This window comes from Bacillus sp. AFS015802, assembly GCF_002561455.1.
Lineage (GTDB): Bacteria > Bacillota > Bacilli > Bacillales > Bacillaceae_B > Rossellomorea.
In genome coordinates this window covers 57,672-113,254 of record NZ_NTUP01000002.1, presented here as the reverse complement: position 1 = coordinate 113,254, position 55,583 = coordinate 57,672, and the positions used below count along the sequence as shown (strand labels likewise).

General features: G+C 44.9%; 64 protein-coding genes and 2 riboswitches (2 of these 66 cut by a window edge). Of the genes, 15 read left to right on the top strand and 49 right to left on the bottom strand.

The genetic code is table 11. The annotated features are described in order from the left end of the window. Window positions 1-168, bottom strand: the 5' portion of a protein-coding gene (locus CN378_RS01065; protein ID WP_098350078.1) for a hypothetical protein. Its footprint begins 15 nt before the window's first position; only the first 168 of its 183 coding nucleotides appear in the window; it begins with the start codon at window positions 166-168; its stop codon lies beyond the left edge, outside the window. A gap of 321 nt (window positions 169-489) precedes the next feature. Further along, window positions 490-927: a DUF86 domain-containing protein gene (locus tag CN378_RS01060; protein ID WP_098350077.1), complete on the bottom strand. Its 438-nt coding sequence runs from the start codon at window positions 925-927 to the stop codon at window positions 490-492. A 135-nt stretch (window positions 928-1,062) separates the two neighbouring features. Between CN378_RS01060 and CN378_RS01055 the strand changes: the two genes are divergently transcribed. Together CN378_RS01055 and CN378_RS01050 are read left to right on the top strand one after the other, a co-directional pair. Next, complete coding sequence (locus CN378_RS01055; protein WP_098350076.1) at window positions 1,063-1,332, top strand: DUF3055 domain-containing protein; 270 nt, start codon at window positions 1,063-1,065, stop codon at window positions 1,330-1,332. 72 nt (window positions 1,333-1,404) lie between these two features. Beyond that, window positions 1,405-1,704 (top strand): cytosolic protein, encoded by a 300-nt coding sequence (locus tag CN378_RS01050; protein WP_098350075.1) that lies wholly within the window; start codon window positions 1,405-1,407, stop codon window positions 1,702-1,704. Window positions 1,705-1,749: 45 nt separating this feature from the next. On the opposite strand, the gene CN378_RS01045 is transcribed toward CN378_RS01050, so the two are convergent. Further along, window positions 1,750-2,025, bottom strand: coding sequence for a YutD family protein (locus CN378_RS01045; protein ID WP_098350074.1), 276 nt, complete (start codon window positions 2,023-2,025; stop codon window positions 1,750-1,752). 103 nt (window positions 2,026-2,128) lie between these two features. Here CN378_RS01045 and CN378_RS01040 point away from each other — a divergent pair, with 103 nt between their 5' ends. Then, window positions 2,129-2,860, top strand: a complete 732-nt coding sequence (locus tag CN378_RS01040) for a YhcN/YlaJ family sporulation lipoprotein (protein ID WP_098350073.1) — start codon at window positions 2,129-2,131, stop codon at window positions 2,858-2,860. A 320-nt stretch (window positions 2,861-3,180) separates the two neighbouring features. On the opposite strand, the gene lipA is transcribed toward CN378_RS01040, so the two are convergent. Next, a complete protein-coding gene (gene lipA / locus CN378_RS01035; RefSeq protein WP_079532004.1) occupies window positions 3,181-4,098 on the bottom strand; it encodes a lipoyl synthase in 918 nt (305 codons plus the stop codon). 222 nt (window positions 4,099-4,320) lie between these two features. On the opposite strand from lipA, the gene CN378_RS01030 reads away from it, so the two are divergent. Next, window positions 4,321-5,319, top strand: coding sequence for a M23 family metallopeptidase (locus CN378_RS01030; protein WP_257140959.1), 999 nt, complete (start codon window positions 4,321-4,323; stop codon window positions 5,317-5,319). A 39-nt stretch (window positions 5,320-5,358) separates the two neighbouring features. Here CN378_RS01030 and CN378_RS01025 read toward each other — a convergent pair whose 3' ends face one another. The 30 genes from CN378_RS01025 to CN378_RS00885 form a co-directional block, all read right to left on the bottom strand. Next, complete coding sequence (locus CN378_RS01025) at window positions 5,359-5,466, bottom strand: methionine/alanine import family NSS transporter small subunit (protein ID WP_079532007.1); 108 nt, start codon at window positions 5,464-5,466, stop codon at window positions 5,359-5,361. A 1-nt stretch (window position 5,467) separates the two neighbouring features. After that, on the bottom strand, window positions 5,468-6,994 hold the full coding sequence (locus tag CN378_RS01020; RefSeq protein WP_098350072.1) for a sodium-dependent transporter: 1,527 nt from the start codon (window positions 6,992-6,994) through the stop codon (window positions 5,468-5,470). A 272-nt stretch (window positions 6,995-7,266) separates the two neighbouring features. Then, on the bottom strand, window positions 7,267-8,829 hold the full coding sequence (locus tag CN378_RS01015) for a Na+/H+ antiporter NhaC family protein (protein ID WP_098350071.1): 1,563 nt from the start codon (window positions 8,827-8,829) through the stop codon (window positions 7,267-7,269). A gap of 114 nt (window positions 8,830-8,943) precedes the next feature. Continuing rightward, window positions 8,944-9,126, bottom strand: a riboswitch (Lysine riboswitch). 79 nt (window positions 9,127-9,205) lie between these two features. Beyond that, complete coding sequence (gene yunB, locus CN378_RS01010) at window positions 9,206-9,970, bottom strand: sporulation protein YunB (RefSeq protein ID WP_098350070.1); 765 nt, start codon at window positions 9,968-9,970, stop codon at window positions 9,206-9,208. A 58-nt stretch (window positions 9,971-10,028) separates the two neighbouring features. Then, window positions 10,029-11,063 (bottom strand): HD-GYP domain-containing protein, encoded by a 1,035-nt coding sequence (locus CN378_RS01005; RefSeq protein ID WP_306471823.1) that lies wholly within the window; start codon window positions 11,061-11,063, stop codon window positions 10,029-10,031. A 300-nt stretch (window positions 11,064-11,363) separates the two neighbouring features. Beyond that, the gene (locus CN378_RS01000) at window positions 11,364-11,666 is read right to left on the bottom strand and encodes a YunC family protein (protein WP_098350068.1); all 303 of its coding nucleotides are present in this window, start codon (window positions 11,664-11,666) and stop codon (window positions 11,364-11,366) included. Window positions 11,667-11,718: 52 nt separating this feature from the next. Then, window positions 11,719-13,074, bottom strand: coding sequence for a bifunctional metallophosphatase/5'-nucleotidase (locus tag CN378_RS00995; RefSeq protein ID WP_098350067.1), 1,356 nt, complete (start codon window positions 13,072-13,074; stop codon window positions 11,719-11,721). A gap of 28 nt (window positions 13,075-13,102) precedes the next feature. Then, a complete protein-coding gene (locus CN378_RS00990) occupies window positions 13,103-13,927 on the bottom strand; it encodes a sulfite exporter TauE/SafE family protein (RefSeq protein ID WP_098350066.1) in 825 nt (274 codons plus the stop codon). A 21-nt stretch (window positions 13,928-13,948) separates the two neighbouring features. Next, on the bottom strand, window positions 13,949-14,791 hold the full coding sequence (locus CN378_RS00985) for a DUF72 domain-containing protein (RefSeq protein ID WP_098350065.1): 843 nt from the start codon (window positions 14,789-14,791) through the stop codon (window positions 13,949-13,951). Between the two features lie 136 nt (window positions 14,792-14,927). Next, window positions 14,928-16,325 (bottom strand): Fe-S cluster assembly protein SufB, encoded by a 1,398-nt coding sequence (sufB, locus tag CN378_RS00980; RefSeq protein WP_098350064.1) that lies wholly within the window; start codon window positions 16,323-16,325, stop codon window positions 14,928-14,930. Window positions 16,326-16,364: 39 nt separating this feature from the next. After that, a complete protein-coding gene (gene sufU / locus CN378_RS00975; RefSeq protein ID WP_098350063.1) occupies window positions 16,365-16,805 on the bottom strand; it encodes a Fe-S cluster assembly sulfur transfer protein SufU in 441 nt (146 codons plus the stop codon). Continuing rightward, window positions 16,795-18,024 (bottom strand): cysteine desulfurase, encoded by a 1,230-nt coding sequence (locus CN378_RS00970; protein ID WP_098350062.1) that lies wholly within the window; start codon window positions 18,022-18,024, stop codon window positions 16,795-16,797. The genes sufU and CN378_RS00970 overlap by 11 nt, the downstream gene beginning before the upstream one ends. After that, window positions 18,024-19,334 carry a Fe-S cluster assembly protein SufD gene (gene sufD / locus CN378_RS00965; RefSeq protein WP_098350061.1) on the bottom strand — a complete coding sequence of 437 codons (1,311 nt, stop codon included), beginning with the start codon at window positions 19,332-19,334 and terminating at the stop codon, window positions 18,024-18,026. Before sufD ends, CN378_RS00970 begins: the two co-directional genes overlap by 1 nt. A gap of 17 nt (window positions 19,335-19,351) precedes the next feature. Continuing rightward, window positions 19,352-20,137, bottom strand: a complete 786-nt coding sequence (gene sufC / locus CN378_RS00960) for a Fe-S cluster assembly ATPase SufC (protein ID WP_098350060.1) — start codon at window positions 20,135-20,137, stop codon at window positions 19,352-19,354. 301 nt (window positions 20,138-20,438) lie between these two features. Continuing rightward, window positions 20,439-20,585 (bottom strand): YuzK family famiily protein, encoded by a 147-nt coding sequence (locus CN378_RS22435; RefSeq protein ID WP_167562138.1) that lies wholly within the window; start codon window positions 20,583-20,585, stop codon window positions 20,439-20,441. A 335-nt stretch (window positions 20,586-20,920) separates the two neighbouring features. Next, a complete protein-coding gene (locus tag CN378_RS00955; RefSeq protein ID WP_098350167.1) occupies window positions 20,921-21,286 on the bottom strand; it encodes a carboxymuconolactone decarboxylase family protein in 366 nt (121 codons plus the stop codon). A gap of 145 nt (window positions 21,287-21,431) precedes the next feature. Beyond that, window positions 21,432-22,256 (bottom strand): MetQ/NlpA family ABC transporter substrate-binding protein, encoded by an 825-nt coding sequence (locus CN378_RS00950; RefSeq protein WP_098350059.1) that lies wholly within the window; start codon window positions 22,254-22,256, stop codon window positions 21,432-21,434. Window positions 22,257-22,271: 15 nt separating this feature from the next. Continuing rightward, the gene (locus CN378_RS00945; RefSeq protein ID WP_098350058.1) at window positions 22,272-22,940 is read right to left on the bottom strand and encodes a methionine ABC transporter permease; all 669 of its coding nucleotides are present in this window, start codon (window positions 22,938-22,940) and stop codon (window positions 22,272-22,274) included. Beyond that, window positions 22,937-23,959, bottom strand: coding sequence for a methionine ABC transporter ATP-binding protein (locus CN378_RS00940; RefSeq protein ID WP_098350057.1), 1,023 nt, complete (start codon window positions 23,957-23,959; stop codon window positions 22,937-22,939). Before CN378_RS00940 ends, CN378_RS00945 begins: the two co-directional genes overlap by 4 nt. A 154-nt stretch (window positions 23,960-24,113) precedes the next feature. Next, a riboswitch (SAM riboswitch) is annotated at window positions 24,114-24,220 on the bottom strand. Between the two features lie 114 nt (window positions 24,221-24,334). Beyond that, window positions 24,335-24,685 carry a hypothetical protein gene (locus tag CN378_RS00935; protein WP_098350056.1) on the bottom strand — a complete coding sequence of 117 codons (351 nt, stop codon included), beginning with the start codon at window positions 24,683-24,685 and terminating at the stop codon, window positions 24,335-24,337. A gap of 283 nt (window positions 24,686-24,968) precedes the next feature. Next, the gene (locus CN378_RS00930) at window positions 24,969-25,283 is read right to left on the bottom strand and encodes a thioredoxin family protein (RefSeq protein WP_098350166.1); all 315 of its coding nucleotides are present in this window, start codon (window positions 25,281-25,283) and stop codon (window positions 24,969-24,971) included. 5 nt (window positions 25,284-25,288) lie between these two features. Next, entirely contained in the window at window positions 25,289-25,648 is a 360-nt protein-coding gene (locus tag CN378_RS00925) for a toprim domain-containing protein (RefSeq protein ID WP_098350165.1), read from the bottom strand. 177 nt (window positions 25,649-25,825) lie between these two features. After that, the gene (locus CN378_RS00920; RefSeq protein WP_098350055.1) at window positions 25,826-26,062 is read right to left on the bottom strand and encodes a YusG family protein; all 237 of its coding nucleotides are present in this window, start codon (window positions 26,060-26,062) and stop codon (window positions 25,826-25,828) included. Between the two features lie 96 nt (window positions 26,063-26,158). Continuing rightward, the gene (gene gcvH, locus CN378_RS00915) at window positions 26,159-26,542 is read right to left on the bottom strand and encodes a glycine cleavage system protein GcvH (protein WP_098350054.1); all 384 of its coding nucleotides are present in this window, start codon (window positions 26,540-26,542) and stop codon (window positions 26,159-26,161) included. A gap of 128 nt (window positions 26,543-26,670) precedes the next feature. Further along, window positions 26,671-27,027 carry an arsenate reductase family protein gene (locus tag CN378_RS00910; RefSeq protein ID WP_098350053.1) on the bottom strand — a complete coding sequence of 119 codons (357 nt, stop codon included), beginning with the start codon at window positions 27,025-27,027 and terminating at the stop codon, window positions 26,671-26,673. A gap of 104 nt (window positions 27,028-27,131) precedes the next feature. Then, window positions 27,132-27,434: an ArsR/SmtB family transcription factor gene (locus CN378_RS00905; RefSeq protein WP_098350052.1), complete on the bottom strand. Its 303-nt coding sequence runs from the start codon at window positions 27,432-27,434 to the stop codon at window positions 27,132-27,134. Between the two features lie 31 nt (window positions 27,435-27,465). After that, the gene (locus CN378_RS00900) at window positions 27,466-28,245 is read right to left on the bottom strand and encodes an SDR family NAD(P)-dependent oxidoreductase (RefSeq protein WP_098350051.1); all 780 of its coding nucleotides are present in this window, start codon (window positions 28,243-28,245) and stop codon (window positions 27,466-27,468) included. A gap of 134 nt (window positions 28,246-28,379) precedes the next feature. Next, a complete protein-coding gene (locus CN378_RS00895) occupies window positions 28,380-30,164 on the bottom strand; it encodes an acyl-CoA dehydrogenase family protein (RefSeq protein ID WP_098350050.1) in 1,785 nt (594 codons plus the stop codon). A gap of 72 nt (window positions 30,165-30,236) precedes the next feature. Beyond that, window positions 30,237-31,415 carry an acetyl-CoA C-acetyltransferase gene (locus CN378_RS00890; protein ID WP_098350049.1) on the bottom strand — a complete coding sequence of 393 codons (1,179 nt, stop codon included), beginning with the start codon at window positions 31,413-31,415 and terminating at the stop codon, window positions 30,237-30,239. A 30-nt stretch (window positions 31,416-31,445) separates the two neighbouring features. Beyond that, window positions 31,446-33,830, bottom strand: coding sequence for a 3-hydroxyacyl-CoA dehydrogenase/enoyl-CoA hydratase family protein (locus CN378_RS00885; RefSeq protein ID WP_098350048.1), 2,385 nt, complete (start codon window positions 33,828-33,830; stop codon window positions 31,446-31,448). Window positions 33,831-34,260: 430 nt separating this feature from the next. On the opposite strand from CN378_RS00885, the gene CN378_RS00880 reads away from it, so the two are divergent. Together CN378_RS00880 and CN378_RS00875 are read left to right on the top strand one after the other, a co-directional pair. Next, window positions 34,261-34,398, top strand: coding sequence for a YuzL family protein (locus CN378_RS00880; RefSeq protein WP_098350047.1), 138 nt, complete (start codon window positions 34,261-34,263; stop codon window positions 34,396-34,398). Window positions 34,399-34,804: 406 nt separating this feature from the next. Further along, window positions 34,805-35,431 carry a YczE/YyaS/YitT family protein gene (locus CN378_RS00875; protein ID WP_098350046.1) on the top strand — a complete coding sequence of 209 codons (627 nt, stop codon included), beginning with the start codon at window positions 34,805-34,807 and terminating at the stop codon, window positions 35,429-35,431. A gap of 55 nt (window positions 35,432-35,486) precedes the next feature. Here the strand turns inward: CN378_RS00875 and CN378_RS00870 are convergent, their stop codons facing one another. The 3 genes from CN378_RS00870 to CN378_RS00860 all read right to left on the bottom strand — a co-directional run bounded on the left by CN378_RS00870 (window position 35,487) and on the right by CN378_RS00860 (window position 38,525). Continuing rightward, window positions 35,487-36,947, bottom strand: coding sequence for a potassium/proton antiporter (locus CN378_RS00870; protein WP_098350045.1), 1,461 nt, complete (start codon window positions 36,945-36,947; stop codon window positions 35,487-35,489). Between the two features lie 93 nt (window positions 36,948-37,040). After that, complete coding sequence (locus CN378_RS00865; RefSeq protein WP_098350044.1) at window positions 37,041-37,535, bottom strand: GNAT family N-acetyltransferase; 495 nt, start codon at window positions 37,533-37,535, stop codon at window positions 37,041-37,043. A 72-nt stretch (window positions 37,536-37,607) separates the two neighbouring features. Continuing rightward, window positions 37,608-38,525, bottom strand: a complete 918-nt coding sequence (locus CN378_RS00860; protein ID WP_098350043.1) for a proline dehydrogenase family protein — start codon at window positions 38,523-38,525, stop codon at window positions 37,608-37,610. 323 nt (window positions 38,526-38,848) lie between these two features. Between CN378_RS00860 and CN378_RS00855 the strand changes: the two genes are divergently transcribed. Beyond that, window positions 38,849-39,106 carry a hypothetical protein gene (locus CN378_RS00855; RefSeq protein ID WP_098350042.1) on the top strand — a complete coding sequence of 86 codons (258 nt, stop codon included), beginning with the start codon at window positions 38,849-38,851 and terminating at the stop codon, window positions 39,104-39,106. Window positions 39,107-39,122: 16 nt separating this feature from the next. Next, window positions 39,123-39,470 carry a spore coat protein gene (locus tag CN378_RS00850; RefSeq protein WP_098350041.1) on the top strand — a complete coding sequence of 116 codons (348 nt, stop codon included), beginning with the start codon at window positions 39,123-39,125 and terminating at the stop codon, window positions 39,468-39,470. Window positions 39,471-39,681: 211 nt separating this feature from the next. Here the strand turns inward: CN378_RS00850 and CN378_RS00845 are convergent, their stop codons facing one another. The 5 genes from CN378_RS00845 to CN378_RS00825 are packed head-to-tail and all read right to left on the bottom strand — an operon-like array spanning window position 39,682 to window position 43,604. Continuing rightward, window positions 39,682-39,945, bottom strand: a complete 264-nt coding sequence (locus tag CN378_RS00845) for a DUF2573 family protein (protein ID WP_098350040.1) — start codon at window positions 39,943-39,945, stop codon at window positions 39,682-39,684. A gap of 27 nt (window positions 39,946-39,972) precedes the next feature. Continuing rightward, window positions 39,973-40,728 carry an IucA/IucC family C-terminal-domain containing protein gene (locus tag CN378_RS00840; RefSeq protein ID WP_098350039.1) on the bottom strand — a complete coding sequence of 252 codons (756 nt, stop codon included), beginning with the start codon at window positions 40,726-40,728 and terminating at the stop codon, window positions 39,973-39,975. Next, a complete protein-coding gene (locus CN378_RS00835; protein ID WP_098350038.1) occupies window positions 40,725-41,543 on the bottom strand; it encodes an ABC transporter ATP-binding protein in 819 nt (272 codons plus the stop codon). The genes CN378_RS00840 and CN378_RS00835 overlap by 4 nt, the downstream gene beginning before the upstream one ends. Before the next feature lie 15 nt (window positions 41,544-41,558). After that, window positions 41,559-42,614: a FecCD family ABC transporter permease gene (locus tag CN378_RS00830; RefSeq protein ID WP_098350037.1), complete on the bottom strand. Its 1,056-nt coding sequence runs from the start codon at window positions 42,612-42,614 to the stop codon at window positions 41,559-41,561. A gap of 3 nt (window positions 42,615-42,617) precedes the next feature. After that, window positions 42,618-43,604: a FecCD family ABC transporter permease gene (locus CN378_RS00825; protein ID WP_098350036.1), complete on the bottom strand. Its 987-nt coding sequence runs from the start codon at window positions 43,602-43,604 to the stop codon at window positions 42,618-42,620. A gap of 201 nt (window positions 43,605-43,805) precedes the next feature. On the opposite strand from CN378_RS00825, the gene CN378_RS00820 reads away from it, so the two are divergent. From CN378_RS00820 to CN378_RS00805, 4 genes are all read left to right on the top strand, one after another. Beyond that, complete coding sequence (locus CN378_RS00820) at window positions 43,806-44,765, top strand: ABC transporter substrate-binding protein (protein WP_098350035.1); 960 nt, start codon at window positions 43,806-43,808, stop codon at window positions 44,763-44,765. 174 nt (window positions 44,766-44,939) lie between these two features. Continuing rightward, window positions 44,940-46,445 (top strand): spore germination protein, encoded by a 1,506-nt coding sequence (locus tag CN378_RS00815; protein WP_098350034.1) that lies wholly within the window; start codon window positions 44,940-44,942, stop codon window positions 46,443-46,445. A 22-nt stretch (window positions 46,446-46,467) separates the two neighbouring features. Next, complete coding sequence (locus CN378_RS00810; protein WP_098350033.1) at window positions 46,468-47,556, top strand: GerAB/ArcD/ProY family transporter; 1,089 nt, start codon at window positions 46,468-46,470, stop codon at window positions 47,554-47,556. After that, window positions 47,553-48,659 carry a Ger(x)C family spore germination protein gene (locus CN378_RS00805; protein WP_098350032.1) on the top strand — a complete coding sequence of 369 codons (1,107 nt, stop codon included), beginning with the start codon at window positions 47,553-47,555 and terminating at the stop codon, window positions 48,657-48,659. Before CN378_RS00810 ends, CN378_RS00805 begins: the two co-directional genes overlap by 4 nt. Before the next feature lie 43 nt (window positions 48,660-48,702). Here CN378_RS00805 and CN378_RS00800 read toward each other — a convergent pair whose 3' ends face one another. After that, entirely contained in the window at window positions 48,703-49,743 is a 1,041-nt protein-coding gene (locus tag CN378_RS00800) for an oxidoreductase (RefSeq protein WP_098350164.1), read from the bottom strand. Between the two features lie 124 nt (window positions 49,744-49,867). On the opposite strand from CN378_RS00800, the gene CN378_RS00795 reads away from it, so the two are divergent. After that, window positions 49,868-50,182 carry a thioredoxin family protein gene (locus tag CN378_RS00795; RefSeq protein WP_098350031.1) on the top strand — a complete coding sequence of 105 codons (315 nt, stop codon included), beginning with the start codon at window positions 49,868-49,870 and terminating at the stop codon, window positions 50,180-50,182. Window positions 50,183-50,236: 54 nt separating this feature from the next. Here CN378_RS00795 and CN378_RS00790 read toward each other — a convergent pair whose 3' ends face one another. Further along, the gene (locus CN378_RS00790; protein ID WP_098350030.1) at window positions 50,237-51,631 is read right to left on the bottom strand and encodes an esterase/lipase family protein; all 1,395 of its coding nucleotides are present in this window, start codon (window positions 51,629-51,631) and stop codon (window positions 50,237-50,239) included. Between the two features lie 172 nt (window positions 51,632-51,803). On the opposite strand from CN378_RS00790, the gene CN378_RS22430 reads away from it, so the two are divergent. Continuing rightward, on the top strand, window positions 51,804-51,944 hold the full coding sequence (locus CN378_RS22430) for a hypothetical protein (RefSeq protein WP_179884753.1): 141 nt from the start codon (window positions 51,804-51,806) through the stop codon (window positions 51,942-51,944). Between the two features lie 45 nt (window positions 51,945-51,989). Here the strand turns inward: CN378_RS22430 and CN378_RS22425 are convergent, their stop codons facing one another. After that, the gene (locus CN378_RS22425) at window positions 51,990-52,142 is read right to left on the bottom strand and encodes a hypothetical protein (RefSeq protein WP_179884752.1); all 153 of its coding nucleotides are present in this window, start codon (window positions 52,140-52,142) and stop codon (window positions 51,990-51,992) included. 111 nt (window positions 52,143-52,253) lie between these two features. Here CN378_RS22425 and CN378_RS00785 point away from each other — a divergent pair, with 111 nt between their 5' ends. Then, window positions 52,254-52,433, top strand: a complete 180-nt coding sequence (locus CN378_RS00785; protein WP_061809731.1) for an H-type small acid-soluble spore protein — start codon at window positions 52,254-52,256, stop codon at window positions 52,431-52,433. Window positions 52,434-52,487: 54 nt separating this feature from the next. Here the strand turns inward: CN378_RS00785 and CN378_RS00780 are convergent, their stop codons facing one another. The 4 genes from CN378_RS00780 to CN378_RS00765 form a co-directional block, all read right to left on the bottom strand. Beyond that, complete coding sequence (locus tag CN378_RS00780) at window positions 52,488-53,867, bottom strand: alkaline phosphatase (RefSeq protein ID WP_098350029.1); 1,380 nt, start codon at window positions 53,865-53,867, stop codon at window positions 52,488-52,490. A gap of 146 nt (window positions 53,868-54,013) precedes the next feature. Beyond that, a complete protein-coding gene (locus CN378_RS00775; protein ID WP_098350028.1) occupies window positions 54,014-54,871 on the bottom strand; it encodes a dimethylarginine dimethylaminohydrolase family protein in 858 nt (285 codons plus the stop codon). A gap of 190 nt (window positions 54,872-55,061) precedes the next feature. Then, on the bottom strand, window positions 55,062-55,346 hold the full coding sequence (locus CN378_RS00770) for a hypothetical protein (protein ID WP_098350027.1): 285 nt from the start codon (window positions 55,344-55,346) through the stop codon (window positions 55,062-55,064). A gap of 149 nt (window positions 55,347-55,495) precedes the next feature. Then, window positions 55,496-55,583, bottom strand: the final stretch of a protein-coding gene (locus CN378_RS00765; RefSeq protein ID WP_098350026.1) for a long-chain-fatty-acid--CoA ligase. The gene runs 1,493 nt beyond the window's last position; 88 of the gene's 1,581 nt are visible here — the last part of the coding sequence; the start codon falls outside the window, past its right edge; the stop codon is at window positions 55,496-55,498.

Here is a 55,583-nt window from a genome sequence, read left to right as displayed (position 1 = left end):
TTTGGAAGGATTCTCTTTATAAAACAAAGGGTCTGCTTTGGCTCTGTCAACAAGTATCTGCTCGATGGGGAGGGGAACCACTTCGCTTTCTGCTGACGAACGGCCGAGCCTCCTCAGCTTCGCTTCCGGGGTCTCGGCACGCCCGTTTTTCCGCAGGAGTCTACGCATTTCCCCTCCCCATTTGAAAGGCATTTGCATGACAGAGCTTAATAGTGACAAAAAATAGCGGGGTAAAATAGGAGTCCCGCTATTCAAGTTAATATGGACTGCTTCATACTTTGAAATGCTGGCTTTAAACGTGTTTGGCATTTAGATGCTGTAATTAAGAATTTCATGCATATCAAGTTGATTGGAGCGGAAGGTGCTCGACTCCTGCGGGAATAGCGGGAAAGTTGAGACCCCGCAGGGCAAAGCCCGAGGAGGNNAGCACCTGGAGCGGAAATCAGCCACGACTTTCCTTTTAAGAACAGAAATTTTTTTGAAAAGAGCCTAGTTTTTAAATGCAGATACAGGTCCGAGTTCGTTTTCGAGGTAGTTGCGGACTTGTATTGGAAATTGGTTCAGGGTTTGGAACACTTCTTTTAAGATCGTATGTAATTGCTCATGATTGACGGACGTATATTCCTGGACCAGTGGTTTACGCTGCTCGACGAGTCGCTTAAGATCTTCACTCATCTTGTCATCGATTACCTTCTCATCCAAAAGAATATCAATGATATCCTCATAGCTCCCCGGGTCCCTCATGATAAATCCATCAATCATGCTGTTCCCTACATCGAGAACCGATTCAATGATTGTTTGGGCAACTCGTTCCAACGCTAACTTTTCTAATGTGGAGCTCCACTGATCCCGGCTTTCTACAATGTTTAATTGCTCATTCATATAAACTAAAATTTCCTCAATCTTTTCCCTGTCTACGAAATACATGGTGCTCACCTCTTCTTAAACGATACCTTCATCCTTTATTTTAACATAATTTCATTTCCCCCATACACATACATCCTGCATTTCTTATCTCAGTTTGGTATGATGAAATGAGCAGAAAAAGAGGAGGACAACGTGATGAGTGAACGCTTTTATTTATATGATGATATGGAAAATACAACAACCCGGTTCGTGAGTTTCATGGGGGAAAATCAGCGGTATGACCTGGCCATCACCCAAACCGAACGCTATTATGGGAAATCATTGGTACTGGATCTTCAGGGCAGTCGATTTGCCATCATGGGAAGAGATGACTTGGAGGAACCCGGTTATGTAGAGAGTGTATTTAAATTAACCGGGGACGAAGCGGATGAATTAAGGGACTTTTTAGGTGAAATCATCCTTTAAGACAGACGTCCAGCTAAGAATGAACTTTACCTCCCTCTCACATACTAAAGGTATGAAAGGTGGGAGATAACATTGAGTAAAGGCAATGATAAAGAAGAAGAAGTATACAGTGACTTCTCCAATGTCGAAACACAACGTAATTTTATCGTTCCTGAAACACTTCCCGAAGGTCCATACGGTTCTCCAAGAGGTAAGCACACCCCAGTCGAGAACAAGAGTACCCCATGGGAAGAAGGACAGCGTTATTATAGTGCCTTCAATTACGAAAACAAATCCCTGCATCAGGACATACCGCGTCAGGAACCCGGTTCACATCCTGTTCATGCAGACCCCGATGTGAATGAAGAACCGCCTTATACTGAAAATAAGTAAAAGAAAAGGAACAAACGATTCAGGTCGCTTGTTCCTTTTTGGCCATTATTTATTGACTTTCTTCACGAGAAAATAAGCGCACCCAAAATTACAGTATTCATACAAATAATCCTTATGAGTACTCACCTTTGTGTCGAAAGAAGACTTTTGATTGTGATCTTCGAAGAATCCTTTTAACCGCAATTGTCCGTATCCCCAATCACCAAGGATATAGTCATATTTGCTTAAAATATCGCTATATCTTTCCTTAAATGCTTCCTCGTTGAATCCGTCTCTAAATTCTTCAACGATTTCGTAGCATGTATTCTGCACACAAATCACTTCTAACCACCCACTTTCGTTTCCTTATCTTAAATTATAACGGATTGTCCATTAATTACTATGAAAAATTACAATGAGAGATGGTCACCCTATCAAATAGGGGGTGTTTAAGTTGAATAAAATCATTTTAGGTACAACAGTACTCAGTATTACGCTAATCGGGACAGCCTGTAATGGCATCGATACAGCCAATGAAGAGATGTTCCATGACAACGGGAATACCATTAACGTGAGTGACAGGGAAGACCTGTATAACGAAAATAGCTGGACCAAAAAAGGAGCTCACCGCGGTGAAGACTTCGGTTATGTTCGTCAACAGAAGAGTCCTACCGGAGGACAAAACATCTCCACCAAGGATATGTACAGCATCAACCGTGAGCAGGTAGCCGACAGCATCAGCAAGATGAGTGTAGCCCTTCCTGATGTGAAGGATTGCTCTACCCTGGTGACGGACGAAGAGGTGCTGGTCTCTTATGTGACCGACAAAAAAGATAAAAACGGCCGTTTTGAAGTAGCCGATCAGGTTAAGAAAACAGCCATGTCCGTCATCCCTCGCTGGTACCATGTCTATGTGACCGATGACAAAAGCTTAATGCGGAATGTCGAAAACCTGGCCAAAATGGACAGTGACAGTGACAACGTCAACACGGCCATAGATGACACCATCAATCTGATGCTGAAAGATTCCCCACAAGGCAGAAATGTGGACTCAGGTGAAAATGCCAACGGCGAAATGACCTCTGATCAATACGAAATGCGTGACGACGACACCCATAAAATCAACATGGACCGTCAAAAACGCAATGACTATACTGATAATAATATGATGGACTAAAGAAAAGCGCAGGCGGCTCGTTTAGAGGCGACAAGCATAAGATGAATGGGCCACTAAGGCGCCCTTTGCCTTCTTGGTCCATTTAGCTTATGACCTCGAGCCTCTAGCCGCCGGAGCTGGACACTAGAAAAGCGCAGGCGGCTCGTTCAGACCCGACAAGCATAAGACGAATCAACCGGAAAGGCGCTCTTTGCCTTTTTGGTTGATTTGACTTATGACCTCGAGGGGCTAGCCGCCGGAGCTGGAAAACCTTCATCTACAAAAGGACTGACTGTTAGAGAGCATCTCCGACAAGTCAGTCCTTTTTTCGTTATGTGAAATTATGCGTTTTGTACCTCTTGCTCACCTTTAGCTTGTCTGGCTTTCGCTGCTGCGTTCACCTGCTCGTCGGCATGGTAGGAAGAACGTACAAGCGGACCTGCTTCACAGTGGCTGAAGCCTTTTTCCATAGCGGCTTCACGAAGCTCGGCAAATTCATCTGGATGGTAATATTTTTGAACCTTCAAGTGTTTCTTCGATGGTTGCAGATATTGACCCAATGTCACAATGTCAACATGATTGGCACGCAGGTCATCCATCGTTTCAAGAATTTCTTCCTTCGTTTCCCCCAGACCAACCATGATGCTTGATTTAGTAGGGATATCAGGATTTAGTTCTTTTGCACGACGCAAGAATTCCAATGTACGATCATAGGTCGCACGGGCACGAACTCTTGGAGTCAAGCGGCGGACCGTTTCAACATTGTAATTCATGATGTCCGGTTTTGCATCCATCAATGTCTTGATGTTATCGAAGACCCCACCCATATCGGAAGGCAATACTTCAATGGAAGTGAACGGACTTTTGCGACGGATGGCGCGGACCGTTTCAGCAAAGACCTGTGAACCGCCGTCCTTTAAGTCATCCCTTGCAACAGCCGTAATAACAACGTGTTTAAGGTTCATTAATTGTACAGAATCGGCAACGCGCTCTGGTTCTTTAAGATCCAACTCAGTCGGAAGTCCTGTTTTAACCGCACAGAAACGGCAGGCACGGGTACAAATATCCCCAAGGATCATGAACGTAGCTGTACGTCTGGTTCCCCAGCACTCATGAATATTCGGACAACGCGCCTCTTCACATACTGTGTGAAGATTGTTTTCACGCATCATCTTTTTCAAGCCCATATAATTATCGTTCGTATTCAGCTTAATTTTAAGCCAATCCGGTTTACGAATATGTTCGTCTTTCTTACTCATACCCCTCATCTCCAATCCTAAATAATTCTGACTTAGGCAAAGAGTGAAACGCTATCCCGTTCATCTTATGTAAAAAAAGCCATCATCAATATACTTCTTTTGTCACTTTATCATACTAAAAAAGTGAAAACAAGCATGTGATACCCTATTACCATTTATTGATGATTATGAATCCGGGAGAACGATACAAACTACATATAGGCCCCTAAAAATGGAGGGATTATTTTGTATAAACGATTGGTCTTGATCATTGCAGTCTTATTAGCAGTATATCCTTGTGAGGGCTTTGCAGCAGAAAAACTTACAGACGAGCAGATCCATACTAAAAGGATGGAATTATTTCAGAAGAGCGAGGCTTTGACGAACATTCCCTGGTACTACTTAGCGGCCATAGATCAATATGAACGCAGTCTCAGGTTTGCCCGTAAGGACAGGGATAAGCCCTCCTCTTTTATCTCCATTTATATGGAGCCGGAAAAGTGGGTCGGCCCACTGAACCCTCATGCTGAAGATGACAATCCAGAAACGATCGCTCTATTCAATGGAATCGGTCGGGATGGAGATCATGACGGAAAAGCAAGCCTGAAAAGTGACGAAGATATTCTTGCCGCATTGACGGACATCATACTGCGGTATGGAATCGACCGCGACAATTTCAAGCTGGCCCTTTGGGATTATTACAAACGGGATAAAACCGTCAGTATCATTATGGGAAATGCCAAAATATATAAACAGTACGGGACGATCCATCTTAATCAAAAAGCTTTCCCACTCCCCTTGAGATTTAACTACAGCTACCGAAACACTTGGGGAGATGCACGTGGATGGGGAGGAAGACGGATCCACGAAGGGACGGACCTATTCGCTGATTACGGTGTCCCGGTGAGGGCGACATCATATGGAATCATCGAAATGAAGGGTTGGAACCGGTATGGAGGCTGGCGTATCGGCATACGCGACATCAATAATACGTATCATTACTTTGCCCACTTGAGCGGTTTTGCCAAAGATCTTCACGTCGGACAAGTGGTTGAACCGGGAATGGTGATCGGCGGTGTCGGAAGCTCGGGATATGGACCACCGGGAACATCAGGAAAATTCCCTCCGCACTTGCATTATGGGATGTATAAGGATAACGGCTTGACTGAGTGGTCCTTTGACCCTTACCCCCATCTCAGAATGTGGGAACGTCAGGATCGAATTAAAAGCAAAAAGCAGTAAAAAAGCAGACAATGGAGATCCATCGTCTGCTTCTTCCTTTTATACCTGCTTTTTCGATTTGGAAACAGCGTTCATGATACTAGCTGCCAATCCACCCCAGATGATGACCATTCCTACAATCATCATTGTTATCGCGCTACCAGTCATGTTAGCTTACCTCCTTATAGCTTTCAGCTTCTGTCTTGGCATTCCAGCGTTTAAACCCAAGTGCCACACCTACTATAATCGCGAAGGCGGCTACAAACCATCCGCTGTAAAGAATGAACGCATCAGAGTAACCCTCGTAGTTCCCTGTTTCCGTATCAAATTCTTTCAGTAGATTCATTTTGAACAAACCGAACATCATCCACCCAAGGACGATCGGTGTGATGACACCCAAGCATATTTTCCACCAGGCACCAAGCTGGATATCGGAAATTCCATTCGCATGGGATTGGAATGCACCCAATTTACGAAGGAACCAGGCGATCACGACTACTTCCACTAATCCGACAAATGCCACTCCGAACTGGTTGATGAAGTAATCGGCAACATCCAGGAATAACAGTCCGCCCTGTGTGGCAAAAAGAATGGAGATGACTGCTGATAGTCCGCCTCCGAAAAGTACGGCTTTGTTACGGGAAATCCCGAATTTCTCAGAAACGGCTGCTACATAGGTTTCCGAGATGGAAATCAGTGAAGACAAACCGGCGAGTACAAGGGATGCAAAGAACAAGAACCCAAATACTTCGTTGAATGCCGGGAATTCATTGATGATCTGCGGGAAGACGACGAACGCAAGGCCAACGCCACCACTTACCACATCCTGTACCGCTACACCTTGGGATTGTGCCATGAAACCTAATGCGGCAAATACCCCGATACCTGCCAATAGTTCAAACCCTGAGTTACTGAACCCTGTAATGAACGCGTTATTCGTGATATCCGATTTCTTAGGCAGATAACTCGAGTACGTGATCATAATGGCAAAGGCTATAGATAAACTGAAGAAAATCTGTCCATACGCCGCTACCCATACGCCGGGATCGGCAATCTTGCTGAAGTCCGGTTTGAAGAACGCATCCAGACCATCCATTGCGCCAGGTAATGTCAAAGCGCGAACAACAATAATTAAGAATAAAATAACAAGTGCTGGAATAAAGATTTTATTCGCTACTTCGATTCCTTTCTTTACGCCTTTGAAAAGAATGCCAAGTGTAACGGCCCATACAATGACAAGCGGGATGAATACCCCTGGAACCACACTGCCTGTCTGACCTGCATCAACCGAAAGCTTCAAATAGTCGCTGAACAGGAAGGATTCTGTATCCTTTCCCCAACCTAAATTGAATGAAAAAACACTGTACGACATCGCCCAGGCGATAATGACGGCATAATAGGTAGAGATGACGAATGCAATTAAGACCTGCCACCATCCAAGCCATTCTGTTTTCTTATTAAGACGGAAATAAGATAACGGTGCTGAACCACGGTACTTATGACCAATTGTAAATTCAAGTACTAATAATGGAATACCCGCTGTCAGAAGAGCGAATAAATATGGAATGAAGAATGCTCCCCCGCCATTTTCGTACGCTACTGCTGGAAAACGCCAAATGTTCCCTAGTCCGATTGCCGATCCGACAGCAGCTAGAATAAATCCTGCTCGTGTACCAAACTGTGCACGATTTTCCATGCTGTTCCCCCCTAGTTCTTTCCAACTACCTTCCAAGAGGTATTTGAAATTTTTATATTTTCAGATTATTTATAATCTAAAGTCAGTATAGCTAGTTCCGGGACAATTGTCAAAGCTTTATTTTAGAGTTTTTATCTAGAATTCCCCCAATCCCCGGCAGTACTATTTCACTATAAGAAATTTGTCGGATTTTGAGGAATGGGAGTCGTTGGGATCAGAGGGTAGAATCAACAAAAAAACCAGAAGCCGGAGAGCTTCTGGTTTTTCATGAATTATTCCGCAGATGCAGGTTTTGCTTTTTCACCGAATAAAAAGGCGAAGGCAAGGATGAGGATGATAACGACCGCGAGTCCCAGGATGGTGCTTCCAGTGAAGCCCAATACAAGGTAACCGATTGCGGCTACAACCGCACCGATGACCGCATATGGAAGCTGTGTGATCACGTGATCGATATGATTGCTTCCCGCTCCTGTAGAAGAAAGGATCGTTGTATCCGAGATCGGTGAGCAGTGATCACCCAGCACAGATCCGGCGAGTACCGCTGCCATGGCAGGAAGTAAGATGCTGACGTCAGTCGCAGCAGCAATTTCCCCTGCAATCGGAAGTAGGATACCGAATGAACCCCATGATGTTCCCGTGGAGAAAGCCATGATTCCGGCAACCAGGAATAAGATGACCGGAAGTGCCTGCATCGGTAAGTTTGATTGTTCAACGAGTCCTGCAAGATATGTTCCTGTTTGCAGTTGATCGATGAGTGTTACGATCGTCCATGCAAAGATCAGGATGTAAACAGCCGGAAGCATCGACTTGATTCCTTCCACTGCGGCTGTCCCGATGGCACTGCCTTCGATCCCTTTCAGGCTGACTTGGCGAAGGAAGAAGATCAGGGCAATGAGAAGACCGAACAGTCCACCATATAATAATGATCTGGTCACATCCGTGTTTTCAAAAATCGGTAACAGGTCAAATGATCCGACCGCTTGATATCCAGTCCAAAGCATCATGGATACGGTACCGATCACAAGTGCCACGATTGGCCATACAAGGTCTCCTACCGATCCTTTTGAGCTGACAGGAAGATCATTTTTCAATTCACCGGGAATCTCTTTGCCAGGATCATAAAGATCTCCCGTTTCAAGGGCACGTACTTCATGCTCCTTCATTTTTCCGAAATCAAGTCCTTTATAGGCAACCATGATGACAAGCAAGACAGCCGCCCATACATAAAGATTCATGGGAATCATTTGAATGAATGCTGAAAACGCCGTGTACTCCGTGATACTGTGAGCCGTAAGAATGCTGCCTATAATTCCGATGATGTATGCCCCCCAGCTTGAAATCGGGGATACAACACAGATCGGAGCAGATGTTGAATCGATGATATACGCTAATTTTGCACGTGAAATTCTGTGGCGGTCCGTAATCGGTCTCGCAACCTGTCCGACAGCCAGCGCATTGAAATAGTCGTCAATAAAAATGATGATACCTAATACCGCAGCTAGAAGCTGTGCGCCCTGCCTTGTCTTCACGCGTTTCATCGCCCATTCACCGAATGCGCGGCTGCCTCCTGAGATGTTCACAAACGCGGTGATCACACCAAGGATGAGTAAGAAGAATATGATGTAGACATTCCAGGTGTTAAGCCCGCCGTCTGCGACAAAGATGCCTTTTAAGGCGTCCCATATAAAGCTGAATGTTTTGGGTATTGAGAAATCTGCCAACAGAAAGGCAGACGCAACGATTCCTACTCCCAATGAAAGCAGAACCCGTCTTGTGAGAATAACCATAAGTATGGCTAAAAGGGGTGGTAATAATGAGTAAATCGTGTTTTCCATAGTGTCCTCCTCCTATTTGATAGGGGGGAACCATCGTAGCATGACAGAGGATATAAAAAAAGGCAACGATAGAGAAACTATCATTACCTTTGTTAGTAACGTAAGTGCTCCATCACGATCTGTAGCTCCCCATTATAGAGATTTCCCTATAATGACAGTGTTATCCTTCTTCAAGACAACCCCAGCAAATACACCTTCGACAAGCATATTTACTTCGGCAAAGATTCCCTTTCGTCTGTTTTCTCAGTTGTCATCCTCGAACAGATTACTCTTGAACCCTGCGCCTCTACCCCATCGGACTGATGATGTGGTGTGTTATAAAATTTTCTTTATTAATATAACAAACTATCATTCTTTTGACAACTTTTTTTCCATACTAATTTGTGGGAAATTCAATGGAAGGACTCGATTCCCCTCCACCATTGTTATAAAATTGCGGTACATCCAAGTGGACGGTGCCCATTGCGACCAGGATATCCTGTTTGATGGTTTCGGTTTTCGTTGCAAACGGGATGATGATTTGCACATTCACTTCAAGCTCCACAAATACCTTCACAACCGCATTATTGATCCCGAACTGTTCTACCGTCGTTTTCACGTCCGAACGGACATCACCGATGGAATGAAAGCGGATCGGGATTTTCGGCCCCAGGTTACCGAGCAATACGTTGTTCGTCGCTTGACCCAAAGGTACGGAATAGGTAATTCCCTTTGACGCTTTCGACTTCCCTTCATCAATTTCCACCTCGGTGAGGAACTCAAGATTCTCAATATTCCCTGCCTCTGCTTCCTGAAGGTTCTGCTGTACCAGATTCGTAATTTCTGCCTGGACCCTGTTGATGGTCTGCGTATTGTATTTAAAGGAAACGATATCGCCTTCCTGGTTCTTCACTTCTTCCGTTATATCCGAAATATCCAGAACGTCGGCAATTTTCTTATTGATCGCTTTGTTAATCACCAGGGTGCCGATCCTGCTCGTTTGCGTCTCGGCATAGGCAAGGAGCGTCGGTTTCAACCCTTTGTTAATGATCCATAACCCGAATCCCGTTGATATCATAAAGAACAAAAACGTAATGATCATGACGTGTCGAAAAGGCAGCGGACCTCCTCTTCGGGGTTTGTAGGTTTTGAACTTTGACAAAAAAATCCCCCCTTACAAGCTATTTGTATGCTCCGTAAGAGGGGATTAACGCAAAAATTTATTTAATCTTAAGAGATTGGGGTTCATAATCCGGATCAAAGCCTGTAATCACCTTGTCTAATTCCCTGCTTAAATCCAGTGGATAAGGAGAATTCAGTTCCTGGCCATCCTCTTCGATGATCCGGATGACCGGCCGGTCTGTCCCCCCTTTATTTTGATCCGTGACGATCCCTTTCCGTCCATCATTGAGTTCTACGATCATGCCATTTGGATAGATTGCCACCGATGACCGGAAGGCTTCAATTACTTGTGCATCGAATAGTGAACCTGATCCCGCATACAATACCTCTAAAGCCTGATGAGGGAGCATGGCTTTCCTATACACCCGATTTGAGGTCATGGCGTCAAATACATCAGCGACAGCGATGATCTTTGCAAACGGATGAATGTCTTCCCCCTTGATCCCCCGAGGATAACCGGAGCCATCGAGCCTCTCATGATGCTGATACGCACAATGGGCGATGATCAGGGACACAGAATGAAGCTGCCTCAGTATGTCAAAGCCGTGCTCCGAGTGCTTCTTGATTTCAAAGAATTCATCTTCAGTAAGTTTCCCCGGCTTTAGAAGAATTTCTTCAGGCACAAGCATCTTCCCGATATCATGCAAAATCGCTCCCACCCCGAGCTGCTCCAGCTGCTTCTGTGACAGCTTGAGTTCAAGGCCGATGGACAGCGTATATAACGTTACATTAAATGAGTGGTGAAAAATATAGGAGTCGTATGTAAACACGTCTGTCAAAATAGTGAGAAGGTCATGATTCGCCTTTACTTCGGACAGGACGACATCGATCACCTGCTTCAATTGCTTGGCACTGTCTTCAATCATCAGGACACTGGGCGATGCATCCGATGCACTTAATTGATTAAAGGTCTTCTCTATATCATTGACCGCCTGCTGTCTCACTTTACTCGAAACGGTCCCTTTCACATGGATTCCACTGGAAAGAGAGTCTTCAATATAGACATATTGAATACTAAGCTCCTGCAGCCTGGAAATCATGCGTTCTGTAATGGGAACATTATCATGAATCAAAGCTTGACCTCTCATATTATATACCGTTGTAGCTAGAACCATGCCGGGTTTTAAAGCCCGTGTTGATATAAGCCTCATAGAATTCTCCTATGTAATTCTTTCATTTTTCGACAAAATTTCCTAGTATCTCCATTATAAAGGATAAAAGTGATCTTGCAAGGTGTATTTCGTTAAATATTCATGAAAGAATATTGAAGGAAATGGGGTTACAGGACATGACTTGATAGGTCATACTCTTCTCTCCCCTTTCCTAAAACAAAGACCAGATACTCAATAATGAGCACTGGTCTTTCTTAACTTTTATATCATCTTCAGAAGCGCATCCCTGCCCGCCATCCCTGTATGGATACCGAGATTCGCAGCTTCATAGGTGATGGACTCCAGCGGCGCATCCAGGAGCTGATCAATGGTTTTCACACCGACCGCTCTTCCAGCGATAATTCCCCTGTCCTTTAACTTCTCATTCAGCAGCGCAACATCAAGTGCCCCACACATGATATATCCTTTTTCACTCGTCACGACGAGGAGATTGGTTTTCGGAAGTTCAACAGAAATGGCTGTAAAGGTATGTCCCCCAATGGTGATTGGAGATACACTCATCATAGTTCATCGCTCCCTTCACTCATATGTATGTTATGAATGAAGAAACGGTGACCTATTTACTTTTAAATTTCCACTCCAAAACGTCCCGTAAAAACTCTGGCATAAAGTACTTTTTCTCGAGTCTTTGAAGGTCTGGAAAGAAGTGGCCGAAAGTGAACATATCCGGCAGGGCAAGCTTGTATATTTTCCCTGGCTCGATCGGACGGTTCCCAATCAGGATATCTTTGTCTTTGAAGTGAATATTTGAATACTCAAACCTTCCCATCACCTTTCCCCTGAAGCCGAGTCCTTTCACTTCCAGGTGTGGCCAGTCCTCATTTCGGGTCTGCTTGATGATTTCCTTCAGCTCAGCCCCCTTCATCCGGATCAGGCAGGGGTTGATGGGGTGGGGCAGGATGCGATGTAAATCCTGCTTGGTCACCACTCCTTCATGAAGTCCATCTATGAGCAGGCCTGAATTTAGAAAACCGCAATCAGCCCCACACCAGTCGACAAGAGCATCACATAACAAATTCGGCAGGGGCGACGCTTGAAACCAATCCACAGGGAAGGATTGGGTCAGCTGGGTGACTTCCTGCTGCAACAGCTCCTCACCCTTCCGGATCCATTCCACTTTTTCCTTCTCCTCGTCCTTTACAGGCGGAAGTTCCCCTTGTCCATATAGACGGGCTTTTTTCCCGGTGACCTGCTTTGTGGCTGTATCCACCTCGATCATCATATGACCGACATAATGGCCATATTTCCCTGCAGCACCGAGCATGGTGCCGTTCACGTCTTTCCCCTCGGGTAAAACATGATGGGTATGGGCGCCGAGTACGACATCGATCCCAGGTAATCGTTCCCCGATCATCTCGTCATCCCTTATGCCTAAATGGGATAGGAGAATGATCATATCGACGCTCCCTTGAAGGGAGTGAACCAGCTTCTCAAGTTCCTCCATCGGTGAGGTAATGTTCCAACCGAGGGCTTTATAAAAGGGCTTGAAATACGCAGTCAATCCGATGACACCAATCTTCATCCCGCTGTGGGTATGATAAATCCGATGTGTATCCGCCCAACCTGGACGCTCGGAGGAAGAATCCAACAGGTTCCCTACAATCACATCGAAACGGGCTTCGTCATATAGGCTGTTCAAATCATCATAATCCAATGTGATTCCTTCATTATTTCCGATTGTGACAGCATCGTATCCAGCTTCATTTAATAAATCGACATTCCCTTTCCCCAACGTCGCTTCGCTCAATGGATGCCACCTGTCCACATGATCCCCGATATCGAATAGATACACCGTTTCTCCTTCATTCTCATGGTGCTGTTTTCTCAGCTTTAAAAAATCCCTGATTCTTGGCCAATGCTCAAAGTGACTGTGCAGATCGTTTGTATGATATATATGAATGGTTTCTCTCATAATCCGTTCACTCCTACTTGGAGGTATATTATCCTGTCACGCCTTGATAGATCAGTCGAAGGCCAATGACGATTAAAATAATTCGCAGAACACTCACCAATACATTCGATTCCAGCTTCGTATTGATATACGCCCCGAACTTGGCCCCGATCCATGCTCCAGGAATGAGGGCCAGTGCATAGAGCCATTTTACATTCCCCAACAGGACATGTGTACCCGAACTCACGAGTGCCGATAAAAAAATCATAAACATGGATGTTGCCACAGCCACATGGGGCGGAAAAAGAAAAATCAGGATCATGGCTGGGACCATCAATGATCCTCCACCGATTCCGAACAAGCCGGATGTAAATCCGACGACAAAGGCAATGGCCGCCCCGAGAATTGGGGGATATCCGTAACGGAAGGTTTCCCCGCCCGGATTGGTAAATTCCCTTTGAAAAGAAGCATTCCTGAATTTTTCAATAGGCTTTAATTTGTTCCGGACCATCAGGACGACGGCGACCAGGATGATAAAAATACCGAAATAAATATTAAAGCTTTCCATATTCAACCCTTTGTTCACCCACGCCCCGAGGATGGAGCCAGGTCCGCTCCCGGCAAAGAAGATCAAGCCGCTTTTATAATCGACGGTTTTGTGCTTTAAATACGCGAGAGTAGATGATAACCCCGTGAAGATCATGATGACTAAAGAAGTACCTACCGCGGTCTGGGGATTCATCCCTTCTATCAAGTTTGTGTATGTACCAAAATAGATCAGGGCAGGTACGATGATCACTCCCCCGCCTAAGCCAACGAGGGATCCTATCGTTCCTGCTAAAAGTCCAATCAATAGAAGAACAAACCATTCCATCTATCTTTCATCTCCAGTCGGCTAAAATAAATCCAGCTGTTTAGGTGCAAGCCCTTCATACTCAAGCCCCAATAATTCAATCAGCTTTTTCGCATTATCAGCGGCGTCCCCGCCTGAATTATTATTAAAAAGAATATAAAGATCCTTGGATTCTTCATGCAGGCGATGAATATGCGGGATCCATTCTGTAAGCTCAGCATGATTATAGCGATATAAATAACGGACCTCCCGCCAATCTTCCCCATTCGGTTTATTCCATCCGTACAGATTCCTGCCGTGGAAGCGAATGAGGGTGGCTTCCTTATGAGTGGCCACCAATACCCGGGGGATAGATCCTTCCCCAGCCTGCGGTTCATCACAAATGCTGTGGATCCACCCTTCCTTTTTCATGAACGTCAATGTCTTGTCCCGAAATTCCGGCCGGAACCAGCTTTGATGACGGAACTCCAGCGACAGGGGAAAACCCTTCAATTGTTCCCTGCAGTACCGGATATAGGCGACATGCTCCTTCTTACAATCATACCAGGGGGGAAATTGAAGAAGGACCATCGCAAGCTTACCTGCATTCACGTATGGAGCCAGGGATTCTTTAAAGGCACCGAACATCTCTTCCCTCGTCTCAAAAGGGATCTCTCCCCGCTGATGCCCCGTCATCCCCTGATACGCTTTGACGATGAACTGAAAGTCCGCTGGTGTTTCCTTTACCCATTTTTCAGCATTCCGAATAGGCTGGACTGCATAAAATGTCGTGTCCACCTCTACGATGGGAAAGTGGGCTCCGTATTCTTTTAACTTATCCCTTGGGGAAACATTTTCATAAAGGGTATCATGATCTCCCCAGCCTGTAACACCTATGTATATCATCCGCATTCACCTTCTTTATTATGAACATGTCCATTTTATCATAAGGGAAATGGAAATTCTTATGTTTGGATTGAATGAAGGATATTCAAGCAAAAAAACTCCCCTGATGAAACATCAGGAGAGTGTGAATGATGGATTATCCGATTGAACCTTCCATTTCGAACTTGATCAGACGGTTCATTTCAACTGCATATTCCATTGGAAGTTCTTTCGTGAATGGCTCGATGAAGCCCATTACGATCATTTCTGTGGCTTCTTCCTCTGAAATACCGCGGCTCATAAGATAGAATAATTGTTCTTCCGATACTTTCGAAACCTTCGCTTCGTGTTCCAATGAAATGTTATCGTTCAGAATTTCATTGTAAGGAATCGTATCAGAAGTCGATTGGTTATCCATGATCAGCGTGTCACACTCGATGTTTGAGCGTGCACCTTCCGCTTTACGGCCAAAGTGTACAATACCACGGTACGTTACTTTACCACCATGCTTGGAGATGGACTTAGAAACGATTGTGGAAGACGTGTTAGGTGCCAAATGAATCATTTTCGCTCCGGCATCCTGGTGCTGGCCTTTCCCTGCAAGTGCAATGGATAGTGTCATACCACGAGCGCCTTCACCCTTAAGGATGACAGCTGGATATTTCATCGTCAGTTTTGAACCGATGTTTCCATCCACCCATTCCATCGTTGCATTCGCTTCACATACGGCACGTTTCGTAACCAGGTTGAACACGTTGTTCGCCCAGTTTTGAATCGTCGTATAACGGCAGTAAGCATCTTTCTTGATGATGATTTCAACAACTGCAGAGTGAAGTGAGTTCGTTGTGTAAACCGGTGCTGTACAACCTTCGACATAGTGAACACTTGCGCCTTCATCAACGATGATCAAGGTACGCTCGAACTGACCCATGTTTTCAGAGTTGATACGGAAATATGCTTGAAGTGGTGTATCCACCTTTACTCCTTTAGGAACATAGATGAATGATCCACCTGACCATACCGCTGAATTCAAGGCAGCGAATTTATTATCCGTAGGAGGGATAACCTTCGCCCAGTGCTCACGGAATAGCTCTTCATTTTCCTTAAGAGCGGAATCTGTATCTTTGAATACGATTCCCATATCTTCAAGATCCGATTGCATATTGTGGTATACAACCTCTGATTCATACTGTGCAGATACCCCTGCAAGATACTTTTGCTCAGCTTCCGGAATCCCTAATTTATCAAACGTTTGCTTGATTTCTTCAGGTACTTCGTCCCAGCTGCGCTCGGATCTTTCAGATGGCTTCACGTAGTAAGTGATTTCATCAAAGTTCAATTCCTGCATATCTCCGCCCCATTGAGGCATTGACATATTATAAAAATGCTCAAGTGATTTCAAACGGAAATCAAGCATCCATTGAGGTTCTTCTTTCATGCGGGAGATTTCTTCTACGATTTCACGCGTCAACCCACGTTTCGAGCGGAAAATGGAAACGTCTTTATCGCTGAATCCGTATTTATAATCCCCGATCTCAGGCGCTTTCTTAGCCATGTTGATTCCTCCATTCTTTGGTAGGGCCAGTGGAGAGCATTAGTCCTGCTCTTCCTCTGACACTCCTTTTTCCATCGCTTTCCATGCCAACGTCGCACATTTGATACGGGCAGGGAATTTCGCGACTCCTTGTAATGCTTCTATATCTCCTAAATCCACATCATCATCGTATTCATTGCCTTGCATCATATCAGAGAAGATCTTGGAAAGCTTGAGGGCTTTTTCAATCTCTTTCCCCTTGACCGCCTGTGTCATCATGGAAGCAGAAGCCATGGAGATTGAACAGCCTTCCCCGTCGAACTTCGCATCCTGAACGACACCGTCTTCCACCTTCAAGGTCAGGTGGATGCGGTCGCCACACGTAGGGTTATTCATATCGATGGTAAAGCTTCCATCCTCCAAAGAACCTTTATTGCGTGGATTCTTATAATGATCCATGATGACTTGTCGATACAACTGATCTAAATTATTAAAAGACATCGCTGAAAAACTCCTTTGTCTTCACCAGGCCGGCAACCAGTTTATCAATATCTTCTTCAGTATTGTAAAGATAGAAACTTGCACGAGCTGTTGCCGATACGTTCAACCACTTCATCAGCGGCTGTGCACAGTGATGGCCTGCGCGTACGGCAATCCCTTCTGCGTCAAGCACGGTTGCTACATCATGCGGATGAACATCATCTATGTTGAATGTCACAAGACCGGCACGCTGCCCGGGATCACTTGGTCCGAAAATGGTCATACCCTCTACTTCATTCATCTTATCCAAAGCGTAAGCGGCAAGCTTATGCTCATGCTCTTCAATGTTATGAAGACCGACTTGTTCAAGGAAATCGATGGCAGCTCCAAGCCCGATGGCTCCTGCAATGATCGGAGTGCCTCCTTCGAATTTCCATGGAAGCTCTTTCCAAGTGGATTCCTGAAGTCCGACAAAATCGATCATCTCTCCACCGAATTCAACCGGCTCCATATTGTTCAGATGCTTTTTCTTGCCGTACAATACCCCGATCCCGGTAGGACCTACCATCTTATGACCGGAGAAGGCGAAGAAATCGCAGTCCAAATCTTGTACGTCAATTTTCATATGTGGAGCAGCCTGAGCTCCGTCCACAACCATGACGGCATCATTTTCATGGGCGATCCTGGTAATTTCTTTGATCGGATTCATCGTACCGAGTACGTTTGAAACCATCATGATGGAGACAATCTTCGTCTGAGGTGTTACGGTTTCTTTTACATCCTCAATCGCAATCGTTCCATCTTCCTGAAGTGGAACGTATTTTAACGTCGCACCGGTTTCTTTGGCTAACTGCTGCCAAGGAATGATATTACTGTGATGCTCCATATGTGTGATCACAATTTCGTCACCCTCGGCAAGGTTCGCACGTCCGTAGCTTGCTGCAACGGTGTTGATCGCGGTTGTCGTCCCACGGGTGAAAATCACCTCTTGAGTGGAAGATGCGTTGATGAAATGACGGACCTTTTCACGGGCCCCTTCATATCCATCCGTCGCTCTCGTTCCAAGGGTATGCACTCCGCGGTGAACGTTGGAGTTATATCCACGATAATAATCATTCATCGCTTCAATCACGGAAACCGGTTTTTGAGATGTTGCGGCACTATCTAGATAAACCAGCGGATGGCCATTTACTTCCTGGTCGAGAATCGGAAATTGTTTACGAATCTCTTTTACATCCATTAGTTTACTTTCCTTTCAATAACCTCAACAAGCTGCTTCTTGACTCCTTCGATTGGTAATTGTTTTACCACTGGAGCTAGGAATCCGTGAATGACAAGGCGCTCTGCTTCGTGCTGTGGAATTCCGCGACTCATAAGGTAGTAAAGTTGTAATGGATCTACCCGGCCGACAGATGCAGCGTGACCTGCAGTTACATCATCTTCGTCAATTAGAAGGATAGGGTTCGCGTCTCCACGTGCTTTTTCGCTAAGCATTAACACCCGTGACTCCTGCTCTGCATTTGACTTGGATGCTCCATGTTCAATTTTACCGATTCCGTTGAAGATGGAAGACGATTCGTCTTTCATTACACCATGCTTAAGGATATATCCTTCAGAGTTCTTACCGTAGTGAACAACCTTCGTTGTGAAGTTTTGTTTTTGTTTCCCACGTCCGACCACAACGGTTTTCGTATCGCCATATGAGCCATCACCCATCAGGTTCGTCACGTTTTCAGAAACGGTGTCACCGTCGTTCATTAATCCTAAAGCCCATTCGATGCGTGCATCTCTTGCTGCCACACCACGGCGATTCACATATGTCGTGATACCGCTTGAAAGATTATCCACTGCACCATATGCCACTTTCGCATTATTGTTTGCCAACACTTCAGTGACAATGTTGTATACACCGTTCTCTACATCAGCTGTAGAGATATAATTTTCAACATATGTGACAGAGCTATTATCTTCTGCGACAACCAATACATGGTTGAACATAGCAACTTCTGCATTATCGTGAACGTAAACCGCTTGAATCGGTTGAGAGAGTTCCACATTCTTTGGAATGTAAAGGAATGCTCCTCCATTCATCAATGCTGCGTGAAGGGCTGTCAGCTTATGCTCATCCGTTTTCACGCCTTCAGTCATGAAGTACTTCTGTACAAGCTCACTGTGTTCTTTCACAGCCGTAAAAATATCCGTAAAAATAACACCGTTGTCTTTTAATTCATTTGAAAGAGAAAGAAAAGCAGGTGTATTATTTCGTTGAATATAAAGGCTTTGATCTTTGTTTTCTACATCTACTAATGCTTTTACTTCTTCAGGCAGCTCGCTCAATGATGAAAACGCATCACTTTCCACTGTGTGCTTCTGGAATTGAGTGAAATTCCAATTTGTGATCTTCGTTTTATCTGCAACTGGAAGGCTGAGATCCTTTACTTTATCAAAGGCATCCGTACGAAGGGTTGTTAACCATTCGGGCTCTCCAAGTTGTTTTGAGTAGGAGCTGACATAGTCCTGATCTACTGGTAGTTTCGTTTCTACAGTCATTTTCATCCCCCTAACACTTACGCTTCTTGGCCGACAGTTTCGTCTTTGATTCCCAGCTCTTCTTTAATCCAATCATATCCTTCTGCTTCAAGGCGTTGAGCTAATTCTTCGCCGCCTGATTTCACGATGCGTCCCTGCATCATAACGTGAACATGATCAGGAGTGATGTAGTTAAGAAGACGCTGATAGTGAGTGATGATCAAGCAGCCGAAATCTTCTCCGCGCATTTTATTGATGCCTTTGGAAACAACTTTAAGAGCATCGATATCAAGACCAGAATCAATCTCGTCAAGGATAGCGATCTTAGGTTGGATCATCATTAGTTGAAGGATTTCGTTGCGCTTTTTCTCTCCGCCTGAGAATCCTTCGTTCAGGTAACGCTGAGCCATATCCGGATCCATTTCTAAATATTCCATTTCAGAATCCATTTTGCGGATGAACTTCATAAGAGAAATTTCTTCGCCTTCCTCACGACGGCTGTTGATCGCTGAACGTAAGAAGTCCGCGTTCGTCACACCACTGATTTCGCTTGGGTATTGCATTGCAAGAAATAGACCTACGCGAGCGCGCTCATCCACTTCCATCTCAAGGACATCTTCACCGTCGAACGTGATGCTTCCTTTTGTCACTTCATACTTCGGGTGACCCATGATTGCGGAAGATAAAGTTGATTTACCTGTACCGTTTGGTCCCATTACCGCGTGGATTTCTCCACCTTTAATTTCAAGGTTAACCCCTTTCAGGATTTCCTTTCCTTCAATCTCAACATGAAGATCTTTAATTGTTAAAGTAGAACCTGCCATGTGTATTTACCTCCGTGACTTTATAATGAATTTAAGAATATAATTCTTTAATCATTCTCAATTTATTCTCATTACAATCTTATAACAAATAAAAGCTATTATCAACTTTTTCAAGTTGTCAGTTCATGTTAACCGGACAATAGAATCCCTTTCTATTGTTGGCCAAAACTGGTGGGAAAATGTAGGCTGTCTAAGAGCCGTTTTCTAAAGCAGACGTATACCGGCTTCGCACAACTATGAACTTTGATAAAAAACAAAAAACCAGTGCATCGTCTACACTGGTTTCCTTTTTTCTTCCTTATTATATATTAGCGTGCACCCTGCGATCAAGTGCAGCAATCATTCGGCGACTTTCCTTGTAATCCTGCTCTCTTTTCTTCTCTACTTGCATTCTGACTTCATGCTTTCGTTTGTACACCTCATAACCTATTCCATGGGCTCCATGCATTGCCTTCTCCATTTCACTTGTGTACGAGATACTCTCAAGAGAGTCGATAATGAATCATTCCTTTCGGGTTTTTAATTACTTTACAACTATACTACCCCGTGGTTCACAACACAAAACCGGTATTTCATCATTTTTTCTGAAATTTATCCTTCAGCCTGATTCCCGAGGCCTACCCTTAAGTTTTCACAAAATTCCGCCATTATACTGCCAAATAATAGTGTGCCGGTGTAAAATTATGAGTTATTATGTATATTTATTATATATAGAGCTATATTAATTGACTTCTCGAGTAAAAACCCCATAAGAAAAGAGAAGGATTTCTCCTTCTCGCCTGTTTACTGTTTTAGCTGGTTTAAGTGTTGGATGGATTGCTGTACCAGTGTGACTGCCTGGCTCATGACCGCTCCGCCGCCGAATGCAGCGGTTACGCCGATGGCCTCAAGGATTTCCTCTTCTGAACATCCTTGATCCAGGCATCCTTTTGTATGGTAGATGATGCAGTATTCATCCTGGGAATAAAGGCTGATTCCAAGCGCGATCAATTGCTTTTCTTTTTTGGAAAGCACGCCTTCTCTAAAGCAGTGCTCAGTAAACGTATTATATTGCTCTGCCAGTTCAGGCATTTTCTCTGTGAAGATCCCAAGTCCCATTTTATAATCATGAAGAGCAGCTTCTGTTGTATTTCTTGATTCCATCTGCATTTCATTCAGCTCCATTTCTGAAATAGATTCATCGAAAATAGTATGAGCCATAATGGAAATGATTATGTTATAAATTTCGGGAAGTCTCCATAATATAAGAAACCCGACCCTGAAGATGATCAGAATCGGGTTCCAAGGGAATTCTTTATTCTTTTACCGGAACAACCGCTCCGTCCCATTCTTCCTCGATGAAGTCCTGGATTTCTTTCGAACGAAGTGCTTTTACCAGTGCTTTTACTTCTTCTTTGTTTTCATCACCTTTGTTCACGGCAATCACATTTACGTATGGAGAGTTACTGTCTTCAATGGCAATGGAATCTTCCAATGGTTTCAATCCTGCATCGATGGCATAGTTGGAATTGATGACAACCGCGTCGCCTTCTTCATTTTCATACATTTGCGGTAAAAGGGCCGCTTCGTACTCATAATCGAACTTCAGGTTTTTAGGATTTTCTTTGATGTCCTCAAGTTGCGCCTGTGTATTTTCCACGCCATCCTTTAACGTGATCAAACCCTTTTTCTCTAAAAGCGTCAGGATGCGGCCATGATCGGATACGGAGTTACTCATCAGAATCGTCGCGCCTTCAGGAAGTTCCTCAAGTGATTTGTACTTTTTAGAGTAAACGCCGATCGGCTCGATATGAATTCCGCCGGCATTGACAAAGTCATATTCATTCTCTTTCATTTGCAAGTCCATATAAGGGATGGTTTGGAAATAGTTCGCATCCAGATCGCCGTTATCCAAATCTTTATTCGGTAAGATATAGTCTTGATACGTTTCAATCTGAAGGTCGATCCCTTCTTTCTCAAGGATCGGCTTCACTTGTTCAAGGATTTCGGCATGGGGAACATTCGACGCCCCGACCACCAATTCCTTTTCGTCGCTGCTTCCTGATCCCGAATCGCTCCCGCATGCTGCCAAACCAAAGATGCTTGTTGCTGCTATTACTCCTGCTACCCATTTTTTCATGTTGTTTCTCTCCTTTTATCGTTTGTCTAATTTATTTGTAAAGAAATCACCTATCAATTGAATCGCAAACACAATGAGTAAAATCATGATGGTCGCTGCCAGGGTCACGTCTTCCCTGCTTCGTTGAAAACCGTCCAGATAGGCAAGGTTCCCAAGACCCCCGGCTCCGATGACCCCGGCCATCGCCGTGTATCCCACAAGGGCGATCGCTGTTACTGTAATCCCAGAAATCAATGCCGGCAGGGATTCCGGGATCAATACTTTCCAAATAATCGTACTTGTCTTCGCACCCATCGATTTCGCTGCCTCGATGACACCTTTGTTCACTTCCCTTAACGCAATTTCAACCATCCGGGCGTAAAAGGGTGCGGCTCCGATGATAAGTGCGGGCAAGGCTGCGTTTGCCCCCCTGATCGTGTCCAATAAAAATTTGGTGAACGGAATCAGTAGTACAATCAATATAATGAATGGAATCGATCTGAACACATTCACGACGGCACTTGTCATCGTGTAGGTCAGTTTGTTTTCCCACAGATTTTCCTTTGAGGTGAGGAAAAGCAAAATCCCAAGGATCATTCCCAGTACAAAGGTGATCAAGACTGACATCCCTGTCATATACAAGGTTTCAAGTGTCGCTTCCCACATCTTTTCCCAATCTACATTTGGAAATAAATTTTCTATCATCCTCGTAACACCTCCACTCGGACCCGCTCAGCTTCAGCAAATGCCAATGCGTCTTTTATGACCCGTTCGTCCCCATCAAGGTGAACAAAAAGCGTTCCATAAGCCCCTTTTTGGGTTTGGGAGATTTGTCCCTGCAGGATGTTGACGTCTAAATCGAACTTCCTGATCAGGCTTGTGATAAGCGGTTGTTCAGTGGATTCACCGACAAACGTAAATTTCAGCATTTTCCCATTAGGATATTGCGTCAACAGGTGATCAATGGCTTCATCCGTTTCCTTTACTTGGGACACTTCCCCCACAAAACGCTTCGTCACTTGCTCTTTCGGATTCCGGAACACATCCAATACGTCTCCGAGTTCCACGACTTTCCCCTGTTCCATGACAGCGACACGATGACAGATCTTCTGAATCACGTGCATTTCATGGGTGATCAGTACGATCGTGAGCCCCAACCGTTTATTAATATCCACCAACAGATCAAGAATGGAATCGGTCGTCTGTGGATCCAGAGCTGAAGTAGCTTCATCACACAGAAGGACATCGGGGTTATTGGCAAGGGACCTGGCAATTCCCACCCGCTGCTTCTGACCGCCGCTCAGTTGAGACGGATAGGCATCTCCTCTTCCTTCCAATCCTACAAGCTCCAATAATTCATTTGCCCTCTGGTCTCTCTCTTTCTTTGGGACTCCGGCAATCTCGAGGGGAAATTGAATATTTTGAAGGACGGTCCGGGACCAGAGAAGATTAAAGTGTTGAAAAATCATCCCGATGGACTGCCTTGCCTCCCGAAGCTTTTTACCCTTTACCTGGGAAACGATCTGTCCGTTTACATCGACGATTCCTTCCGTGGGAACCTCAAGTCCATTGAGCATGCGGATAAGCGTGCTTTTTCCCGCTCCACTATAGCCGATCACCCCAAATATTTCCCCCTGGGCGATATCTATATTGACCCCATCCACCGCAGCGATAGGACCTGATTTGGAATGGAAGATTTTTTTTACATCTGAAATGGTAATCATGTTGTATCCCACCTTCTTTCTGAGTAAAACGACCTGTTTAATCAGGTTTAACGTTGCACTTACCTGGCAGCTGTCCATCAGCTTTCTGTGGCAAGTAATAAAAAATGCCTTCCTGCGATAAGCAGAAAGGCATAATCATATAGGACTATCCTTTCTCTCATCTTTCAAAGCAGATGCTTTGAGTGAATTGGCACCATTTCAATTTTCATTGACGGTTGCCGGGCTTCATAGGGCACGTCCCTCCACCTCTCTAAATAAGAGTAAAGTATCGATTATTTAATTTTTTCGAATTGTTGAAGACTCAGAAAATTTGCTACAAGAGAGATTCTATCATCGGATATAGAGTGTGTCAATTATTTTTTTCTCATCGATGTTTTAGACTTCGACCGGCTCTTTCCCCCTTGATCTTGTAAGCCAAAGGACCGACTCCACAAATAGAAGCGGTCGGTACCCCCCACTTATTTCAAGGGCACCTGCCTCGATCAGCTGTGACAAACGTTCTTCTCCTGTGAGCAGAGAAACCACTTTATCCTCCACCCCTTCAATGACGAAGTGAGCGTCTTCACTCAATTCCTCTAATACAGCGCATCCTTTGCTCGAAATCGATATACCGTACAAATCGTTTCCACAGTGAAAATGAAGAATAAATGGGCTGTCCCGAAACAAGAGTCGTAAGTGATACCTTGAATGACACTGATCTACTAATTCCTCTAAATATATTCGCATGAATACCCTCCCAGTGAAACTTCTATATACTTACAATTCCACTTCTAGGTATTATTCCCTTTTAAACATTCTCGACATGTTTTGAATGGATCCATCGAATTTGTCGAACAGTAAGAATCTGGATGAAGATGGGTCAAAAACTGATGGAATTCGAAACATTTCCCGAGAAATATGTCTGCAGTTGTAGAAAGAAAAATCGCATTATATTTGTATTTCCTATAAAAATAAGAGGAAAATCATATAAAAAAAGTAAAAGACCTTCTCTAAAAAAGGTCTCTTTTCCTCACCTGTTCTGTATCTTGGTCATGGTTTCATATAGGAATGGTACAGATTGAAAGGCGTAGATCCTTTCTTTTTCCACTCCATCCTTGAATAAAAGGAGGCAGGGGACACTTTCAATGGATTGCCCTTCTGCAAATTGGGGTAAGTAATTCAAGTTGGCCTTCACAAAGTGAAACGACTGGGGAAGCTGCTCCACCACGTCCATCATTTTGCCTGCAACCTGACATGTACCACACATCGGTGTATAAAGGTAGACTGCTTCTAATACATGGTCTTCAATCGATTGGTTTAATGCTTCGGTACTGCTTACCTCCATCAAAACTAGATCATCCTTTTTCCCAAAAATTCTTTATGCACATCAATATTTGCGCCAATGAGAACAGATGCCAGGTGATATTCGGGCGCTGCGGCCACTTCCTTATACATCCGGTCAATGTAAAGATGTTCGGCTTCTGGAAACTCACGCTTAAACTGTTTCCGCAATTTCTCCCCTGCATCATCAGCATCCACGAGGATATACACATCCCTTTCAAATAGCTCATCGATGAGTTCGTCCATCTTAGTGATGCTGATTGTTCCATTTGTGCAAATAATTTCAATCGGTTCTTTGATGATGTCTTTTACTTTTCGCTTGTCCGTTGTTCCTTCAACAATGATTACCTTTTCGTCGACTTCCATCATGATCATCACCTTATCTTTCAGAAATAAGATTAGGATAGTATATTCAGATAACAAGAGATGATGTCCACTTTCTACTCATATTTTCTCATGTTTACAAAAAATAGTGCAAGTGGTTTGCCTGACTGCTTATAGAAATGGTGCCAGACCCTTAAACGAATCTGGCACCACAGAACATTTTTAACACCATCCACCTTCATCACAATCCGTGTATCTTGCATCATGTCCTTCAGTGGAGGTATAGCTTTGATATATTTTATTTTCTTTCGCTTCAAAGTTTGGCTCCAGGGACACTCCGTCTAGAGGCAGGTTCATTTTGCCGATGGGCTGATTATCCAAGTATAATTCAACTTCACCATTTTTCAACTTGCCAGTCACTCTGCTTGTGACATCCATTTTTTTCGGTTCCAACACCATACGTATCCATCCTTTCTTTAGTACGAATAATCTTATGGTGCCCAAAAATAAAAACAAAACACCCTGAGAAACCCTCAAGGTGTTTTGGCAGAAATATTATCCTTCATTAATCATTTCATCATACTGCTCAGCTGTCATCAGCTTGTCTACTTCTCCAGCATCTGTTGGTTCCACAACGACCATCCATGCCTTTTCATAAGGTGATTCATTCACGAATTCCGGGCTGTCGGACAGCTCTTCATTCACTTCTACCACCTTACCGGATACAGGTGCATAAAGCTCGGAAACGGTTTTAACCGATTCTACACTTCCGAATGGCTCGTTCGCTTTGATTTCATCACCGACCTCTGGTAACTCGACGAATACGATATCGCCCAGTTCAGATTGTGCAAATGATGTGATCCCTACGCGTACATTTTCCCCTTCAACTTTGACCCACTCGTGTTCTTCTGAATAACGAAGTTCTTTCGGTGTACTCATTCTCTATCCCTCCAAATGCTAGTTATACAACCTAATATTGACACACTTTTCATTGAAAAAGCAAGAAAACTAAGCATGAATAATGAAACTTTTTCATTGTCCACGATCTGGAAATTGCGGACCCGATTTTACTTCCAGGTTTCTTCGAATGTTTCCTCTTTGAATCCTACTGTCACCTTACTTCCATCCGTTGTGATCGGTCGTTTGATCAGCATCCCGTCCGAGGAAAGGATTTCTAATAATTCATCATCGGAAGCTGAATTCACTTTATCTTTAAGACCCAGTTCACGATACTTTTTTCCACTTGTATTGAAGAACTTCTTAAGCGGGTATCCGCTCTTCTCGTATAAGCTTTTCAGCTCCATTTTAGAAGGAGGATTCTCTACGATATGTATTTCATTCAGGGCTATACCTTGATCTTCCAGCCACTTCTTTGCTTTGCGGCATGTGCCGCACTTTGGATATGAATAAAAAGACAATGACATCATTCCACCACCTTTCATTAGTTACCGGGCGGGCGCCCACCCGGTCCTTTGAATCTATTTCTTACATTCGACAATATTCATTAGTATCCTTCTTTTATGGAACATTACTCACATTGTTTTTCAACGGTATCAACCAATTCCTTGAGTAGGACGGTAGCATTGTCCAGCTCAAGAGAATAGAAACGCTGCGTCCCTTTTTGCTCCAATGATACGAGCTGCTGATCTCTCAGGATTTTCAAGTGATGAGAAACAGCGGGACGGGATAATGTCAGATTTTCTGTTATTTGATTGACCGTAAGAGGTTCTTGTTCGGCAAGAAGTAAAATGATGTCCTGACGATAAGGATCACTCAGCGCTTGGAATAATGGAATACAAGCACGGAATGTATCGATTGCTTTTTGACCCATAGCCTTCTCCCTTCTGCTCATTCACATTTCATTATACCCGTTCTTGTACCTTGCGAACAATATTAGTGACCATTTTACGGGGCATAAACCGGATCGACTGTGTGAGTATCCGGTTTTTCATACCCGGGACGATTACGGTTTTGTTCTTCGTCATCATTTGCTTGTATCCCTCTTCCACTACGTCTTCCACACTCATCACACCTGACTGGAAAAGCTTGGAGGACTGAAGTTCGGCAGCATCACTGAACCCTGTTTGGGTGGCGCCCGGGCACAAAGCCGTCACCTTCACCCCGTGCGCGGCCCACTCATTGGCAAGAGCTTCCGAGAAAGACAGGACATAGGCCTTCGTTGCATAGTAAACCGCCATCAGCGGACCCGGCTGAAAGGCAGCTGTGGATGCGACATTCAAAATCTGACCACGCTTCCTGCTTACCATCTCTTTACCGACATACTTGGTTAACTCTGTCAGGGCAGTGATGTTCACTTGAATCATATCGAGTTCTTTTGATAGCTCCGTTTCTTCAAACTCCCCAAATAATCCAAAGCCGGCATTATTGATGAGGATATCAACCTGATGCCCGTGAGCTTTGATGCCCTCATATAATTCTTTTGCTGCTCCGGCTTTGGAAAGATCAGTGGGGTACACGTGGGTTTTCACACCGTATTTGTTCTTGAGTTCTTCTGCAACAGTCAGAAGTTTCCCCTCGCTTCTTGCTGCCAGAATCACGTCATGGCCTGAACCTGCAAATTTATGACAGAAGTTCAATCCGATCCCGCTTGAAGCCCCTGTAATTAAAACCGTTTTATTCATCTATTATGACCACCTTATATTATATGTTTAAACACTTAAACGTTTAAGTGTTTAAACATATAATAATTTATTGGAGTGGGAATGTCAATAAAAGAGGGACGGACCTCCGATTCGGAGGTCCGTCCCTGGCTTACTTACAGTGCATATTTTTCTGCGTCGATCAGCTTTTCTGATGCTTCACGCTTCACTGCGATCACGTTGATCGGTGTGTGGCGAGTGAACTTACGAAGTGCTGACAGCATCATACGCAGTGTGTCACCAGTTTCAGTTGCCACAAGCGTTTCTTTTGCATGCTGTTCGATTTCGTTGAAAGCTTCTTGACAGAAGATTTGTGTGTAAAGAAGCTTTTGTTTCCCTTTCTCCACTCCACCTTTTTCAATCGCTTTTTCCGTTCTAAGGACAACGGATTCCATTGCGTAAGCCTGTGATACGATATCCGCAATGTTCACAAGGATTTCCTGCTCTTTTTCAAGGGCTTTACCGTATTTCTGTGCTGCCAATCCAGCCAGCATCAAGCCGATTTTCTTCGCATTTTTCACAAGGTATTTTTCTTGTGCCAGTGGCTCATCACCCACTTCTTCAGGCATAAGCATCATGAGTTCTTCTTGAAGGGCCTGTGCTTTTTGAAGGAGCGGTAATTCACCCTTCATTGCTTTACGAAGGTATGTTCCAGGAACCAGAAGGCGGTTGATTTCATTCGTTCCTTCAAAGATACGGTTGATGCGTGAATCACGGTACATTCTTTCAATTTCATATTCCTGCATGAAGCCATATCCGCCGTGAAGTTGAACGCCTTCATCAACGATATAATCCAGTACTTCCGTTGCGAAGAATTTGTTCAATGAACACTCGATCGCGTATTCCGCAATGGATTTGGCCACCTCTGTCCCATTCTTCACTTCTTCATCCGTAAGCTTGCTCATGCGATCTTCGAACAAACCAACTGTACGGTATACGGAAGATTCCGCTGCGTATAATTTAGACGCCATCGTCGCTAACTTTTCTTTCGTCAAGTTGAAGCTTGAGATCGGTGTTTTGAACTGCTGGCGTTGATTCGTGTACTGAACCGTTACTTCTAGCGCACGCTTACTTGCTCCGACAGCGCCCACACCTAATTTGTAACGTCCGATATTCAGGATATTGAAGGCGATGATATGACCTTTACCTGCATCACCAAGAAGGTTTTCCACTGGGATCTCAGCATCTTCAAGGATCAATGTACGAGTCGAAGAGCTCTTGATACCCATTTTCTTTTCTTCAGGACCTGTTGAAACGCCAGGGAATTCTTTTTCCACGATGAATGCTGAGAAGTGCTCCCCGTCAATCTTTGCATACACAACGAACACATCGGCAAATGCAGAGTTGGTGATCCACTGTTTTTCCCCGTTCAGAATGTAGTGGGTGCCTTCTGCGTTTAATTTAGCCGTCGTTTTCGCACCAAGTGCATCAGAACCTGAACCCGGCTCAGTCAATGCGTAAGCTGCTAATTTCTCCCCTGTTGAAAGTGCTGGAAGATATTTTTGCTTTTGCTCTTCGTTACCGAAAAGAACGATTGGAAGGGATCCAATCCCTACATGAGCTCCGTGGGAGATCGAAAATCCGCCGGCACGTGACATTTTCTCAGCGATCAAAGCCGAGCTTACTTTATCAAGTCCCAGTCCGCCGTACTCTTCAGGTACATCTGCGCCAAGAAGACCTAGATCCCCTGCTTCTTTTAACAGACGAACAGAATGATCGAATTCATGATTTTCCAGATTATCAATGACAGGAACCACTTCATTCAGCACATAGTCTTCTGTTGTTTTTGCAATCATTTTTTGTTCATCGGAATAATCCTCCGGTGTGAAAACTTGCTCAAAGCTTACATCTTCAATTAAAAAACTTCCACCTTTGATTAGCTTTTCTGTTTGATTCGCCATTTCGAATCCCCCTAAAATTGTTATTTGAAGGAGTCGGGAGGGCCTCGCCTTTAGAGGTCCGTCCCTTCTCTATTAACCGATTAATTCAAATACGCCGGCTGCTCCCATTCCGCCGCCGATACACATGGTGACGATCCCGAATTGCTGGTTTCTGCGTTTCATTTCATGAACAAGTGAAAGGGTCAGCTTCGCGCCGGTACAGCCAAGGGGATGACCAAGAGCGATGGCCCCACCATTCACGTTTACTTTTTCTTCGTCTAATCCGAGCTGACGGATGACCTGGATGGACTGGGAAGCGAATGCTTCGTTCAGTTCAAACAGTCCGATGTCGGATAGTTCAAGACCAGCCATCTTCAATGCGCGTGGAATCGCTTCAACCGGTCCGATTCCCATGATTTCAGGTGGAACACCGGCTACCGCAAAGCTTCTGAATTTCGCCATTGGCTGAAGTCCCAGTGAACCTGCCTTTTCCCGATCCATCACCATCACGGCTGCGGCACCGTCACTCGTTTGTGAAGAGTTCCCTGCCGTTACAGAGCCCTTCACATTGAAAGCCGGTCGTAATTTAGCCAGTACTTCCGAGCTTGTTTCAGCACGTACACCTTCATCCTTTGTAAATTGGAAGGATTTCTCGACGAGTTTATTTTCACCGTTCACCGATCGATGAAGTACATCAACAGCTACGATTTCATCATCGAATTTCCCTTCAGCGATCGCCTTGGCTGCTTTTTGGTGACTTCGTACGGCAAAGGCATCCTGATCTTCACGGGATACGCCGAACTTCGTTGCAACCTGTTCAGCTGTATGACCCATACTCATGTAATATTGAGGAGCGTTTTCAGCAAGCTTCGAGTTGGGACGGACCACGTGACCCATCATTGGTACAAGACTCATCGATTCTGCTCCACCTGCAATGGCCGTATCAGAATGACCCAGCATGATTTTTTCTGCCGCATAGGCAATGGATTGTAATCCAGATGAACAGTAACGGTTGATCGTGATTGCAGGTACGGAGTCCGGAAGACCTGCCAGTCCTCCGATATTCCGTGCCATATTCAACCCTTGCTCTGCTTCCGGCATCGCACATCCGATGATCAAATCATCGATATTTCCTTCATAATTCCCTGCACGCTTGAGGGTTTCTTTGACTACAAGTGCTCCAAGATCATCCGGCCTTACCTGGGCCAGTGATCCTTTTCGTGATTTTCCGACTGGTGTTCTTGCACCAGCGACAATGACTGCTTCGCGCATGATATTCCCCCGCTTTCTAATAGGTTCTGATTAGTTGCGTAATGGTTTTCCTTTTACAAGCATGTGCTGCATTCTCTGCTGAGATTTCGGCTGAGCAACCAGGCTCAGGAACGCTTCTCTTTCAAGATCCAGCAGATATTGTTCGTCTACTTCTGTGCCATATGGTACTTTTCCGCCCGCAATCACGTAAGCAAGTTTTTTCGCGATCATCAGGTCATGTTCTGAAATGAAGCCTGACTGGAACATGGACTGAGCTCCAAGAAGCAGCGTCGCATATCCCGGCTCACCCACAACAGGTACTTTCTTACGGAGCGGTGCTTGGTATCCACTTTCGTATAAGCTGAGTGCAGCCTGTTTTGCGTCATATAACAGATGGTCATTGTTTACGCTCACACCATCTGCTTTGTTTAAGAAATTATTGTCCCTTGCTTCATCACCGGATGTGGAGACCTTCGCCATGGCAATCGTTTCGAATACTTTATTGGCTACTTTCTGAAGATCGAAATCCACACCGTTTGGAAGGTTGGCTAAGTGCTTCATATAAAGCTCTTTGTTTCCTCCTCCTCCAGGGATCAATCCTACTCCTACTTCCACTAACCCCATGTAAGTTTCCATGGAGGCCTGGATGTGGGCCGCTGGTAAGCAGACTTCGCTTCCTCCGCCTAATGTCATACCGAATGGAGCTGCTACGACTGGTTTTGATGAATATTTGATCTTCATCATCGCCTGCTGGAAGTGTTTCACGACCATATCGATTTCAAAGACGTTGTCATCCTGCGCTTCCATGAGGATCATGGCAAGGTTTGCTCCTACACAGAAGTTCTTGCCCTGGTTTCCGATGACAAGTCCCTTGTAGTTCTTCTCCACTTCATCAACGGCAAAATTGATCATTTGAGTGATATCCATTCCGATGGCGTTGTTTGGAGAATGGAATTCAAGAAGGGCGATTCCATCCCCGATGTCGATCAGGCTAGCACCGGAATTCTTTTTGATCAGCTTTCCTTGCTTCTTAAGTGCCTTTAAGTCCAGTGCCTTCGGGTTACGCTCTACTCGTTGGTACTCCCCATTGTGATAGAAGAAACGCTCTCCGTCCTCTTCTTTATAGAAAGTCGTATGCCCTTCAGCGAGCATGGTTTCCACCCACTCCGGCACCTGCTTTCCTTCTTCCTTCATACGGGTCACGGATTTTTCAACGCCGATGGCATCCCATGTTTCAAATGGACCCATTTCCCATCCGAAGCCCCATTTCATGGCCTGGTCGATGCCAACGATATCATCTGCGATTTCACCGTGGAGCTCGGCAGAATACGTTAAGACCGGAGATACGATATTCCACAATAGCGTACCGACTTTGTCTTTTGCGTAGACAAGTGATCTGACTTTATTTTTCAAGCCCTTTTCATTTTTCGCCATTTCCAGTGAAGCCGTTTTCAGCTTCTGGCGTGGCTGATATTCCAATGTTTCAGGATTGAGCTCAAGAATTTCTTTTCCTTGCTTCAAGAAGAAGCCTTGACCGCTTTTACTTCCGAGCCAGCCATTTTCAAGCATTTTTTGCATAAAGGCCGGTACTTCGAACACCTTTTGCTCTTCGCCTTCCACTTGGTCGTACACATTCTTCGCCACATGTGCGAATGTATCAAGTCCGACTACATCAAGTGTGCGGAACGTTGCACTTTTCGGTCTGCCGATCGCTGGTCCCGTGATGGAATCAACTTCCCCTACAGAGTAGCCGCCCTTCAGCATTTCCTGCACCGTGATCAGTAATCCATATGTTCCGATCCGGTTGGCAATGAAGTTTGGCGTATCCTTCGCCATAACGACTCCTTTACCGAGGACGTCTTCCCCAAATGCTTTCATGAAGCTTACGACTTCCGGATCCGTCTTTCTCGTAGGGATCACTTCAAGAAGCTTTAAGTAACGAGGCGGATTGAAGAAATGCGTTCCTAAGAAATTCTTCTGGAAGTCATCGCTTCGTCCCTCTGACATCGCCTCGATTGAAATACCTGATGTATTTGAGCTGATGATGCTTCCCGGTTTACGGTAGCGTTCCACTTGCTCGAAGACCTTCCTCTTAATGTCCAAATTCTCTACAACGACCTCAATCACCCAGTCACAATCCCCGATGTGCTGAAGATCATCCTCGAAGTTGCCTGCCGTGATAAGTGACGCATTCTGTTTTGATGTCAATGGTGCCGGTTTTTGTTTGAAGAGCTTTTTTAAAGCGTTTTCACTAAATTGATTACGAAACGCCTTGCTCTCTTCTGTCAGTCCCTTTGCTTTATGTTCGTCAGTCAATTCTCTTGGTACGATATCTAATAACATTGTCGGGATGCCGATATTTGCAAGATGAGCGGCAATTCCTGAACCCATGACTCCTGATCCTAACACTGCGGCTTTCTGAATTCTACGAACCAATGGTATTTCCCCCTTATACACACTTTGAATGAATACTCATTCATTTTTTATCCAAAAAAAAGACTCGAATGAGTTCCTGTTACATCTAATATAGCGGATATTCTAAAATATCGCAATATTTAAACGTTAAATTTACAAAAAATTCACTACAGTCCGCCCACACCCTCCTGGGCCATCGTCTACCTCAACCTATTCAGAAAGCCGCGTCCCCGTGATACCGAAAGTGAAAAATAATTTTCCTACTATATATATATGTTTTTGTTGAGGGACGGACCTTGGGTAGACGACCATTTCTTCTCACTTTTTTTCGATGAATGCCTATTCTAAAGGGTTTTCCGCTCCATAGTGTCTTCGTTTCAGCTAAGATTTGGAGGTCCGTCCCTCATATTTTTTTCACGATGCGGGAATGTTAGGAGTGGAGGTGTTTGATATGGCGAAGCGAAAAAAGAATCCTTCTAAGGCTGGGGTTAGTGCAGCGAGTGTGAAGGGGGATGCCGGCCCGACGGTTGAGATGGACGGCGGCGGCAAGAGAAACAGTCAAAACAACCAATTTAAGAAGCAACCATAGGATGAGTGAAGATGGCACCTGATGACTGATGATCGGGTGCTGTTTTTATAGTGGGTTGAATTGTCTTAATGCTATGGATCCTTCGATTGGGTTTTATCGACCTTGGTTTGTTACCAGCCTTTTTTTCATTTTATCCACCGTATCCTCAATATACCGACCGTTTCGACAATTTCCGCCACCTCCACCCCACCACTGCCTTCTTCAAACTCCCGCCGCGCCTCAAAAACCACCCCTTCCTCCCCATACAGAAATTAACTTTGCCTTCCTGCATGTTTTAAAGTAAACTATTATTATTCATTAGAAGACGTCAGACCTCCTACTTTAACAGGGCATCACCATCAAAGTGGATTGTCTGTTTTTTTTAAGAATTCGAATGAGAACGTTTACAGAAAAGGAGTTTATGTGAATGAAGCGGAGATTTATGTTTTTTACAATTGGACTTTTCATTTTAACAATGGGGGTTGCCCTCATCATTAAATCAGGTCTTGGCGCCTCTGCCTGGGATGCCCTCGCAGTTGGAGAATCGAATATGTTCGGGATTACGGTGGGGACAGCGGTCTTTATCAATGGGATCGTATTGATCGGCCTCAATGCCCTCATTATGAAGAAGAAGCCGGATGTATTGGCAGCGGGATCAATTTTGGTGATCGGGATGTTAATTGATTTTTGGCTGCTCGTTGTCTTTAATCATTATGCTCCTGAGATGCTGATGAATCAGCTGTTCGCTCTTGCTTCTGGTATATTGACGATGGGGCTTGGGATTGCCATTTATCTGCAGGCGAAGTTTCCGGCAAGTCCGATGGATACACTGATGGTGGCCATTCACACACGTTTCGGATTAAATCTCCGCAACTCCAGGATCATCAGTGAGGGATTTGCCCTTTCACTCGCCTTCCTATTTAGAGGCGATATCGGAATCGGAACGATCATTGTGACGCTCACATTAGGATTCGTCGTTCAATACAGCTTCCCGATTTTCCAGCAGATCTTCGAGAAAAAAGCAGTGGGGAAAGCGGCCGTTTCAGCTGACTGACCCGATAGAAAAAGCCATCTCCCGGGAGATGGCTTTTTCTGTTCCATATCATTAATCAATGACCTGCTCCGCCTTTCGCATTCAACATGTCATTGATACGCTTTCTCTGGCTTTTATCAGCGAGCACATAAAGAGTATCGCCTGCTTTGATCAGAGTGTCACCCATGGGAGTGATCAATTCATTGTTTCGTATGACGGCAGAAATCAACGTTTTCTCCGGAAGGTTAATGTCTTTGATGGCACTGTTCGTAATATAGGCACCCTCATGAATGAGGATTTCAAGCATTTCATTATTGGTTTTTCCGATGGAGACAAGCTCGATACTGTGGGCAATCGGTGGTTTCTCTTCCCCTGCAAGTTTTAGATAGTTTGCCAAAGGTGAGATCGTCGTCCCTTGTATGAGGGCAGATAGGAGCACGACGAAGAATACGACGTTGAAGATGACTTCATTATTCTCGATACCGGCTACCATGGGATACGTAGCCAATACGATCGGTACGGCCCCTTTCAAACCTGCCCATGAAATGAAGAACTTTTCTTTTACCGTAAAGTGCTTGGCGAGTGCCAAGCTTAAATAGACTCCGAGAGGTCTCGCTACCACAATCAGCAGAACCGCAAGGGCAATTCCCTGCCATGCGATCCCCGGCAAGTGCTGAGGGAATACCAGTAGTCCCAGGAGGATGAACATGACGATCTGCATCATCCACGCGAACCCCTCATTGAATCTCACGATGGAGTGCCGGTACGTCAATTCCTTATTCCCGACGACGATCGCCATGATGTATACGGCCAGCAATCCGCTTGCTTCCAGGATGCTTGTGAACGCGTATGTAAAGATGGCGAGGGAAATGGACAGTACCGGATACAATCCTGATGAATCAAGATTGATCCGGTTGATGATCCATACGGAAGCAAACCCGAGAGCCAATCCAAGTACCAGTCCCATTCCCATCTGCCAAAAGAAGCTTAAAATCAAAGTCGCAGGATTCAAACCGGGAAATTGAATCAATTGTAAAAACGCGACGGTTAAAAAAATGGCCATGGGGTCGTTACTGCCGGACTCGGCTTCGAGTGTGGCAGATATCTTCGGCTTGATGTTTTTGTTCCCTAAAACGGAAAACACGGCGGCTGCATCGGTGGAACCTACGATTGCCCCGAACAGCATCCCTTCAAGCCAGCTCAAGTCCAGTATGAACTTGGCCGCCACCCCGATCGAAACGGTGGTTGCCACAACGCCGATCGTCGCCAGTGATAAGGCGGGTTTATACACCCTTCGCACATTGTTCCATTCTGTTTGAAGACCGCCTTCGAACAAGATGATGATGAGGGCGAGGGTACCGATGAATTGAGTGATGGTAGCATTATCGAAGAAAAAGTATGTATTCAGGACCATTCCCACGATGATGAACAGGATCAGCGAGGGGACGCCTAATCGTGTGGAGAATTTAGCGGTGATGACGCCAACCAATAGCAAGAGGCCAAGGAGCAGGGTCAAATTATCAATGGTCATTTCCATATTATCGCCTCTTATTTCATAAAGATCATTTCTTCTATTATATAAGATTGTGAATTACGTAACAATTATAAAGCCCTGTCTTATCGAGTCTTCCTATAAACGTTTACCCATTATGATATACTCATGAGGGACGTTCGGATAGAATCCCTCCCTGATGGTCGTAAAGCCGAGTGATTGATAAAAGGCAATGGCTGGGTGGTTATTCTTACGCGTCGTGAGGAGGACTGTCTCTTCTGTTCTATTTTGCAGTAATCGTCCCACCAGATGCTTCGCGATCCCCCTGCCCCTATATGAAGGATCGACCCCAAGCTCCACAAGTTCCATGCAGTTGACCATCCACTCCCGCTCGGAATTTAGATGACGGGCAAGTAACTCATGATAATATTGCCCTTTCCTCGAAGAATAGCCATATATGTATCCGACCACTTCTTCACCGGCCAAGGCCAGGTACCCTTCAAAAAGGGGATACGTCGAATGCCGTTTGAACTGGTCTTCCATACCAATGGGATCCACCTCGAAGAGCCGGCAATACAGCCTGATCATTCTTTTAAAATACCTTCCCTCTAGCCGATAAGGAACGATTATCATTTTTCCCGACCTCCCACTTATATAAACAAAAAGACCCTATGAACTTCCATAGAGTCTTTATCTTACTTACTATTATTTCTTCATGACCCCTTTTAGAACAAAGGCGACGTTGGCCGGTCTTTCAGCCAGCCTTCTCATGAAGTAACCGTACCAGTCCGTGCCGTATGGAACGTAAACGCGCATTTTATAGCCTTCTTTGACCAGTTCATGCTGGCGTTCCACGCGGATTCCGAAAAGCATTTGAAACTCGAATTGATCACGCGGGATCTTATATTCTTCCACGAGTCTCTTCGTATATTCGATGATCTCATCGTCATGGGTGGCAATAGCCGTATAATTCCCATTCAACAGATGAGTTTTGATGATTTTTTTGAAATTATCGTCTACATCCTTTTTATCGGGAAAAGCGACTTCAGGTGACTCTTTGTAAGCCCCTTTTACAAGACGCAGATTGGGGGAATACGCATTCAGATCATCGATATCCTTTTCTGTTCTATATAAATAGGCTTGAATGACCGTGCCGATGTTATCATACTCCGACTTAAGGCGCATGAAGATATCAATGGTCTTCCCACACCGGGAATAGTCTTCCATATCAATGGTGACAAAGACGTTCTGTTTGGTTGCTTCATCAAGAATCAATCTCATATTCTTCATGACAATCTCTTCAGAAATATCCAGCCCCATGGAAGTCATTTTAAGGGATAGCTGTGATTTGAGGTTCTCTCTCCCGATGGCACGAATCGCCTCAACGCATTCGAGGGCCATTTCGTTTGCTTCACGCTCATTGTCCACAAACTCTCCTAAATAGTCGATCGTTACAACAAGATTCTGACTATTCAGCTCGCGAATGACCTCAACTGCCTGCTGGATGGAAGACCCTGCAACGAATCGACCGGCACCAAAGCGCAGGCCATATTTCTTAGCCAGTTTCGTCATCGGCTTATTTTTTGAAAGGAATAAAAAGAAATTACGCATTGCTTGCTCCATGTTGCTTACCCCCTGAAAAAACATATATACCATACTATGAAACCGTTTTCTTTATTGCTAAAAAAGAGAAGGTTCATACGTAGTATATCTACCAATATTTTATCACCTTTTAAACGTTTTGAATATACTTTCAATACTTTCTTAGTAGAATATGCTCGAAATTTGTAAATACGTGTATAAGTCTGTAGGAAAGTAGGAAAAATAACCTTTGCCTTATGATGATATCGCTTTCTGACTGGGTCGTATACAGGATATTATTACCTAAACACCAAGGACAAAGAGAGGATATTGAAGACTCGAAAAATGAAAGGGAGGAAGTATTCATGCAACAACAACCTCAGCAAGGAAATCAGCAGCAGGCGTATACACAGCCGCCTCAAATGCTTACAACGAAGGATTCCCTCTATTTGAATGACATGCTTGCCTGGAATCTGAATGCCATGAAAAAATGTCATTTTGCAGCAGCTCATTGTCAGGATGCAGACATTAAATCCGAGTTGGATAAATGCGGGCAAATGCATCAGCGTCATTACCAACAGCTTCTAGCGCACTTAAACACCACTAACCAAAACATGATGTAGAAGGGAGTCCATAAACATGAATCAACCGAATCAGCAAAAAATCCAAAACGCTCAAACACAAGTGCCCGAAACGCCGCAAATGAATGACCGGGACTTTATCACTGACGTCCTGTCCCATGAGAAATATATGACGGCTTCTTACTGTACTGCCTTGAATGAAGCGAGTCACCAGGCCTTATATCAAGACCTGCTGACGATCTTCAACGAGACACAAAATGCGCAACGCGAGCTGTACAACGAAATGTTCCGCAAGGGCTGGTACAAGCTTGAAGCTGCGGATAGCCAAAAAATCCAGCAATCCTATCAGCAGCATCAGCAGTATTCTTCCCAATTCCCTTATGGGCATGGCGGTCAAGTTCAATAATCGAAAGGCAGACCCGGGTCTGCCTTTTTGGTTGAGGGGAGTGTCACAAGCGGTTGAAGATCGTTTTTTTGAAAGTCGATCATATATCCAAAGGACCCGATAATAAACGAATCTATAACAAACATTCTCCTTCTTACTTACCCTTCTTGGTCATTACCCAATAAAAAAAGCACCCTCAACTCATTAAAAGGGTACTTTTCAATCAAAGCCGTTATTCTTCATGATTTTTTCTGCTCATTTCTGCCCGATGAGCTTCATTCATCTCTTTGATCTCCCCAACGATCCGTTTCATCTCGTCCTTCCCTTCAGGATATAAAGAGTTCCAATGCTTGACGAGAGCCGGCATATTTTTGGCGATGAATGAGTAAAGAGCGTATTGTGATACCATTTCTTTCTTGTCGGCATCGGTTTCACCCACTAATAGCTCTGTGTATTTTTCGAGCAGGGCATCAAATTGTTCCGGGAATTCTTTCATTGCGTTAACCTCCTTCCGAATGCTGAATCAGATCTTCTTCACCCGACAGGTTTGTGGACATGTTTTACAACGGTACTGTTCCCCGTTCTCAAGTCTATAGGAGAAGCAGCATGTTTTCCGGACACGCACCTTTCCTGGCACAGCCTCTACATTTACTTTACTGCTATAGTAACGGGCCAATGGGTTGTTGTGATACCTGCCGAACCAGTGGCTGTTTTCATCTGAAAGGAGAGCCTGAAATTGCTCATCCCTCCCAATCCCCATCCCTCCGTTTAGAAGGAAGTCATCATTCTCATAGATCCAAAACACATATACTGCAATGTTTTCCCAAAGGATCAGATTGGAAAGCTTCGATGCTTTCTTTAAAGACTGAATCACCGGATTGAGGTGATCCCTGAAGATGGACTGAATGAACTCCTCTTTTTCTTCCCGGGAAGTAAACTCCGTAGCGGAAGCATCCTTCAGATGAAATTGAGGCATCCATAGCCCTTTTTTTTCCCCATCCGTCATGATCAGATTGTGAGGCGCAAGATTCAGTTTCTTATTCCAATACGTCATGGTCATTAACCCCATGGCCGCTACAAATGCGTACCGTTTCATGAATAAAGACGCTGCTACTTTCAGATCGTCTGTTCCGATCACGGAAAGGCGATGATTCAGATACGACTCCATCTCATCACCATCCAGGAAAGAGCTGGCTTCCTCACCTTTTAAGGCCTTACGGGATTGGTGAAAGCGATATGTGTTGAGGATTTCCCATTCTTCCTTGGTCAGGGAATTCATCCCGTTTCACCTGCATGATTCAGGATGCAGCGACCCTTACCAAATGGAATGCAGAGGGGAGTGCCGAATAAGGGATCCCGTGATACTTGACAGTCCATATCGAACACATTCTTCACGAGTTCACAGCTGATCACCTCTTCAGGCTTCCCTTGGGCATAAATCTGCTTATCCCGGATGGCGACGATATTATGGGCATAGCGGCATGCCAGATTCAGGTCGTGGAGAACCATGACGATGGTGCGCCCTTCCTTTTCATTAAGTTCGAATAACAAGTCGAGGATCTCGATTTGATGGGTCATATCGAGATACGTTGTAGGCTCATCCAATAAAATGATGTCTGTGTCCTGGGCGAGTGTCAGGGCGATCCACGCACGCTGCCTCTGCCCCCCGGACAGTTCATCCACTTTCCGGTGCTGGAGCTCCTCCATCTTCGTTGCCTTCAGCGCGTCCTGGACGATTTCTTCATCCTTATATGACCACTGTTTGAGCCACGTTTGATGCGGGTACCGCCCCTGCTTGACGAGCTGAAGGACGGTAAGCCCTTCTGGAGCCGTCGGGGATTGAGGAAGAATGGCCATTTTACGAGCAACTTCTTTTGTTGATAAACGTGAGATTGCCTCCCCATCCAAAAGGACCGATCCCTGTTTCGGCTTGAGTAATCGGGCGATCGAACGGAGAAGTGTGGATTTACCACAGCCATTTCCGCCGATAAAGACCGAGATCTCCCCTTGTGGAATGTCAATATTCAGTTCATCAATAATAATCCGATCCCCGTAGGATAGAGTTAAATCCTTCGTTTGCAATACGTTACTCATTTATGGCCAACTCCTTTAAGAATTTCGTGTTTTGAATAGTAGATAGATAAAATAGGGTGCACCGATCGCTGCCGTAAACACACCTGCCGGGACTTCCAATGGCAGAAACAGGGTCCTTCCGATCAAATCTGCCACCATGACGAGAATCCCGCCGATGAGGGCAGCAGTCGGGAGCAATGCACCGAATGAAGATCCCACCATCCGTCTTGCCATATGGGGAGCCATCAGCCCTACAAAGCCGATTCCCCCTGCAAAGGCAACGGCTCCTCCTACTAAAGCCGTCGACATGAGGAGAAGAAAGAAGCGCTGCAGCTGAACATTGCCTCCTGCACTTGTCGCCATTTCTTCGCCTAGTTCCCGTATATTCAATTGACGCGTGATAAAGAAGCTTAACAAAATAAAGACCAGGCTCCACGGAAGCAGGATCCATACGTCCTGCCAATCCGAACCGTTCACGGTTCCCGTGATCCAGATATTTGCCTGACTCGCCCTGTAAATGGGGCCGAGTATCATGAGCAATGTCGTCAATGCCTGTGTCAGGGCAGATATCCCAATACCAATCAGCACAAGTCTAACAGGAGATACCCCTTTCCGCCAAGCGAGAAAGTAAGCCAGAAAAGCAATGACCGTCGCACCGGCAAAAGCAGCGACAGGCAGCCATTTAATGCTGACCATAAGCGAGTTATCCTCACTGCTGAAAAGGGTCAGGAAGGCTACGACAGCCGCTCCCGCTCCCCCGGTGATCCCGATGATGTCAGGGGAAGCAAGGGGATTCCGGATCATCCCTTGAAGAATTCCGCCTGCAACGGCCAATGCCATTCCCGAGAGGAGTGCGATGAGGATCCGCGGCAGACGGAATGACGTCACCACGAGATGTTCCAAGCTAGTCCCCCCTCCAAAGAAGACGCTGATCACCTTCCAGGGAGCGATCTTTAAATCCCCTATCCCTGTACTCATAATGAGAACCAGAAATGTGATCAAACCAAGTATGGTTACTTTTTTGAGCGCTGATATATCCACGAGCATGGAAACCCGGTCCTTAAGCCAGCGTTTGCCAATAAATCGATTCATCTGTTAAAACCCCTTCCTTGCCACATACACGAAAAATGGGGCACCTATGATGGCGGTCATGACGCCAACCGGCACCTCCTGGGGCATGATGATGTAACGGGCTCCAACGTCAGCGGCAAGTAATAGGATCGCTCCGAGCAGTCCTGAGAAAGGGATCAGCCAGCGGTGGTCCACACCGATGATCTTCCTGGCCAAATGGGGAATGACAATGCCGATAAAACCGATGGGACCGGCAACAGCTACGGAGCCCCCCGCCAACAGGACGACGACCGCCAAAGCGAGAAATTTGATCAATGATGTTTTGAGGCCAAGGCCCTTCGCAACATCTTCCCCCATGGCAAGGATATTCATTTTTCCGGCTATGATGAGAGCAAGGATCCAGCCAGCCACTATATAAGGGAAGACCCCGTTTAAAATATCCAGGCTCCTCCCCTGCACCGACCCCGCAAGCCAAAATAACACCTGTTCCAGGGCGGCTTCATTCAAAACGAGCAATCCTTGTGTAAAGGAAGAAAACATCGCTGTAATCGCCGCACCCGCAAGCGTCAGCTTCATCGGAGTCAAGCCTTGATTCCCTGCAGAACTGATGACATACACGCCGACAGCTGCCAAACCTGCGCCGGTAAATGCCAGCCACGTAAAGGACTGAAGATTGGTTACGCCAAATAGCGTGACCGCCACGACCACCATGAATGCCCCGCCTGCATTGATGCCGAATATCCCGGGTGAAGCCAGGGGATTCTTCGTCAGCGTTTGCATCAGGACCCCTGAAACCGCCAGGGACGCCCCGACTGTTGCTGCAATCAGCGCCCTCGGTAACCGGATCGATTGGAGAACGATATGCTCGGTCGATCCCGTTGGGTTGGTGAAGGCTTCAAATGCCGTTTTCCACGATGTATCCGTGTATCCGTATACAATACTGATCCCGATACACAAGATAAGAAAAAGGAATGTTCCTATAAATAAAAGAAGCTGTCTTTGAATTTTCATTATGCTGACCTTTCTATTCCTTGAAGGAAAGGAAATCCGTTCTGTTCTTCCCTTACTATTTTAAAGAAGAATGAAACGAGCGTCAATGATTTTGAAAATCATTATCATTTAGGTATTGACAATGAAAACCTTCTCAACTACTATTATGAGTGTAAATGATAATCATTATCATCAATAATATCATATCAGGAGGATTTACATATGAAACTAAGAAGCATACTCTCTTTCCTGCTTATCTCTTCCCTTCTATTTCTTGCGGCTTGTGGAAATAAAGAGGAAAAGGATGAGACAGCAGGAAATGATAAAAAAGAAGAAACCTATACTGTGGAACACGCAATGGGTACGACGGAAATCAAAGGAACGCCCAAGAAAGTCGTGATCCTTACAAATGAAGGTACCGAGGCACTTCTTTCCATGGGTGTGACACCCGTCGGAGCCGTGCAATCGTGGACAGGTGATCCTTGGTATGATCATATCTCTGACAAAATGAAAGATGTTGAAGTCGTCGGAACGGAAAGTGAATTAAACGTTGAAGCGATTGCGAAACTTCAACCTGACCTGATCATCGGGAACAAAATGCGTCAGGAAGAGCAATACAATCAGCTGAAAGAGATCGCTCCCACCGTCATGGCTGAAACCCTTCGGGGAGACTGGAAAGAAAACTTTAAATTGTATGCAAAAGCTTTAAATAAAGAAGAAAAAGGTCAAGAAGTACTGGCGAAATACGACCAGCGCATCGAAGATCTTAAAGGCAAGCTTGGAGATAAGTTGAATCAGGAAGTGTCGATGGTCCGTTTCATGGCTGGAGATGTTCGTATCTACCATAAAGACTCATTCTCAGGAGTGATCCTGGATCAATTAGGGTTCGCACGTCCTGAAGGTCAGGATGTAGACGACTTCGCCGAAAAGGGTGTGACGAAAGAGCGCATCCCGGCAATGGATGGAGATGTCCTCTTTTACTTCACGTATGAAACAGGAGATGGCGAAGCGAATAAACTGGCAGAGGAATGGATCAACGACCCACTGTTCCAGAACCTTGAAGTGGCCAAGCAAGATCGCGTCTACGAAGTCGATGATGCCATCTGGAATACAGCTGGCGGCGTCATTGCAGCCAACAAAATGCTGGATGATATCGAAAAGTTCTTCCTGGAACAGGAATAACCGTAACAAGCCGGAAAAGGAGCACTCCTTTTCCGGCTTGTTTTATTTATACAGATCGACCTTTCCCTTCCAACCGTCCATGACGTTTTTTTCTTTCGTCCCCCTCCTTTTCATAATTCTCCTTTTTTCGGAAACACTACTGGATAGACCATACATCGGACATGAGGGATTAGTATGTTTCCATTCTTTAAGAACAAGAACAAAAATGATCAAGAGAAGAAGAAGCAATCATATGAGAGTCTGAAAAAGGAAGCGGAGAAATCCGCTGATTATAAACAGGCCTTCTATCAGAATCCAATTACAGGTGTAAAATTCAGCTTGCACTTCATCACAACGTTGATTGATGGGAAAATCCTGCAGGAGGACGTCCTCCCCTCATTACTTTCTAAGGATTTTCATACATTCGATGATTTGAAAACCCTGGTTCCCGTATTGGATATACAGATTTCAAAAGATGAATCCGAAATTGAACAAAAGCTCTATAACGGATATACCTTGCTGACGATGGACGCTTCCAATCGTAAGTTTGCCTTTATCGCGACTAAAAATGAAATGGGCAGGAAGGTTTCCCAACCAGAGGTAGAGTTCAGCGTCGTGGGGCCAAAAGAGGCCTTTGTGGAATCTCTCAGCGATAACTTGAACCTGCTTAGAAAACGTCTGCCCATCAAGGAAATGGTTGTGGAGGAATTCAACATAGGAAAACTCACCCACACCAGGGTGGCGTTACTGTTTATTGATGGATTGGCTGACGAAGCGAATGTGAACACAGTCCGACAGCGGTTACGTGATTTGGATTTCGATCAAATCATGGATAGTTCATTCATTGAACAGCTGATCGCTGACAATAGCAAGTCGCCGTTTCCCCAACTATTGGATTCCGAACGGCCGGACCGTGTCGCTTCCGTGTTGGTGGAAGGAAAGATTGCAATCATGGCGGATGGTTCTCCACACGCCTTGATCGGTCCCACCACTCTCGTCGAGTTTTTTAACTCCTACGAGGATTATTTCCTGAATTTCTCTATTTCTTCCTTTCTTCGTCTAGTTCGTGTATTTGCAGTAGCCTTCTCGATTTTGATTACGCCTGTTTATGTGGCGGCATTGACCTATCATTACGAGCTCATACCGAAAGATTTGATGGCCACACTCATCACGTCCAGACAAGAGATCCCACTGCCTCCTATTCTTGAGGCATTATTTCTGGAATTGACCATCGAACTGCTGCGGGAAGCAGGGGCGCGCCTGCCGACCAAGGTTGGTCAGACCATCGGTATCGTTGGCGGGATCGTCATCGGGACAGCATCCGTTGAAGCGGGGATCACAAGTAATGTCCTGCTCATCTTGGTGGCTCTTGCTGCCCTCGCGTCCTTTACCACACCCGTATATCGCATGGGTAATACGATCCGTATATTACGTTTCCCCTTCCTTCTATTTGCTCAACTATGGGGACTGTTGGGGATTGTATTCTGTTTCTGTCTTCTCATGGGTCATCTATTACAGTTAACGTCATTGGGGAGACCCTTCCTGGAGCCTCTGTACCCACCAAGGGTAAAAGACTTGAAAGACGCTCTGATTCGATTCCCTTTTAATAAACAAGCAGGGCGTCCTGAATATTTACGAACGAAGAAACCGTTTAGGTTCCGCCCGTCAGAAGGTAAGAAAAAGTTCGATATCGACGAATAGAAGAATGATTGGAGGTGATCACATGCAGCCGATTCCCGATAGAAGAAAAATATCGCCGTTCCTTGTCTTCTTTCTCGTTCATGCCATTCAAGTGGGGGCGGGAGTATTGGGGTTTCAGCGAATCATTTCAAAAAACGCAGGATATGATGGCTGGATTGCCGTCATTCTTGCCGGTATATTCACTCACGTCATCATGATCATGATGTACCACATTTTAAACACGGTGGAGGGGGACCTTGTATCTGCCCATACTCTCGCCTTCGGAAAATGGATTGGGAATGTGTTCAATCTGATTTTTGTCCTCTACTTCAGCCTGCTCGTGATCACCATCATGCGTACATATATCGAAGTGTTACAGGTGTGGATGTATCCGAGATTGAGTACGTTCTTTTTTTCTTTATTCTTTCTTGTGCTTGTGTATTATATTGTAAACGGCGGGGTCCGGACAATTACCGGTACGGCCTTTTTCGGCATCATTCTTCCAAGTTATCTCGTTCTGACCTTTGCCTTCACGTTTCAATATGCAGACTTCCGGAATGTTCTGCCGGTCTTCGATCATTCGCTAAAAGACATCCTTATTTCGACCAAGAATATGTCCCTGACGTATCTGGGCTATGAATCCATATTGATTCTCTATCCCTTTGTGAAAGACGCAAAGAAATCGCAAAAGTATGCCCACTGGGGTCTATTCGCCACGACTACTCTATACACGTTGTTAGCCGTTATTTCGTTTGCGTTTTTTAGCCAGAAGCAGCTGGAGAAGACCGTCTGGGCCACCCTTTCCATGTGGAAGATCGTCGAAATGCCATTCGTGGAGCGATTTGAGTACATCGGGATTGCCAATTGGTGTTTGATCATCCTTCCAAACACTTGCATCGCCATCTGGTGTGCCAGCAGGATCTTAAAGCGGATGACCCCTTTGAAGCACCGGCATACATTATTGATCATCTCCATCCTGTGCCTATCCGCCCTCACGTTTTTCACTGATCGAAAACAGGTGAATTTCCTGAATACGTTATCAGGGCAAATTGGATTTTATATTAACTACTTCTACGTACCTGCACTCTTACTGCTTGTGATCATCATGAAGAAAGTGAGGGATAAACAATGAACAGACGATATGGAATCGTTTCTCTCCTCGTTTGCTTTCTGTTCCTTACAGGATGTGTGGAAAAGGAGATCCTGGATGATCTATACATTGAAACGGGGAAGGCCTATGACTATGTAGGGGAGGATAAAATCAGGGGGACCGCCCTTTTCCCCATCTATTTAGCCGATAAATCGATTCAAAACGGAACCCTATCAGCCGAAGCTTCCTCAACCAGGGAAGTACTGGAAAAGTTAGAAAGAAGATCTCAGCAGCCCCTGGTACGGGGAAGTCTGGACGTCGTGTTAATCGGGGAAGAGCTGGCGAAGAAAGGGGTCATCGATATCGGTGATTCCCTGCAAAGGGATGCGAGCGTCGGGGCACGTGTCTATATTACGGTTGCTGAAGGGGAAGCAGGAGAGCTCATAAAAGGGAATTACGGATTAAGGGGAAACGGAACGTACCTTTCTAATTTGATCCATCATAATATCACCCGGAGAGAATTACCGGAAACCAATCTTCATTTATTTTTATTTGACTATTTCCAGCAAGGGCAGACTCCTTATCTTCCCATCTTGAAGCAACTTTCAAATGAAAGTGTCGGGATTACAGGCGTTGCATTGTTTGATAAAGATAAAATGGTCAAAAAGATCCCTGCTAATGATATGTTCTTCTTCAAGCTATTGGTTGATAAATATGCTGAAGGAAGCCATGTCATTAAAATGGGGACTGAAAAAAGAAGCGGCCATGTCGAGAAGTCCATCGAGGCGTCTGTAACAAGTCTAAAATCTAAAAACAAAATCATCTTCAAGCATCACTCCGACCCGGTGGAAGTGACCATAAGGATAAAACTGAGGGGCATCATCCGTGAGTATACAGGTAAGAAATTGACCCCGGGAAAAGTGGTGGAAGTGGAAAAACAAATGAAAAAAGATATTGAAAAAAACTGCATGAAAATGCTGAAGGAGTTTCAGGAGATGGGAATCGATCCTGTCGGTATCGGCCAGAACCAGAAGCATGGTATACGGGGATTCGATTTCAAAGAATGGAACGAGAGCATTTATCCCCGGGTGAAATTCAATGTAGATGCCAGGGTTCAGATCCTTGAAGCAGGTACGGTTGAATAGATACGGAAAAAGGCTCCCAAATAGTCAGGGAGCCTTTCCTTTTTTAGTCCATGATGATGGTGCGTCCGGTTTCCGCACTCTCTTTACAAGCTTCAATTATTTTGATCACCAGTAAAGCGTCCCGGGGATCGACCGGAAGTGGCCTGTTTCGTTTTATGCTATCATACATCCCCAGGTAATATTGGGTGTAATCCCCTTTTTCCGAAGGTATGACCTCCGATGTCACTTCTTCCTCCAAAATGGTCGTGAGTAAACCCCAATTTTCTTCGTCTTCCATCCCCCACTCTTCTGAAAGAGGATTTTTCCCTGCTTTTAAATCATCTTCCTGACGATCCATCCCGTGTTTCACAAAGCTTCCTTTACGCCCATGGACCTGATAGCGGGGGCCGGGATCGAGCACGATGGACCGTGAATAAAGCTGCACTCTCAATACATCGTATCCGAGTGTGATGAGGAAGTAATCCTCCGCTTTGTCAGGATTGCGCTGAGGGAAGACATCGGCCTGCACCCATTTCGGGGTCCCAAACAGGGTAAGGGCCTGATCGAGAAGATGAGAGCCGAGATCGTACAGTACGCCTGCCCCCTCCATTTTGTTCTCTTTCCACCGGTCCTTGATGGTTGGCCGGAAACGATCAAAATGCGCTTCATATGTATAAATCTTTCCAAGCGTTTCTTCTTTCAACAATTTCTGAATGGTCAAGAAGTCGGCATCCCAGCGCCGATTATGGAAAACGGAAAGATGGAGCCCTCTCTCTTCTGCCAGTGTCAGGAGCTCTTCCCCTTCTCTTGAGTCCGTTACAAAGGGTTTCTCGACGATGACATGTTTACCTGATAATAATGATTGTTTGATCATTTGATAGTGAAGGTGATTAGGTGTCGTGATCACGACTAAATCTATGTCTTCCTGAAGCAGTTCGCCGAGTGAGGACACCACTGTGGCTCCCTCGATGTCATTCAATACTTTTTCTTCATTGGAGGACATGACCGCTTCAATATGATATTCCTCTAAATGGGAGAGTAATGGACGATGAAAGCTTTGTCCTGAAAATCCGTATCCTGCCAAACCTACTTTAATGGGCTGCATAATGTCACCTTTTTCTTTCAAAATGTATTCCTATATTATCATGTACAAGATCGGACGAAAAATGATTCGTTTTACAATCGGGCGGGGTTTTGTATAAAATAAGTGGAAAAGGGAGGTTATCATCATGCAATCAATCAAAAACAAAGAAACCTTTGACGATCTCATCTCATCACCAGAGCCAGTCATCGTAAAATTCCATGCGGACTGGTGTCCGGACTGCCGTCGCATGGACATGTTCATTGATGAAATCATGGAAGAGTTCAATCAATATAAATGGTATGACATCAATAAGGACGAATTCCCGGAAATCGCCGAAAAATATGACGTCATGGGCATTCCGAGCCTGCTGGTATACAAAAACGGCGAAAAACAAGCCCATCTGCACAGCGCCAACGCCAAATCGCCGGAACAAGTGACAGAATTCCTGAACACACTATAACCTGAAGGTCCGTCCCTCATTATGAAGAGGGACGGACCTTTGTCGTTTCTTATTTTACATTCCATAAATATTTCCTTTTCCATCGACATATACCGTCTGAATCTTCGTTCGCTGGTATTCATTTCCCAGCGACGTCTTGCCTTCTATGTCGAGGGTGATGTTATGGATTCCTTCATCAAAGTCAGCAAGTGGCAGGGAGGTCAAGTCTTCTGTGGTGATGAGTACGGAAGATTTCTTTCCACTCTGCATCGGGATATAGTGTATGGTATAGGTCCTCTTTAAAACAGTATCACCCCCACCCAATGCGCTCACCACCTCTTTTCTCTTTTTATGAAAGAGAATGCTAACCATGTAATGTTCTCTTTGACCCGATTTGGCCCTCACCTCCCACCTGCCTGAAAGGGGGTCGGAAAGCAGGATCGAATGATGATACGCACCGGGGAAATAGCCCGTTGCGTCTTCTGCCATGCCCCATTGCTTATATAGTTGGCCGTCCGGACTCACCAGCTCATAAGCGGAGTCACTTAGGTTACTGATCCAATCAACGGTGATCTTCCCCATTCCTTCTTCGACAAAGAAGCTTTCCACGACTGTCCCATCGAATTCCCCGCCCCTGTGAAGAACAGAGGTTTCATCTTCTGAAGCCATTTCGCTCACCTTTGCATACGGAACCTCTTTCACCATTTCGGTGTAAAGATTCTTCAAAAAAGGGAATACCTCGCTGCCTTTTTTAATGGTGGTATGAGTCCAGTCCTGTACGGCCACTTCTTTGGCATAAGGAAGCCGCGAGCTTCTCACCAGCACGGCTCCGTCACTTTGACCGAAACGGCTTAAGTATAAACCTCCCCAAAACAGTTCAGAGTTGGCCCCACCCCAGCCTGTGCCTCCAAATGTATAGATCGGGACGTCCTTCACTGGGTCCTGTCCGTCTGTCTCTGACCGGAAACCCTTCATATAACCCGTTTGCAGTGAAAAGACGGCGGGTGTCTTGCTTTTCAACGCATCCGTCAGCCACCCTGCCCATTTACTGAAGGCAAGGTCTGCAAGCTCTGATCCGTGATGGGGCGTCGACAGTGTGATGACCCTTTCTACATAGGGAGAAGCTCCGTAATGGATCAGTGCCGCTTGAGTATCGATCCCTCCTTTACTGTGACCCACCACCACAATCTTTTCATTAAAGTATTCGTACATTTCGCGGAGCTTGTCTGCCAACATCTCCCCGTTCCTCCACATGTCTTCATCTGGATGCAATTCGATGAACACCGATTGGTAACCGGCTCCCCGGGTGATGGGAAGCATGTCATTCTCCTTTATCCACGCAGCTGAGGATGAGTTGATGCCATGAACAAATAAAATCGGATATCCTTCCGTATTCGCTGCCTCTTCATCCTTAAACCATGTGCCGGGTATTCCCGGACCGTTCTGTTTTCCTTTCATACTTTCGTGCATCGTTCTTTCCCCCCATTGAAAGACGTTCTTTCCTTCATTATCGTTCAGCCGGAAAAAAATTTCACCCCCGATGTAAAATCCAGGAAGAAAGACATATATTCTCTACGCGCAGTATAGGACTCTTTATCTTAACGAAAACTAAACGTGAACCTACTGAAATGGAGGAATTCATATGACAAAGAAAAACAACCGGGGAAGCGAGAATCAAAACTCACCTAAGCGGGGCACGACGGAATTTGCAACAGAGATCACAAGCGGGGACAACAGCAAGGGAAATAAACATAATAAAGACCAGAAAAACAAGACGAAATAACCAAAAACCTGCCCGAATCCCTTCTGGCAGGTTTTTGACTATCATTCACTCATCGTCGTCAGAGATACTCACAGGGATCATGTTGGATTCAACATGGATGTGAGGGGGACCCGCTTGCCTTTCCCTGTCTCCATACAATCGTTCATTCAACTCAATATTGGCTTCTGTTGCCGACATTCTTTCATGCTGCTTTTTCATTATCCTCATCCTTTCACTAATAGAGTATCAATTCCCCAGTGGAATTATGCGGACATGGTTTTCCTGAACTTGGATACACTAAGCATTGAAAAATGATAGGAGGAAATGATTATGGACCAAAATCGAGTTAAACAGATTTTATCTTCTTCAGCCGACATCCAGGTCAAATACAAGGATGCATCGGTATGGATCGACTCTGTATCTGAAGACGGTAAAACGGCCGTTGTCCACCTTCGCGGACCGTTGGAAGAACGTTCTGAAGTAAGTGTTTCCGATTTAGAAGAAGTATAATGGAAGAAAAGACCATGCAGGGATTCACCCGGCATGGTCTTTTCTCTTGGAGCATTATTTTTGATCTTTGATTTTTCCTTTATTCTTCAATAATTCAAAGATCATTTTTGCTTGATCCGTGTTATCGATCAAGCCGGCGAATTTTTCTTTTTGTGGACCGAACGCATACACAGGTACCTCGTCACCAGTGTGTCCGCCTGTTGTCCAGCCTGTACCTGAACGTTTGTCAAAAATCTTCTCGATCGCATTATCGATTTCGGTTTTATCGCCTTTTTCAGCTGCGGCTTTCACAGAAGCGATTTCTTCCTGCGTCAGTTCAAGGTCGATATTATTCGCTAACGTTTCTTCAACAGAAGCACCATTCACAATTTGCTCTGCCATAAAGTCAGGTGTATGTTTTGCAGCTTGGATCGGTGTTGGATCCCACTTGTACTCACCATCAGAACCAATTGAGATTCCACCTGTAGAGTGATCTGCCGTCACGATGACAAGGGTTTCTCCATTTTCTTTCGCAAAATCTCTTACTTTTTCAAACGCTTGTTCAAAGTCTCTCATTTCACTCATGGCACCGACTACATCATTATCATGACCTGCCCAGTCGATTTGACTTCCTTCTACCATGAGGAAGAATCCGTCTTTATCACCTTTTAATCGATCAAGAGCTGCGGTTGTCATATCCGCCAGGCTCGGCTGCTTCTCATCTCGGTCGATCATCTTGTCCATTCCGACTTCTGAGAAAAGACCTAGAACTTGTTCATTGTCATCGTTTTTCAGTTCTTCAGCTGATTTCACATAGCTGTATCCATCTTTTTGGAACTGCTCGGCAAGATTACGGTCTTCGCGTTCAAAGAAGTCTGTTCCTCCCCCAAGCATAACGTCAATTTTATGCTCTCCGTTGATCATTTCATCATAATAGTCGTCGGCAATCGCATTTTCGCTTTTACGCTGCTCTTCATGTGCTCCGTAAGATGCAGGAGTCGCATGTGTAATTTCAGATGTGGCGACAATTCCTGTAGACATGCCATTTTCTTTCGCCTGCTCTAATACTGTTTTTACATTTGATTTATCATTGTCAACGGCAATCGCGTTATTATATGTTTTCACTCCGCCGCTCATCGCAGTAGCAGCAGCTGCCGAATCTGTTACATTTTCTTCTTCATCTTCCGGATACGTCGTCTGCAGTCCGACAAGGTAAGGATCGAATGCCGTTTTTTCCATTTCGACTGTATCTGGATTGTCATTCATATAACGAAGGCCGGTGGTGTAAGGAACCCCCATACCATCACCGATCATAAAGATGACGTTCTTGGCTTTGCCATTTTTAGATTCCTTTGCCTGCGCTTCTGTGTTGTCTTGATTCATCCCTATTACACTTCCAAGAGCTAATGTTGACACAACCGCTAACGGAAGGATCTTCTTCATCGATTTCTTCATTTTCCCTACCTCCTAAAATTCGTGGTACATGTAGAAGAATAAAGGGAAAGTATGAAGAACCATTTACAAAACGAATACAGGTGTGTAAAGCTTATGTAAAAATGAAAAAAACAGGCATAAAGTCACCTGTTTTTCATTCATCACACTCACTCCCTTATAAGAGGCAGCGTACAGCAGCGGAATGAACCGCCCGATTTAATGATTTCAGATAAATCCAGTTCGATCACCTCGAACCCTTTCGCCCTGATCCGCTCATTTAAGGCATGGTTCTGGGTGAGACTGATGATCTTATGATTACCGATCGCCAACACATTCGGTCCCATTTGAAATTGTTCCTCATCTGTGACGGTGATGACATTATAATGCTTCTTGATGGTCTCGAGGTCCCCTTTTGAAAAGGCCGGTGGGTACACAAGTGCCCAATCACTTGAAATGATGGTAAACACACAATCCAAATGAAGGATGTCTTCCCTTAAAGGCAGTTCATGAACGGTGTAAGGGGCAAGCTGATTCCGCAATGATTGGATGGCCAATTGGTTTGTCCGGCCACTCACGCCGACCCAGATATCCTGCCCGTCAACAAGGACATCCCCTCCCTCGATGGAATGCATAAGCTCGCTGTAAGGGACAGCATTCTCCTTCAGCCACTTCTTGAGGGTCTTCACTTCCCCCCTCCTGACATCAGTATTCATCGAAGCAACGAAAAACTGATCATGAATCGAGAAACCGATGTCCCTTGTAAAGACCTGCTCATTCAACTCCTGGGATGGTTGAAGATGAATGACCTCGGAACCATGCTTCTCCAGCACTTCTACAAACGTTTCATGTTGTTGAACGGCTTTATCTATATTGATATTTTCGTTTAAGAAATGCTTTTGAGTCTCATTTATGATTTCATTGATTTGCATATTCTCGGGTGAAACCACCACCACTTTTTTCAACTTTCCATACTCATTGGTACAATAGGTTTTCGTATTGGGAACCAACGGGGAATTCAAACTCATCTTTACTCCCTCCAATTGTCTACTCTTAAAAACTGCTTTTCCCTGTTATTATGATGATAAAACGTCCTTTTTATAAATTATGCAGGTGCATCCTGAACAGGGACAACGCGCTTGGTGAATGGGTGTTAGATGGGCTACTTCTCCACTCCAATAAAAAAAGGACTCAGCTGAGCCCTTTTCAACGTGCCTTCTATTGTTCTTCTGAGGCTTTATCGTCCTTATCAACCTCGTCATCATTCAACGTTTCACCGGAAGGATCTTCATTAAGCGTACCTTCATTATCTTCTTCAGCCGCTTTGTCTCCGTTCATGGAATCTTCGTTTTTTGACCCTTCATCCATATTGCTTTCATCTTGAGAAGTGTCCTGCTGCTCCACGTTATTACTTTCCTCTTCGGCACCTTCATCATTTCCACAACCAGCTAAAACCAAGCCTGCACTCAGCGGTAAAGTTAGTAATAAATTTCTTGTTTTCATTAATATCTCTCCTTTGAAGTGTAGTCTGTAAGTGCTTAGTTCTTGTTTACCACGAATAGATTGTTATAAACAAATAAGTTAGCTTTTGGAAATAAGCCCTTTGTTATCCAAAGAAAAAAGCGTGCTGTCGCACGCCAAAATAAAACTTCCTAATGAACCATCCGATCATGATCCTTCCAGAATTCTTTTCTGATGACGACCTTTTGGATCTTTCCCGATGCGGTTTTGGGTAATTCC

What these genes read in the sequence shown, in the direction of transcription:
- CN378_RS01060 (WP_098350077.1), bottom strand. Translation starts at nt 927, where the DNA reads ATGTATTTCGTAGACAGGGAAAAGATTGAGGAAATTTTAGTTTATATG.
- CN378_RS01055 (WP_098350076.1), top strand. Translation starts at nt 1,063, where the DNA reads ATGAGTGAACGCTTTTATTTATATGATGATATGGAAAATACAACAACC.
- lipA (WP_079532004.1), bottom strand. Translation starts at nt 4,098, where the DNA reads ATGAGTAAGAAAGACGAACATATTCGTAAACCGGATTGGCTTAAAATT.
- CN378_RS01025 (WP_079532007.1), bottom strand. Translation starts at nt 5,466, where the DNA reads ATGACTGGTAGCGCGATAACAATGATGATTGTAGGAATGGTCATCATC.
- CN378_RS01020 (WP_098350072.1), bottom strand. Translation starts at nt 6,994, where the DNA reads ATGGAAAATCGTGCACAGTTTGGTACACGAGCAGGATTTATTCTAGCT.
- CN378_RS01015 (WP_098350071.1), bottom strand. Translation starts at nt 8,829, where the DNA reads ATGGAAAACACGATTTACTCATTATTACCACCCCTTTTAGCCATACTT.
- CN378_RS01000 (WP_098350068.1), bottom strand. Translation starts at nt 11,666, where the DNA reads ATGATGAGTGTATCTCCAATCACCATTGGGGGACATACCTTTACAGCC.
- CN378_RS00995 (WP_098350067.1), bottom strand. Translation starts at nt 13,074, where the DNA reads ATGAGAGAAACCATTCATATATATCATACAAACGATCTGCACAGTCAC.
- CN378_RS00990 (WP_098350066.1), bottom strand. Translation starts at nt 13,927, where the DNA reads ATGGAATGGTTTGTTCTTCTATTGATTGGACTTTTAGCAGGAACGATA.
- CN378_RS00985 (WP_098350065.1), bottom strand. Translation starts at nt 14,791, where the DNA reads ATGATATACATAGGTGTTACAGGCTGGGGAGATCATGATACCCTTTAT.
- sufB (WP_098350064.1), bottom strand. Translation starts at nt 16,325, where the DNA reads ATGGCTAAGAAAGCGCCTGAGATCGGGGATTATAAATACGGATTCAGC.
- sufU (WP_098350063.1), bottom strand. Translation starts at nt 16,805, where the DNA reads ATGTCTTTTAATAATTTAGATCAGTTGTATCGACAAGTCATCATGGAT.
- CN378_RS00970 (WP_098350062.1), bottom strand. Translation starts at nt 18,024, where the DNA reads ATGGATGTAAAAGAGATTCGTAAACAATTTCCGATTCTCGACCAGGAA.
- sufD (WP_098350061.1), bottom strand. Translation starts at nt 19,334, where the DNA reads ATGACTGTAGAAACGAAACTACCAGTAGATCAGGACTATGTCAGCTCC.
- sufC (WP_098350060.1), bottom strand. Translation starts at nt 20,137, where the DNA reads ATGGCAGGTTCTACTTTAACAATTAAAGATCTTCATGTTGAGATTGAA.
- CN378_RS22435 (WP_167562138.1), bottom strand. Translation starts at nt 20,585, where the DNA reads ATGCATGGAGCCCATGGAATAGGTTATGAGGTGTACAAACGAAAGCAT.
- CN378_RS00955 (WP_098350167.1), bottom strand. Translation starts at nt 21,286, where the DNA reads ATGCAGATGGAATCAAGAAATACAACAGAAGCTGCTCTTCATGATTAT.
- CN378_RS00950 (WP_098350059.1), bottom strand. Translation starts at nt 22,256, where the DNA reads ATGAAAAAATGGGTAGCAGGAGTAATAGCAGCAACAAGCATCTTTGGT.
- CN378_RS00945 (WP_098350058.1), bottom strand. Translation starts at nt 22,940, where the DNA reads ATGATAGAAAATTTATTTCCAAATGTAGATTGGGAAAAGATGTGGGAA.
- CN378_RS00940 (WP_098350057.1), bottom strand. Translation starts at nt 23,959, where the DNA reads ATGATTACCATTTCAGATGTAAAAAAAATCTTCCATTCCAAATCAGGT.
- CN378_RS00935 (WP_098350056.1), bottom strand. Translation starts at nt 24,685, where the DNA reads ATGCGAATATATTTAGAGGAATTAGTAGATCAGTGTCATTCAAGGTAT.
- CN378_RS00930 (WP_098350166.1), bottom strand. Translation starts at nt 25,283, where the DNA reads ATGGAGGTAAGCAGTACCGAAGCATTAAACCAATCGATTGAAGACCAT.
- CN378_RS00925 (WP_098350165.1), bottom strand. Translation starts at nt 25,648, where the DNA reads ATGATGGAAGTCGACGAAAAGGTAATCATTGTTGAAGGAACAACGGAC.
- CN378_RS00920 (WP_098350055.1), bottom strand. Translation starts at nt 26,062, where the DNA reads ATGGTGTTGGAACCGAAAAAAATGGATGTCACAAGCAGAGTGACTGGC.
- gcvH (WP_098350054.1), bottom strand. Translation starts at nt 26,542, where the DNA reads ATGAGTACACCGAAAGAACTTCGTTATTCAGAAGAACACGAGTGGGTC.
- CN378_RS00910 (WP_098350053.1), bottom strand. Translation starts at nt 27,027, where the DNA reads ATGTCATTGTCTTTTTATTCATATCCAAAGTGCGGCACATGCCGCAAA.
- CN378_RS00905 (WP_098350052.1), bottom strand. Translation starts at nt 27,434, where the DNA reads ATGGGTCAAAAAGCAATCGATACATTCCGTGCTTGTATTCCATTATTC.
- CN378_RS00900 (WP_098350051.1), bottom strand. Translation starts at nt 28,245, where the DNA reads ATGAATAAAACGGTTTTAATTACAGGGGCTTCAAGCGGGATCGGATTG.
- CN378_RS00895 (WP_098350050.1), bottom strand. Translation starts at nt 30,164, where the DNA reads ATGGCGAATCAAACAGAAAAGCTAATCAAAGGTGGAAGTTTTTTAATT.
- CN378_RS00890 (WP_098350049.1), bottom strand. Translation starts at nt 31,415, where the DNA reads ATGCGCGAAGCAGTCATTGTCGCTGGTGCAAGAACACCAGTCGGAAAA.
- CN378_RS00880 (WP_098350047.1), top strand. Translation starts at nt 34,261, where the DNA reads ATGGCGAAGCGAAAAAAGAATCCTTCTAAGGCTGGGGTTAGTGCAGCG.
- CN378_RS00875 (WP_098350046.1), top strand. Translation starts at nt 34,805, where the DNA reads ATGAAGCGGAGATTTATGTTTTTTACAATTGGACTTTTCATTTTAACA.
- CN378_RS00870 (WP_098350045.1), bottom strand. Translation starts at nt 36,947, where the DNA reads ATGGAAATGACCATTGATAATTTGACCCTGCTCCTTGGCCTCTTGCTA.
- CN378_RS00865 (WP_098350044.1), bottom strand. Translation starts at nt 37,535, where the DNA reads ATGATAATCGTTCCTTATCGGCTAGAGGGAAGGTATTTTAAAAGAATG.
- CN378_RS00860 (WP_098350043.1), bottom strand. Translation starts at nt 38,525, where the DNA reads ATGGAGCAAGCAATGCGTAATTTCTTTTTATTCCTTTCAAAAAATAAG.
- CN378_RS00855 (WP_098350042.1), top strand. Translation starts at nt 38,849, where the DNA reads ATGCAACAACAACCTCAGCAAGGAAATCAGCAGCAGGCGTATACACAG.
- CN378_RS00850 (WP_098350041.1), top strand. Translation starts at nt 39,123, where the DNA reads ATGAATCAACCGAATCAGCAAAAAATCCAAAACGCTCAAACACAAGTG.
- CN378_RS00845 (WP_098350040.1), bottom strand. Translation starts at nt 39,945, where the DNA reads ATGAAAGAATTCCCGGAACAATTTGATGCCCTGCTCGAAAAATACACA.
- CN378_RS00840 (WP_098350039.1), bottom strand. Translation starts at nt 40,728, where the DNA reads ATGAATTCCCTGACCAAGGAAGAATGGGAAATCCTCAACACATATCGC.
- CN378_RS00835 (WP_098350038.1), bottom strand. Translation starts at nt 41,543, where the DNA reads ATGAGTAACGTATTGCAAACGAAGGATTTAACTCTATCCTACGGGGAT.
- CN378_RS00830 (WP_098350037.1), bottom strand. Translation starts at nt 42,614, where the DNA reads ATGAATCGATTTATTGGCAAACGCTGGCTTAAGGACCGGGTTTCCATG.
- CN378_RS00825 (WP_098350036.1), bottom strand. Translation starts at nt 43,604, where the DNA reads ATGAAAATTCAAAGACAGCTTCTTTTATTTATAGGAACATTCCTTTTT.
- CN378_RS00820 (WP_098350035.1), top strand. Translation starts at nt 43,806, where the DNA reads ATGAAACTAAGAAGCATACTCTCTTTCCTGCTTATCTCTTCCCTTCTA.
- CN378_RS00815 (WP_098350034.1), top strand. Translation starts at nt 44,940, where the DNA reads ATGTTTCCATTCTTTAAGAACAAGAACAAAAATGATCAAGAGAAGAAG.
- CN378_RS00810 (WP_098350033.1), top strand. Translation starts at nt 46,468, where the DNA reads ATGCAGCCGATTCCCGATAGAAGAAAAATATCGCCGTTCCTTGTCTTC.
- CN378_RS00805 (WP_098350032.1), top strand. Translation starts at nt 47,553, where the DNA reads ATGAACAGACGATATGGAATCGTTTCTCTCCTCGTTTGCTTTCTGTTC.
- CN378_RS00800 (WP_098350164.1), bottom strand. Translation starts at nt 49,743, where the DNA reads ATGCAGCCCATTAAAGTAGGTTTGGCAGGATACGGATTTTCAGGACAA.
- CN378_RS00795 (WP_098350031.1), top strand. Translation starts at nt 49,868, where the DNA reads ATGCAATCAATCAAAAACAAAGAAACCTTTGACGATCTCATCTCATCA.
- CN378_RS00790 (WP_098350030.1), bottom strand. Translation starts at nt 51,631, where the DNA reads ATGCACGAAAGTATGAAAGGAAAACAGAACGGTCCGGGAATACCCGGC.
- CN378_RS22430 (WP_179884753.1), top strand. Translation starts at nt 51,804, where the DNA reads ATGACAAAGAAAAACAACCGGGGAAGCGAGAATCAAAACTCACCTAAG.
- CN378_RS22425 (WP_179884752.1), bottom strand. Translation starts at nt 52,142, where the DNA reads ATGAAAAAGCAGCATGAAAGAATGTCGGCAACAGAAGCCAATATTGAG.
- CN378_RS00785 (WP_061809731.1), top strand. Translation starts at nt 52,254, where the DNA reads ATGGACCAAAATCGAGTTAAACAGATTTTATCTTCTTCAGCCGACATC.
- CN378_RS00780 (WP_098350029.1), bottom strand. Translation starts at nt 53,867, where the DNA reads ATGAAGAAATCGATGAAGAAGATCCTTCCGTTAGCGGTTGTGTCAACA.
- CN378_RS00775 (WP_098350028.1), bottom strand. Translation starts at nt 54,871, where the DNA reads ATGAGTTTGAATTCCCCGTTGGTTCCCAATACGAAAACCTATTGTACC.
- CN378_RS00770 (WP_098350027.1), bottom strand. Translation starts at nt 55,346, where the DNA reads ATGAAAACAAGAAATTTATTACTAACTTTACCGCTGAGTGCAGGCTTG.